The 56386-nt window shown below is 72.9% G+C and carries 55 protein-coding genes (1 of these 55 cut by a window edge); 28 read left to right on the top strand and 27 right to left on the bottom strand.

What is annotated here, in order from left to right:
- The 3 genes from ABD352_RS37920 to ABD352_RS37910 all read right to left on the bottom strand — a co-directional run.
- Positions 1 to 235 carry the beginning of a DUF2470 domain-containing protein gene (locus tag ABD352_RS37920; RefSeq protein WP_344617387.1) on the bottom strand. Its footprint begins 545 nt before the window's first position, so 235 of the gene's 780 nt are visible here — the first part of the coding sequence; it begins with the start codon at positions 233 to 235; its stop codon lies beyond the left edge, outside the window.
- Between the two features lie 106 nt (positions 236 to 341).
- Complete coding sequence (locus ABD352_RS37915; protein ID WP_344617386.1) at positions 342 to 638, bottom strand: DUF1540 domain-containing protein; 297 nt, start codon at positions 636 to 638, stop codon at positions 342 to 344.
- A gap of 252 nt (positions 639 to 890) precedes the next feature.
- Positions 891 to 1055: a hypothetical protein gene (locus tag ABD352_RS37910; RefSeq protein WP_344617385.1), complete on the bottom strand. Its 165-nt coding sequence runs from the start codon at positions 1053 to 1055 to the stop codon at positions 891 to 893.
- A 223-nt stretch (positions 1056 to 1278) separates the two neighbouring features.
- On the opposite strand from ABD352_RS37910, the gene ABD352_RS37905 reads away from it, so the two are divergent.
- On the top strand, positions 1279 to 1569 hold the full coding sequence (locus ABD352_RS37905; protein WP_344617384.1) for a PadR family transcriptional regulator: 291 nt from the start codon (positions 1279 to 1281) through the stop codon (positions 1567 to 1569).
- Positions 1566 to 2312 carry a hypothetical protein gene (locus ABD352_RS37900; protein WP_344617383.1) on the top strand — a complete coding sequence of 249 codons (747 nt, stop codon included), beginning with the start codon at positions 1566 to 1568 and terminating at the stop codon, positions 2310 to 2312. Before ABD352_RS37905 ends, ABD352_RS37900 begins: the two co-directional genes overlap by 4 nt.
- Positions 2313 to 2386: 74 nt before the next feature.
- On the opposite strand, the gene ABD352_RS37895 is transcribed toward ABD352_RS37900, so the two are convergent.
- The 4 genes from ABD352_RS37895 to ABD352_RS37880 form a co-directional block, all read right to left on the bottom strand.
- Positions 2387 to 3655 carry a COG4705 family protein gene (locus ABD352_RS37895; protein ID WP_344617382.1) on the bottom strand — a complete coding sequence of 423 codons (1269 nt, stop codon included), beginning with the start codon at positions 3653 to 3655 and terminating at the stop codon, positions 2387 to 2389.
- Positions 3656 to 3812: 157 nt separating this feature from the next.
- Positions 3813 to 4619, bottom strand: a complete 807-nt coding sequence (locus tag ABD352_RS37890; RefSeq protein WP_344617381.1) for a COG4705 family protein — start codon at positions 4617 to 4619, stop codon at positions 3813 to 3815.
- A gap of 80 nt (positions 4620 to 4699) precedes the next feature.
- Positions 4700 to 5959 (bottom strand): cytochrome P450, encoded by a 1260-nt coding sequence (locus ABD352_RS37885; protein WP_344617380.1) that lies wholly within the window; start codon positions 5957 to 5959, stop codon positions 4700 to 4702.
- Positions 5960 to 6002: 43 nt separating this feature from the next.
- Positions 6003 to 7586, bottom strand: coding sequence for an FAD-dependent oxidoreductase (locus tag ABD352_RS37880; protein ID WP_344617379.1), 1584 nt, complete (start codon positions 7584 to 7586; stop codon positions 6003 to 6005).
- A 282-nt stretch (positions 7587 to 7868) separates the two neighbouring features.
- Between ABD352_RS37880 and ABD352_RS37875 the strand changes: the two genes are divergently transcribed.
- Positions 7869 to 8090, top strand: coding sequence for a hypothetical protein (locus tag ABD352_RS37875; RefSeq protein ID WP_344617378.1), 222 nt, complete (start codon positions 7869 to 7871; stop codon positions 8088 to 8090).
- A 72-nt stretch (positions 8091 to 8162) separates the two neighbouring features.
- On the opposite strand, the gene ABD352_RS37870 is transcribed toward ABD352_RS37875, so the two are convergent.
- The gene (locus tag ABD352_RS37870) at positions 8163 to 9008 is read right to left on the bottom strand and encodes a universal stress protein (protein WP_344617377.1); all 846 of its coding nucleotides are present in this window, start codon (positions 9006 to 9008) and stop codon (positions 8163 to 8165) included.
- Positions 9009 to 9746: 738 nt separating this feature from the next.
- Here ABD352_RS37870 and ABD352_RS37865 point away from each other — a divergent pair.
- Positions 9747 to 10862, top strand: a complete 1116-nt coding sequence (locus ABD352_RS37865; RefSeq protein WP_344617376.1) for a MerR family transcriptional regulator — start codon at positions 9747 to 9749, stop codon at positions 10860 to 10862.
- 184 nt (positions 10863 to 11046) lie between these two features.
- Here the strand turns inward: ABD352_RS37865 and ABD352_RS37860 are convergent, their stop codons facing one another.
- From ABD352_RS37860 to pdhA, 3 genes are read right to left on the bottom strand one after another with little or no spacing between them, the layout of a single operon-like run.
- Entirely contained in the window at positions 11047 to 12327 is a 1281-nt protein-coding gene (locus tag ABD352_RS37860) for a dihydrolipoamide acetyltransferase family protein (protein WP_425553826.1), read from the bottom strand.
- Positions 12320 to 13324, bottom strand: a complete 1005-nt coding sequence (locus ABD352_RS37855; protein ID WP_344617496.1) for an alpha-ketoacid dehydrogenase subunit beta — start codon at positions 13322 to 13324, stop codon at positions 12320 to 12322. Before ABD352_RS37855 ends, ABD352_RS37860 begins: the two co-directional genes overlap by 8 nt.
- Positions 13325 to 13383: 59 nt before the next feature.
- Positions 13384 to 14556 carry a pyruvate dehydrogenase (acetyl-transferring) E1 component subunit alpha gene (pdhA, locus tag ABD352_RS37850; RefSeq protein WP_425553834.1) on the bottom strand — a complete coding sequence of 391 codons (1173 nt, stop codon included), beginning with the start codon at positions 14554 to 14556 and terminating at the stop codon, positions 13384 to 13386.
- 93 nt (positions 14557 to 14649) lie between these two features.
- Between pdhA and ABD352_RS37845 the strand changes: the two genes are divergently transcribed.
- Positions 14650 to 15156 (top strand): Lrp/AsnC family transcriptional regulator, encoded by a 507-nt coding sequence (locus ABD352_RS37845; RefSeq protein ID WP_344617373.1) that lies wholly within the window; start codon positions 14650 to 14652, stop codon positions 15154 to 15156.
- A 19-nt stretch (positions 15157 to 15175) separates the two neighbouring features.
- Here ABD352_RS37845 and ABD352_RS37840 read toward each other — a convergent pair whose 3' ends face one another.
- On the bottom strand, positions 15176 to 15562 hold the full coding sequence (locus tag ABD352_RS37840; RefSeq protein WP_344617372.1) for a hypothetical protein: 387 nt from the start codon (positions 15560 to 15562) through the stop codon (positions 15176 to 15178).
- 555 nt (positions 15563 to 16117) lie between these two features.
- On the opposite strand from ABD352_RS37840, the gene ABD352_RS37835 reads away from it, so the two are divergent.
- Genes ABD352_RS37835 through ABD352_RS37820 form a run of 4 tightly spaced genes read left to right on the top strand, consistent with a single transcriptional unit; the run spans position 16118 to position 19161 of the window.
- Entirely contained in the window at positions 16118 to 16309 is a 192-nt protein-coding gene (locus tag ABD352_RS37835; protein WP_344617371.1) for a hypothetical protein, read from the top strand.
- Positions 16310 to 16350: 41 nt separating this feature from the next.
- Positions 16351 to 17754, top strand: a complete 1404-nt coding sequence (locus ABD352_RS37830; protein ID WP_344617370.1) for an MBL fold metallo-hydrolase — start codon at positions 16351 to 16353, stop codon at positions 17752 to 17754.
- A gap of 2 nt (positions 17755 to 17756) precedes the next feature.
- Positions 17757 to 18326, top strand: a complete 570-nt coding sequence (locus tag ABD352_RS37825; protein WP_344617369.1) for a rhodanese-like domain-containing protein — start codon at positions 17757 to 17759, stop codon at positions 18324 to 18326.
- A 58-nt stretch (positions 18327 to 18384) separates the two neighbouring features.
- Positions 18385 to 19161, top strand: a complete 777-nt coding sequence (locus ABD352_RS37820) for a sulfite exporter TauE/SafE family protein (RefSeq protein ID WP_344617368.1) — start codon at positions 18385 to 18387, stop codon at positions 19159 to 19161.
- 42 nt (positions 19162 to 19203) lie between these two features.
- Here the strand turns inward: ABD352_RS37820 and ABD352_RS37815 are convergent, their stop codons facing one another.
- Together ABD352_RS37815 and ABD352_RS37810 are read right to left on the bottom strand one after the other, a co-directional pair.
- Positions 19204 to 19473 (bottom strand): metal-sensitive transcriptional regulator, encoded by a 270-nt coding sequence (locus ABD352_RS37815; RefSeq protein ID WP_344617367.1) that lies wholly within the window; start codon positions 19471 to 19473, stop codon positions 19204 to 19206.
- Between the two features lie 128 nt (positions 19474 to 19601).
- Complete coding sequence (locus tag ABD352_RS37810; protein WP_425553824.1) at positions 19602 to 19994, bottom strand: ArsR/SmtB family transcription factor; 393 nt, start codon at positions 19992 to 19994, stop codon at positions 19602 to 19604.
- An 83-nt stretch (positions 19995 to 20077) separates the two neighbouring features.
- Here ABD352_RS37810 and ABD352_RS37805 point away from each other — a divergent pair, with 83 nt between their 5' ends.
- The 5 genes from ABD352_RS37805 (at position 20078) to ABD352_RS37785 (ending at position 24134) form a co-directional block, all read left to right on the top strand.
- Complete coding sequence (locus ABD352_RS37805) at positions 20078 to 21532, top strand: heavy metal translocating P-type ATPase (protein ID WP_344617366.1); 1455 nt, start codon at positions 20078 to 20080, stop codon at positions 21530 to 21532.
- Positions 21457 to 22092 carry an HAD-IC family P-type ATPase gene (locus ABD352_RS37800; protein WP_344617365.1) on the top strand — a complete coding sequence of 212 codons (636 nt, stop codon included), beginning with the start codon at positions 21457 to 21459 and terminating at the stop codon, positions 22090 to 22092. The genes ABD352_RS37805 and ABD352_RS37800 overlap by 76 nt, the downstream gene beginning before the upstream one ends.
- A 404-nt stretch (positions 22093 to 22496) precedes the next feature.
- Positions 22497 to 22871, top strand: coding sequence for a cytochrome c oxidase assembly protein (locus tag ABD352_RS37795; RefSeq protein ID WP_425553822.1), 375 nt, complete (start codon positions 22497 to 22499; stop codon positions 22869 to 22871).
- A 79-nt stretch (positions 22872 to 22950) separates the two neighbouring features.
- A complete protein-coding gene (locus tag ABD352_RS37790; RefSeq protein ID WP_344617364.1) occupies positions 22951 to 23511 on the top strand; it encodes a hypothetical protein in 561 nt (186 codons plus the stop codon).
- Positions 23512 to 23705: 194 nt separating this feature from the next.
- The gene (locus ABD352_RS37785; RefSeq protein ID WP_344617363.1) at positions 23706 to 24134 is read left to right on the top strand and encodes a hypothetical protein; all 429 of its coding nucleotides are present in this window, start codon (positions 23706 to 23708) and stop codon (positions 24132 to 24134) included.
- Positions 24135 to 24626: 492 nt separating this feature from the next.
- Here ABD352_RS37785 and ABD352_RS37780 read toward each other — a convergent pair whose 3' ends face one another.
- Positions 24627 to 25265: a TetR/AcrR family transcriptional regulator gene (locus tag ABD352_RS37780; RefSeq protein ID WP_344617362.1), complete on the bottom strand. Its 639-nt coding sequence runs from the start codon at positions 25263 to 25265 to the stop codon at positions 24627 to 24629.
- Between the two features lie 101 nt (positions 25266 to 25366).
- Here ABD352_RS37780 and ABD352_RS37775 point away from each other — a divergent pair, with 101 nt between their 5' ends.
- Positions 25367 to 26329 (top strand): oxidoreductase, encoded by a 963-nt coding sequence (locus ABD352_RS37775; protein ID WP_344617361.1) that lies wholly within the window; start codon positions 25367 to 25369, stop codon positions 26327 to 26329.
- A gap of 182 nt (positions 26330 to 26511) precedes the next feature.
- Here ABD352_RS37775 and ABD352_RS37770 read toward each other — a convergent pair whose 3' ends face one another.
- The 3 genes from ABD352_RS37770 to ABD352_RS37760 all read right to left on the bottom strand — a co-directional run bounded on the left by ABD352_RS37770 (position 26512) and on the right by ABD352_RS37760 (position 29807).
- Entirely contained in the window at positions 26512 to 27984 is a 1473-nt protein-coding gene (locus ABD352_RS37770) for an endo-1,4-beta-xylanase (RefSeq protein WP_344617360.1), read from the bottom strand.
- A 273-nt stretch (positions 27985 to 28257) separates the two neighbouring features.
- Positions 28258 to 29478, bottom strand: coding sequence for an RNA polymerase sigma factor (locus tag ABD352_RS37765; protein ID WP_344617359.1), 1221 nt, complete (start codon positions 29476 to 29478; stop codon positions 28258 to 28260).
- Complete coding sequence (locus tag ABD352_RS37760; RefSeq protein ID WP_344617358.1) at positions 29475 to 29807, bottom strand: YciI family protein; 333 nt, start codon at positions 29805 to 29807, stop codon at positions 29475 to 29477. Before ABD352_RS37760 ends, ABD352_RS37765 begins: the two co-directional genes overlap by 4 nt.
- Positions 29808 to 29939: 132 nt before the next feature.
- Between ABD352_RS37760 and ABD352_RS37755 the strand changes: the two genes are divergently transcribed.
- Positions 29940 to 30731: a phosphotransferase family protein gene (locus ABD352_RS37755; protein WP_344617357.1), complete on the top strand. Its 792-nt coding sequence runs from the start codon at positions 29940 to 29942 to the stop codon at positions 30729 to 30731.
- Positions 30732 to 30738: 7 nt separating this feature from the next.
- Here the strand turns inward: ABD352_RS37755 and ABD352_RS37750 are convergent, their stop codons facing one another.
- Positions 30739 to 32679, bottom strand: coding sequence for a hypothetical protein (locus ABD352_RS37750; protein ID WP_344617356.1), 1941 nt, complete (start codon positions 32677 to 32679; stop codon positions 30739 to 30741).
- Positions 32680 to 33047: 368 nt separating this feature from the next.
- Here ABD352_RS37750 and ABD352_RS37745 point away from each other — a divergent pair, with 368 nt between their 5' ends.
- Complete coding sequence (locus ABD352_RS37745; RefSeq protein ID WP_344617355.1) at positions 33048 to 33311, top strand: IS110 family transposase; 264 nt, start codon at positions 33048 to 33050, stop codon at positions 33309 to 33311.
- Here ABD352_RS37745 and ABD352_RS37740 read toward each other — a convergent pair.
- Positions 33220 to 33612: a transposase gene (locus ABD352_RS37740; protein ID WP_344617493.1), complete on the bottom strand. Its 393-nt coding sequence runs from the start codon at positions 33610 to 33612 to the stop codon at positions 33220 to 33222. The two genes, ABD352_RS37745 and ABD352_RS37740, sit on opposite strands and share 92 nt — an antisense overlap.
- 33 nt (positions 33613 to 33645) lie before the next feature.
- On the opposite strand from ABD352_RS37740, the gene ABD352_RS37735 reads away from it, so the two are divergent.
- Positions 33646 to 34473 (top strand): transposase, encoded by an 828-nt coding sequence (locus tag ABD352_RS37735; RefSeq protein WP_344617354.1) that lies wholly within the window; start codon positions 33646 to 33648, stop codon positions 34471 to 34473.
- Between the two features lie 224 nt (positions 34474 to 34697).
- On the opposite strand, the gene ABD352_RS37730 is transcribed toward ABD352_RS37735, so the two are convergent.
- Positions 34698 to 35810: a helix-turn-helix domain-containing protein gene (locus tag ABD352_RS37730; RefSeq protein WP_344617353.1), complete on the bottom strand. Its 1113-nt coding sequence runs from the start codon at positions 35808 to 35810 to the stop codon at positions 34698 to 34700.
- 127 nt (positions 35811 to 35937) lie between these two features.
- Between ABD352_RS37730 and ABD352_RS37725 the strand changes: the two genes are divergently transcribed.
- On the top strand, positions 35938 to 37188 hold the full coding sequence (locus tag ABD352_RS37725) for a YncE family protein (RefSeq protein ID WP_425553821.1): 1251 nt from the start codon (positions 35938 to 35940) through the stop codon (positions 37186 to 37188).
- Between the two features lie 174 nt (positions 37189 to 37362).
- A complete protein-coding gene (locus tag ABD352_RS37720; protein ID WP_344617352.1) occupies positions 37363 to 39021 on the top strand; it encodes a cellulase family glycosylhydrolase in 1659 nt (552 codons plus the stop codon).
- A gap of 63 nt (positions 39022 to 39084) precedes the next feature.
- Here the strand turns inward: ABD352_RS37720 and ABD352_RS37715 are convergent, their stop codons facing one another.
- On the bottom strand, positions 39085 to 39735 hold the full coding sequence (locus tag ABD352_RS37715) for a TetR/AcrR family transcriptional regulator C-terminal domain-containing protein (protein WP_344617351.1): 651 nt from the start codon (positions 39733 to 39735) through the stop codon (positions 39085 to 39087).
- Positions 39736 to 39822: 87 nt separating this feature from the next.
- On the opposite strand from ABD352_RS37715, the gene ABD352_RS37710 reads away from it, so the two are divergent.
- The 4 genes from ABD352_RS37710 (at position 39823) to surE (ending at position 42579) form a co-directional block, all read left to right on the top strand.
- Positions 39823 to 40500, top strand: coding sequence for a hypothetical protein (locus tag ABD352_RS37710; protein WP_344617350.1), 678 nt, complete (start codon positions 39823 to 39825; stop codon positions 40498 to 40500).
- A 116-nt stretch (positions 40501 to 40616) separates the two neighbouring features.
- Complete coding sequence (locus ABD352_RS37705; protein WP_344617349.1) at positions 40617 to 40778, top strand: hypothetical protein; 162 nt, start codon at positions 40617 to 40619, stop codon at positions 40776 to 40778.
- 57 nt (positions 40779 to 40835) lie between these two features.
- The gene (locus ABD352_RS37700; protein ID WP_344617348.1) at positions 40836 to 41774 is read left to right on the top strand and encodes a PfkB family carbohydrate kinase; all 939 of its coding nucleotides are present in this window, start codon (positions 40836 to 40838) and stop codon (positions 41772 to 41774) included.
- Position 41775: 1 nt separating this feature from the next.
- Positions 41776 to 42579, top strand: a complete 804-nt coding sequence (surE, locus tag ABD352_RS37695) for a 5'/3'-nucleotidase SurE (protein ID WP_344617347.1) — start codon at positions 41776 to 41778, stop codon at positions 42577 to 42579.
- 27 nt (positions 42580 to 42606) lie between these two features.
- On the opposite strand, the gene ABD352_RS37690 is transcribed toward surE, so the two are convergent.
- From ABD352_RS37690 to ABD352_RS37675, 4 genes are read right to left on the bottom strand one after another with little or no spacing between them, the layout of a single operon-like run.
- Positions 42607 to 42777 carry an MbtH family protein gene (locus ABD352_RS37690; RefSeq protein ID WP_344617346.1) on the bottom strand — a complete coding sequence of 57 codons (171 nt, stop codon included), beginning with the start codon at positions 42775 to 42777 and terminating at the stop codon, positions 42607 to 42609.
- Positions 42774 to 48938 carry an amino acid adenylation domain-containing protein gene (locus tag ABD352_RS37685; RefSeq protein ID WP_344617345.1) on the bottom strand — a complete coding sequence of 2055 codons (6165 nt, stop codon included), beginning with the start codon at positions 48936 to 48938 and terminating at the stop codon, positions 42774 to 42776. Before ABD352_RS37685 ends, ABD352_RS37690 begins: the two co-directional genes overlap by 4 nt.
- Entirely contained in the window at positions 48935 to 49213 is a 279-nt protein-coding gene (locus tag ABD352_RS37680; RefSeq protein ID WP_344617344.1) for an acyl carrier protein, read from the bottom strand. The genes ABD352_RS37685 and ABD352_RS37680 overlap by 4 nt, the downstream gene beginning before the upstream one ends.
- Position 49214: 1 nt before the next feature.
- Complete coding sequence (locus ABD352_RS37675) at positions 49215 to 50699, bottom strand: class I adenylate-forming enzyme family protein (protein ID WP_344617343.1); 1485 nt, start codon at positions 50697 to 50699, stop codon at positions 49215 to 49217.
- Between the two features lie 88 nt (positions 50700 to 50787).
- On the opposite strand from ABD352_RS37675, the gene ABD352_RS37670 reads away from it, so the two are divergent.
- Genes ABD352_RS37670 through mshB form a run of 3 tightly spaced genes read left to right on the top strand, consistent with a single transcriptional unit; the run spans position 50788 to position 53647 of the window.
- Positions 50788 to 52098 carry a condensation domain-containing protein gene (locus ABD352_RS37670; protein ID WP_344617342.1) on the top strand — a complete coding sequence of 437 codons (1311 nt, stop codon included), beginning with the start codon at positions 50788 to 50790 and terminating at the stop codon, positions 52096 to 52098.
- Positions 52095 to 52802 carry a tyrosine-protein phosphatase gene (locus ABD352_RS37665; RefSeq protein ID WP_344617341.1) on the top strand — a complete coding sequence of 236 codons (708 nt, stop codon included), beginning with the start codon at positions 52095 to 52097 and terminating at the stop codon, positions 52800 to 52802. Before ABD352_RS37670 ends, ABD352_RS37665 begins: the two co-directional genes overlap by 4 nt.
- A gap of 14 nt (positions 52803 to 52816) precedes the next feature.
- Complete coding sequence (gene mshB, locus ABD352_RS37660; protein WP_344617340.1) at positions 52817 to 53647, top strand: N-acetyl-1-D-myo-inositol-2-amino-2-deoxy-alpha-D-glucopyranoside deacetylase; 831 nt, start codon at positions 52817 to 52819, stop codon at positions 53645 to 53647.
- On the opposite strand, the gene mshA is transcribed toward mshB, so the two are convergent.
- Positions 53593 to 54873 carry a D-inositol-3-phosphate glycosyltransferase gene (mshA, locus tag ABD352_RS37655; protein ID WP_344617339.1) on the bottom strand — a complete coding sequence of 427 codons (1281 nt, stop codon included), beginning with the start codon at positions 54871 to 54873 and terminating at the stop codon, positions 53593 to 53595. The genes mshB and mshA overlap by 55 nt on opposite strands.
- A 291-nt stretch (positions 54874 to 55164) precedes the next feature.
- Here mshA and ABD352_RS37650 point away from each other — a divergent pair.
- The coding region (locus tag ABD352_RS37650) for a condensation domain-containing protein (RefSeq protein ID WP_344617338.1) at positions 55165 to 56386 on the top strand (1222 nt) is incomplete at its 3' end.

Genomic DNA, 56386 nt, shown 5'->3' with positions numbered 1-56386 from the left:
CACCGTCTGAGCCGCGGGCGGCGACGAGCAGCCCACCCAGCGGGGTCATCGCGTCGACGGCGACGACGACCGTGCCGTCGGGCAGCACGGTGTGCGCGTCGATCAGGTCGGCGGCGACGCCGGCCACCTCCAGCCGCAGCGAAGTACAGGTCGCGACGGCGGAGCGAACCTCGATGGCGTCGGGTGACGGCCTGTAATCGGCAAGTGCCGATGGCCGGTCGGGTTCGGCAAGCACGCCGGCCTCCTTCCACTGCGGTCAACAGAGGTCAGCCTACCCCAGTAGGTAAGGCTTACCTTAGTCGAGGACCGCAGTGCAAGGAGGCCCGGTGGCCTCTGCCGGGTCAGGTCGGCTGGTAGGTCAGGCAGTCGCTGACCGTGATGCCTGCGCCGACCTGGACGGACTGCGCTGTGCAGGCGAGGTTGTTGTTGTGGGCACAATCGGTGCGGGCGCATGCGCCGACGCTGCCGGTAATCTCCGCGATGCCCCCGTGCACCGACGACTCGACGAAGGTCGCGCAGGACGCGGCGTCGCCGGCCTTCGCGACGGTTACGGCCGGGGCGTGACAGCCCCCATCGTTGAAGCTGCATGTGGTGGCGGCGCATGCGCGCACGGCCGGCATCTGCAAAAGGGTCTTCATGGTTCCTCCGTTCCCTGTTCCCACCGTAATCGGCCGAGGCGTGATCAACTGCAACAATGGTCAGGGAATCATCCGGCGGCGGGTTTCCTCCCGGCCGTGTAAGACGGCTTTGGGCGGCATCATGCCTGGTCAGGCTGGTGATACTGATTGCCGGCAAATCGTCTGGCCGTTCGCGGAAGCCTGTTGCACCGAAGGTAAGGCTACGCTTTGTTTCCCTCCTTCCGGAAAGGGAGAATTCGGATTCGGAGAGCATCAGGATCGCCGCCGGGCAGCCCGGGAATGCTCCGGATGCCGGGTCAGGCCGCTGGGTCCCGCCGTGCTTGCCACGACGACGAAGCCGATCGCGGTCGCGACGGCTTCGGCGCCGCGCGGCAGGAGAAGCCCGAGGGTGAAGGCGATCGCGGCGATGCTGAGCATGCACAGCGTCAGGTAGCCGGTGGCGGCCAGTGCCCGGCCGAGCGTACGACGGCGATGAGCACCGACGCGGCCAGAGCGGCGCGAGCGTAGCCAGGACGGCGGCGAACCCCGCGGATCTCGTAGTCGTCATAGTACGCACCTCGTAGTACGAGGCAAGTAGTATCGCAGTGCGTAGTATGATCCGGGTGTCGATGGGAGACCGATGTACAGCACCGACGCACAGATGGTGGTGCTCACCGTCCTGGCGGACGGCCCGCGCCACGGCTACGCCATCAACGCGGCGATCGAGACGCTCACCGGCCGCAAACTGGGGCCCGGCAGCCTCTACGGGGCGCTGACCCGGCTCGAAGCCCGCGGCCTGATCGAGCCGGTGGCCGATGGCGCCGACGGCCAGGAACGGCAGCGCACCATGCGGATCACCGAGGCGGGCCGCACGTCGCTGCGGGCTGAGCTTGAGCAGCTGTCGCGGGTGACGCAGGCCGGCCTGCGCGCGCTGGGGGTCGAGCCGGCATGAGCGCCCCGGAGATCATCGTCGCGCTGTATCCGCCCGCTGTCCGTGAACGGTGGGGAGCCGAGATCGGCCGGGAGGTCGCCGAGCGCGGCGCCCGCACCTGGGCCGACGCGGTCGCCGGCGCGGTCCGGCTCTGGCTGCACCCCCGCGACTGGCCCGAGACCGCCGCCGGGCAGACCCGCCGCGTCGTGGCCGTCGCCGTCTTCGCCGTGACCGCCGCCGCGATGCTGTTGCTGCGCGCCGCCGAACCGGTCCCGTACCCGCACGTGAGCGTGCTGTGGCTCGCACCGCTCGCCGCCGGTGCGCTGGTCGCCGCCCCGCTGCCACCGCTGACCTGGCACACGGTGCGGATGCTGGGGGCGGTGACGGCCCGCACCATGACGTTGCCCGCCGTGCTGGTCGTCGCCATGGTGGTGCTGGCCAACAGCGGCGTGGTCGACCATCCGAGCGGAGTCCTCGATGTCGCCCTGGTCGCCTTCTACTGGTCGACCCTGGCCTACGTCGCGTTGCGGACGTGCACGTTGATCGCCCGCGTCCTGCCCGGTTGTGTCGTGCCGACGACCCGCCGGCTGCGCGGTGCGCTGCTGCTCGCCGGCGCCGGCATGGCCGTGGCCGCCGGGGAGGGCGCGATGGCCGCGGTCCACGCGGCCGTCAACGTCGGCGGCGTGTGCGTGACCGCGGCGCTCGCGCTCCTGGCCGCGGTGACCCTGCAGACCGGGCGGAACCTGGACCGACCTGCCACCTGAGCCACGACCGTGGCGCAGCATGCAGCGGGTCCGCATCCATGGGTGCGGACCCGCTGCGGCAGACCGGTCCTGCGTCAGACCCCGTCGAACGTGTTCAGCGTGTTCATCAGGCTGGTGACAGCGGATGCGGAGTCTGCCTGGGTGGGGTTCGACGCGCGTAGGGCCGTGAGCACGGCGTCGATCTGGTCGTCGAGCTGGTGCCACTTGGTGGCGTCGCGCGGCTTGAGCCCGGCCTCGGCGTCGTCCCAGGCCACCTCGAGGTCCTTGACGCGGGTCTTGGCACCCGCGAGGTCGTTCTTGGCGACCTTGGCCTGCACGTCGGCGACGATCACCGCGAACTTGCTGAGATTGCCCAGTTTGGTCGTCGGGTGCGGTTGCCGAGCCGCGGTGGAGGCGCCCGACGCACCCGCCGTGACCGTGGCCGGCGCAACGTCGGCCTGGGTATCCGTGGCCGGCTGCGATCCCTGCGCCATGCTGAGCCCGAAACCGACGACGGCAACGGCCAGGGCTGCCGTACCGGCCCACGCAAAGTCCTGACCGTTGCCGCCACGCGGCCCCGCCCCCTTCTCGGCGACACCGTGGCGGTTGACCAGCAGCTGTTCGCGCACGACGAGCACGACAATGGCCGCCAGGAACAGCAGGCTGGTGGCGCTCGCGCCCAGGGCCAGCCCGCCGAGGTCCTTGTCCTGCGTGAGCAGGTCGCCAAGTGAGGCGCCGAGCGGCCGGGTGAGCACGTAGGCGATCCAGAACGTCAGCACCTGGCCGGCGCCGAGGCGCAACGCGATCCACGTCGCGAGGATCAGACCGCCGAAGATCAGCGCGCCGTTGCGGAAGCCCAGGTTGAGCGCCTCGGTGGCGAAGTCGCCGGCGGCGGTCCCGAGCGCGAACGTGGTCAGGATCGCCGCCCAGTAGAAGCCTTCCCGGCGGCGCGTGTTGATGGAGGCGATCGCGAGCGTGCCCTCCTGCCGGTACCAGATCGCGAACACGACCACGAGCGTGACCGAGAAGACGGCGGTGCTGAGGGCGAGCGGCACGCCCAGGGTGTCGGTGAAGAAGTCGGTGAGCTGGGTGCCGAAAATGCTGACCAGCACCACGCAGAGCCAATAGATCCAGGGCGTGTAGCTACGGGTCCGCAACTGCACGACGAGCGCGGTCACGAGCAGGGCGAACATGATGGCATCGGTCACCGCGGGACCGAGGCCGACGTTCACGGTCAGGTAGTCCGCGAAGGTCTCTCCGATCGTCGTGGACAGCACTTTGATGACCCAGAACGTGGCGGTGATCGCGGGCACCTTGGTCTGCCACCCGCGCGTACTCACCAGCCTGTCGGCGGTAACGGACACAGCTCTCCTCACGACTCCGCTAAGGCATCGAATCCACAGAATTCGGCGGAAACGTACGCCAATCGTCCTGAAATTTCGCTGAAGAGCTGTGTCAGCCAGGTGTTGGTCTCGCGCGTCCGACCGCCCGGAAGCGCTGGCGCGCACGGCTACCGGCGGCTCAGCGGCTGGTGGGCTCGATGTCGGCGCGGGTGATGGCCAGGTAGGCGACCAGGATGATGATGAGCACGGCCCAGGCGGCGGTCACCGGGCCGGTTCCCAGGCCCAGGCCGCCGCGGTCGTGCGAGACGCCCATCCAGTCCGCGAAGGAGGCCCCGAGCGGGCGGGTGATCACGTACGCGGTCCAGAATGCGGCGACGGCGCTGAGCGTGCCGGTGCGGAAGGCGAGCGCCGGCAACGCGATCGCGGCGGCGAAGATGATGCCGGACAGCAGGTAGCCCCAGCCGAACGTCATGGCCGTCAGGTCGCCGGCGGCCGTGCCCAGTGCGAAGGTGGCCAGCACGGTGGCCCAGTAGAAGAACTCCCGGCGCGGCGTGGTGATGCTGTGGATGGACAGGGTGCGCTCGCTGGCGTACCAGACGACGAGGACGGCGGCGAGGGCGATCGCGAAGGCGATCGTGGAGACCAGGTACGGCACGCCCAGGCCGACGTGCAGGACGTCGGCCGCCATGGTGCCGAAGACGCTCACCATGATGACGGCGAACCAGTAGACCCCGGCCAGGTAGCGGCGCACCCGGAACTGCAGGGCCAGCGCCGCGGCGAGGCCGAGGCCGCCGAGGCCGACGGCCACCGGCGGCGCGACGGTGTGCGCCAGAAAGTCCGAGGCCGTCTCGCCCATGCCGGTGGTCAGCACCTTGATGATCCAGAAGAGGGCGGTGACCTGCGGTACCTTGGCCAGTCGGGACCGGGCGCCGGTGGATGCGGACTCATCGGTGAGGACGGCGCCTGGCTGCCACGCTGAAGTCATGCGCGCCAGATTGGCGGTGCAACACTGAGAGATCGCTGAACTCACGAGCCAGCTGGCCGCGCGCTGCGGACCGTCGCTGGCTACTGGCGATGGCGGGCGGCCGCGTGCGCGACCGCGCGCTGGGTGACCTCCTCGGCGGGGCGGACGCGGTCGAAGCGAATGGGGAGGTGCCGCGGGCCGCGGAGGCCGGGATTGGAACGGTACGGCGGCGGGTCGGCGAGCAGCCGAGGATTCTCCAGCCGCCGGGCCAGTTCGGTCAGGGCGATCTGGGTCTCCGCGCGGGCCAGGGGCGCGCCGAAGCAGTAGTGCACACTGCCGCCGAAGCCCAGGTGCTGAGCCTCCTGCGGATGGAGGTCGAAACGCTCGGGATCGTGCCGGGTCGGATCGAACACGTCGGGATCGGCTACATGGTCGGGATCGCGGCTGCCGGAGGCGAGGACCAGATAGATGTGTGCGCCCGCGGGAACGGTGGTGCCCGCGATGTCGAGGTCGTCGAGCGCTACTCGGGAGATGAGATGTACCGGTGGCTCGTAGCGCAGGAGTTCCTCGACCGTCGGGATGACGAACTCGGGTTCCTCGCGAATGCGTTCGAGCGCGGCCGGGTGGCGCAGCAGCGTCAGCATGCCGTTGGTGATGAGGTTGACCGTGGTCTCGTGCCCGGCGAACAGCAGCAGTGACGCGTTGGTCCGCAAGTCGGCTTGTGACATCGCTTCCGCGGTGCGGTCGTCGGTGACGAGTGCGGAGAGCAGGTCCTGCCCCGGCAGTTCACGGTGGGCATCGATCAAGGTGCCGAAGTACCGGCTCAGGTCGGCCCAGGCGTTGTCGGCGTTGCGACGGGCCTGTTCGTTCCTGGCCGCCTGCGGACCGATCCCCTCGACGAGGGCGTCGGCCCAGACGTGGAACCGGGGTTCGTCCTCCAGCGGCACCCCGAGCAGCCGGCAGATCGCTGTCACCGGCAGCGGATAGGCGAAGTCGTCCACAATGTCGATCTCGGTGCGCCCGTCGAGGCGGTCGATCAGCCCGGTGACGATCTCCAGAAGCTCGGGCCGCATCCGATCGATACGGTCGGGTGTCTCCGGCGGACCGTAGTAGCGATTCAGCGCGCGGCGGACCCGATCGTGCTCCGGCGGGTCCGTCTCGATGAAGCCCTGCAGGTTCCCTCTCCGCGAGCTGATCCGCGGGTCGTGCAGCAGGGCGACGATGTCCCGGTATCTGCTGACCACGTAGGTGCCGTCGGCCTCGCGCACGACCGGAGTCTTGCGCAACTCCCGATACAGCGGGTAGGGATCGGCCCGGTTGGCGTAGTCCTGGATCTGCTCGAAGATGGTGGCTGCGGCCATGTGGCTTCCTTGATGATCGATGGGCGGCCGGCGGAGTTCGGAATCAGGCCACGAGGACGGCGGTGCGCTCGCTGGGTTGGTGGCCGGTGAGGACCACCGTCGCCTGGAACGGCGATGCCTCGTGGATCTCGGCGGGCACCGGTTGCCGGCTCGGCGGCTGGTCCACGGTGCGTGCCTGCGGCGGGAACGGCGCGGCCTGCGCGATCAATTGGCCGTAGTGTTCCAGCCACATCCCCTGGTCGAAGGTGACGGCGGCGGTGATCCGGCCCCGGCGGCCGTAGACGGCCACGAACCGGCGCTCGGCCGTCGATCCCTGCGCCACGACGACTTCGTCGGCGAAGGTGGGTACCCCGATCGACTTGATCTCCGTGCCGAACTGGGAGGACCAGAACACGGGCAGGGCAAGGTGCGCCCAGCGGTCGGACCCGTTGCCGATCATGTTGTGCGCCGCGATCTCGGCCTGGTCGAACGCGTTGCGCCAGTGTTCGAGCGCCATGAACTGGTAGTCGTAGGCCGGGTGCGGGAACCGCGCCACGTCGCCGGCGACAAAGATGTCGTCGGTGACGACGCCGTTGACGTCGAACGCGCGGCATCCCGCGTCGCTGGCCACGCCCCATGGCCCGGCCGCCAGACCCGCCCCGTGCAGCCACTCGACGTTGCGCTGCGCGCCCAGCGCGACGACGGCCACGTCGACGTCCAGCGTGGTGCCGTCCGACAGCCGCGCCCGGCGAAGGCGGCCCTCACGGTCGCCCTCCAACGCGGTGACCGAGGTGGAACAGCGAAGATCGACGCCGGCCTGCCGCTGCATCTGCGCCGCGACGCGGCCGACCGCGCCGCCCAGCGCTCCGGCCAGGGGCGCCGGGCCGTGGTCCACGACTGTGACCGGCAAGCCGAGGTCGCGGCAGTCGGAGGCAACCTCGGAGCCGATGAACCCGGCTCCGATCACCAGCACGTGCGCGGGCTCCGCGGCGAGCCGCTGACGCAGGCCGGCCGAGTCGTCGCGGTTGCGCACGGTGTAGACGCCGGTCAGCGCTGCCTCGTCGTGATTCGGCCATGGCCGCGCACGCACGCCGGTGGCGATCAACAGCCGGTCGAAGTCCACCTCGTCGCCGCCGGCGAGCACCACCCGCCTGCCTCGCCGGTCCAGCCCGACCGCCGCCTGCCCGAGGCGCCAGTCCACATCGAGCCCGTCGGCGCGCGGCAGTACCGTATGCGTCGCCGGCACCATCCCGATCAGGACCTGTTTGGACAGCGGTATCCGATCGTAGGGCTCGTAGGGCTCGTCGCCGATCACGGTAAGCGCTCCGCGGAACCCTTCCCGGCGTAGCGCATGCGCGGCGCGGAGCCCGGCCAGCGACGCACCCACGATGGTGATGCGCTCGACATCGCCTGCCGGCTTGGTGGCCTGCTGCTGGACCGCCGCGGCGGCCTCATCGGGCCGATGGTCCAACAGGATGGCCTGCGTCGGGCAGGCGGCCGCGGCCCGCAGCACCTTCTCCCGCCGCTCGTCGCTCGGGTTGGGGTCGTACAGCAGCGCCTCATCGCCGCGCATGCGAAAGACCTCCGGCGCGGCGAAGACGCACTGTCCGTATCCCTGGCAGCGAGTGAGATCCACCACAAGCCTCATAGCGGCACGCTATCGCGGCACCGCGTGTCGGCCTGTCACTCGACGTGGGCGACCTCCGCTCGCGCACGTCCCTGGCACCGGCTACGGCATCGGCCTGACCCCCGCCGTGGCGAACGCCGTAGGTCGCGTGGTCGAGCACGTTGTCGCCGCGGTCCGCGAGCTGCGGCCGGATGTCGCGCCCTTCAAGGACCATCGGCCTGAATCCGCGCACGGAAACCGGGAAGGCTTGAACTGAGCCCAGGAACCGAAGGATCGGGCGGAGTAAGGACGGAGGCGAGGGCGATGACCGCGACGACGATCGAGGCGACGACAGTGCGGAACGCGCGTCCGGCACCAGCGGACACGTGGCCGCCGACCACCGACACCGGCGACGTGGCGCTGCGACTGTGCCGCGCGGAACGGCGCGTCGAGGCGCTGGCGCTAGCGGTCCGGCTGCTGTGCGGCGCGGGTACGACACCCGCCCGGCGGCAGGCCGCCGAGCTGCTCGACGAGCTCGGGCTGTAGGCCTCAGCCCGAGGCGGGAACCCAGCGGGCGCCGGGTGTTCTGCCCAGCGCCCACGGCTGTGGTGGCGTTCATCAGTGACGTGCGACGAGGACCGGGGCCGAGGCGTGGTCCAGCACCTGCTGGGTCACCGAGCCGAGCCTGAGGTCGTCGAAGCCGCCCGCTCCGCGAGGACCGAGCACGATCATGAGCGCGTCTCGGCCTACGTCGAGCAGCGCCGGGGCCGGCGCCCCTTGGATGACGCGGAGCTCGACCGGCACGGTCGGGTACTTCGCCCGCCACGGCTCCAGCTCGGCGGCGAGCGCGCCGTGAGCCGTGGTGGCGAACCGGCCGAGGTCCGTGGCGCGGCCCCACCGGTGGACGGGCTCCTGCCAGGCGCGCACCGCGATCAGTGGCACACCGCGCGACATCGCCTCCGCGAACGCCAGCTCCACCCCGAACTCGGCGTGCGCCGAGCCGTCGGCGCCGACGACGATCGGCTGACGCTGCGGCAGCGGCATTTCCGGGCTCGCCCATCGCTCTGCGTGGTGAACGACCAGCACCGGACAGCGGGCATGCGCGGCCAGCTGCAGCCCGACGGAGCCGATCCGCAGCGAGTGGAAGCCACCCATCCCACGGCTGCCCACCACGACGAGAGCGGCGGACTGCGACTGGTCGACGAGCACCCGGCCCGGGCTACCGCACCACGTGGACGTGGTGATCTGCAGGCCGGGTTGCCAGTTGCGGGCCTCGACCGCGGCGTGCAGCGCGACCTCGTGCTCGTCGGCGGCCTCTTCGAACGCGCCCGGAACGGCGATCGCATGGGTGACCCGCAGCGGCTGCCCGTGGCGCACCGCCTCGTCCACGGCCCAACGGACCGCACCGAAGCTGGCCGGTGAGCCGTCGACACCCACGATCACCGGTCGACGATTGGTGGTCATGACACCTCCCGTTGTCTGCCTGTCCGCCCGGAGGGAAACGGCCTTCCACCTTCACCATGCCGCGGCATGCGCCGCGGTGGCACGGGCATTCGGCCCGTTGCGGGACCGGCTCACGCGACTCGTCGAGGGTTGTCTGCGGCCTCGGATTCGGCCGGCTCGGTTTCCGCCTTTGCCGGTGAGACCGTCCGAGGCTCCGGATCGCCGGGAAGGCACGTGGCCTGGCCGGGTAGGGCTACGGTTCGGCCGCCCGGGGAGGTGAACTTTCGCATGGCGCTCGCATATCGCCACCCCGGTTCGGGAAGCATGCCGGCTGCACGCCCGGAGTGCGGCCGGCTCCGAATCCGGCCGCCACGGACGGCGTCGCGGGTCCGAGACACGTGACTCGGGCGATGACGGAGATCCCGACGATGCAGGGTTGGCTGGCCGCTTCGGGCCAGCCAACCACCATGCCAAGCTGTCCCGGCATGCACTGCATGCCCAGCGCATGCCACATAGCATGATGCCGAGCGGCATGCACAGCGAGATGATGCCCAGCGGGATGCCGAGGATGCCGGGCATGATGTCCAGCGCCGATATGGCAAAGCTGAAGGCAGCGACCGGCAACGACTTCGACGAGAATCGGACGGCGTACGGGCCAGCGCGCCCAACGATGCGCGCTGTGCCGATGAGCGGAAACTCGACCACGCCGGGAGCGGAGCGCTTGTCCCTCACGTGGCGTCATGCCACATAGTCGGTGGTGTGGAGGAGCACATGACCGTGGGACGTGTGGCTGAGCTGGCCGGCGTAACTGTCCGCACGCTGCATCACTATGACGAGATTGGTCTCCTGCAGCCGTCCACGCGGACCGCGGCTGGGCACCGGGCCTACTCGGCGGGCGACGTGGAGCGGCTGAGGGAGGTGCTGGCGTACCGGCGGTTGGGCTTCGGACTGCGCGAGATCACGGATCTGGTTGATGACCCGGCCACCGATGCAGTTGCGCACCTGCGCCGGCTGCGCGGCCTGCTGCTGGAACAGCGCGACCGCGCTGCCGCCATGGTGACGGCCATAGACAGGGAACTGGAGGCACGGGCGATGGGGATCAGGACGACGCCTGAGGAACAGCTGAAGGTGTTCGGCGCGCAGTTGTACGACGCCATCGGGTCCGCCTACCCGGCGACGCGGCGCACCGAGCCGCGGATCGCCGCGCGGATCTGGGATGCGCTAGGAGACGCACGAACGGTACTGAACGTCGGAGCTGGCACAGGCTCCTACGAACCCCACGACCGCGAGGTCACGGCGGTGGAACCGTCGGCGGTCATGCGGGCGCTGCGTCCCGCGGGCGCGGCGCCATGCGTGGCCGCCGCTGCGGAGAACCTGCCGTTCGAGGACCAGTCCTTCGACGCCGCGATGGCGGTCAGCACCGTGCATCACTGGCCAGACCCGGTCGCGGGGCTGCGCGAGATGCGGCGGGTGGCCCGCCGCGTGGTGGTGTTCACGTACGACGCGGATGACACCGGCTGGCGGCAGCGGTTCTGGCTCACCCGCGACTACCTGCCTGAGGTTGCTGACCTTCTCGTCGGCTGGCCCTCACTAGCCGACCTGACCCGCGCGATCGGGGGCCACGCGGAGCCGGTGCTCATCCCTTGGGACTGCGCTGACGGCTTCTTCGAGGCGTACTGGCGCCGTCCCGAGGCGTACCTGGACGAACATGTGCGCCGTGCGGTGTCGGTATGGACCAGAGTCGGGCCCGAGGCCGAGCAGCGTGCGGTGAGCAGGCTTCGTGAAGACCTTTCCTCAGGCCGGTGGGCCGAGCGCAACCGCGACCTCGTCGCTCTCGACACGGCCGAGCTCGGTCTGCGTCTGCTCGTGGCGTGAACCGCCGTGCGCGAGAAGCAGCTTCTCAGCGCTGGACCGGTGGCGTTGGTGCGCAGCGGCGGCGGCTGCGATGCGCACCTATCGGCGTCCGTGCCGGGGCCTGAGCCCGCGAGGGCCGGCCCCGGCAACTGGTCACCAGGTCACGCCGCCGGCGGGAGCAGGCGGCGCGACGGGAGGGGCGAGGTCAGAGGTCGCCGAGTGCGGTGACGGGGTGTTCGATGCAGTTGGCCAGGTAGCGCAGGAATCCACCGGCGGTGCCGCCGTCGCAGACTCGGTGGTCGAAGGCCAGGGTGAGCTGGCTGACCTTGCGTACGGTGAGCTCGCCGTCGACGACCCAGGGCCGGTCGATGATGCGGCCAAGACCGATGATCGCGACCTCGGGGTGGTTGATGATCGCGGCAGAGCCGTCGACGCCGAAGACGCCGTAGTTGTTGACGGTGATGGTGCCGCCGGTGAGGTCGCCCGGGCCGAGGCTGCCCGATCGGGCGGCGGCGGTCCGGCTGGTGAGCGCCGCGGACAGGTCACGGGTGGAGAGCCGGTGAGCGTTGCGGATGACGGGGACGACCAGGCCACGGTCGGTCTGGGCGGCAAAGCCCAGGTGTACGTGGTCGGGGATGACGATTTCGTCGCCGTCGATGTGGGCGTTGAGTTCGGGGTAGCGGCGCAGGGCGAGCACGGTGAACCGCGTCAGCAGGGCGAGCAGGCTGACCGGCTGCTCCGGGCTGGCATTGTTGATCGCGGCCCGGGTGGCCAGCAGTTCGGTGGCGTCGACGTCGACCCAGACGGTCGCCTCGGGGATTTCGCGGCGGGAGCGGCTCAGCTTCTCGGCGACCGCCCGGCGCAGGCCACGCAGCGGGATGCGCGTCTCGCCCGTCTCCCGGCCGATGTCGGCCGGTGAGACCTTGGCGGTTCGGCGCGCGAGCATGGCCTGCTCGATGTCGTCTCGGCGGATGACGCCGGACGGGCCGGTGCCGCGGATGCTCGTCAGGTCGAGGCCGGCGTCGCGGGCCAGCTTGCGCACGAGCGGCGAGATGACCCGCGTCGTCGACGTCGCCGGCAAGTCCGACTGGGCGACGGGAAGCCGGTCGGCTCGGGGCGTGCGGCTCCGGCGGCGCCGGACGCTCGTTGCCGTACCCGTTCCGTAGCCGATCAGGACATTGCCGCTGCCCTCGTCGGCCGGCGCGACGTCGGCATCGGGGGTGATCGTACCGGGCTCGCGGAAACCTCCGGTCGCGGTTTCGATGCTGATGAGCGGGTGGCCGACCCGCACCGTGTTGCCCGGTGCGGCGTGCAGGGTGGCGACAGTACCGGCGAACGGCACCGGGACTTCGACGGCGGCCTTGGCCGTCTCGACCTCGACGACGATCTGGTCGACCGTCACCTGGTCGCCGACCTGCACGTGCCAGGCGACGATCTCGGCTTCCTCGAGTCCCTCGCCGAGGTCGGGCAGCAGAAAGTCAGGCACGGTCACCGCCCAGGCCGAGCCAGCGCTGATCGGGTTCGTCGTCCCACTGCAGCCGGGCGATCGCGTCGAGGATGCGATCGACGCTCGGCAGGTGGTGACTCTCGAGCATCGGTGCCGGGTAGGGGATGTCGAAGCCGGTGACCCGCAGGATCGGGGCGTGCAGGTGGTGGAAGCAGCGTTCGGTGAGACGAGCGGCGATCTCGGCGCCGTAGCCGCAGAAGCCGGCGGCCTCGTGCACGACGACCGCGCGGCCGGTGCGCCGCACCGAGTCGGTGAGGGTGCGGTCGTCGACGGGGGAGAGGCTGCGCAGGTCGATCACCTCGGCGTCCCAGCCCTCGTCGGTGGCCGCAGCCGCCGCGTCGAGTACGGTGGCGACGGTCCCGCCGTAGCTGATCAGGGTGACGTCTGTGCCTGGCCTCACGACGGCGGCCTGGTCGATGGCCGGCCCGGCGCTGGTGAGTTCGACGGTCTCCTTGGACCAGTAGCGGCGCTTGGGCTCGAGGAAGATCACCGGGTCCGGGCACTCGATGGCCTGCCGCAGCAGCCGGTACGCGTCCGCCGGCGTCGCGGGCGTCACGACCCGTAGCCCCGGCGTGTGGGCGTAGTACGCCTCGGAGGAGTCGCAGTGGTGCTCGACCCCGCCGATGCCGCCGCCGTACGGGATTCGCACGACGATCGGCAGGCTGACCGCGCCCCGCGTGCGGTTGTGCAGTTTCGCGAGGTGGCTGGCGATCTGCTCGAAGGCGGGGTAGGCGAACGCGTCGAACTGCATTTCCACGACCGGGCGCATCCCGTTCATGGCCATGCCGATCGCGGTGCCCATGATGCCGGCCTCGGCCAGCGGCGTGTCGAAAACGCGTGCGTCCCCGAAGCGGTCCGCGAGCCCGTCGGTCACCCGGAAGACCCCGCCGAGGGTGCCGACGTCCTCGCCGAAGACGAGCACGCGCTCGTCCGCGGCCAGGGCATCGGCGAGGGCGGCGTTGAGCGCCGCGGCCATGGTGATCGGCGCCGGGGTCCGCGTCGCTCTCGACGACTCCGCGCCGGTCAGGGTGCTCGTCACCGTACGCCTCCTTCGGTTTCCCCGGCGTCGCGGAGCTCGGCGAGCAGGTCGTTGCGCTGCTCGATCAGCGGCCGGGTCGGTTCGCTGTAGACGTGGGCGAACAGCTCGGCCGGATCGAGGGCGACATCGGCGTTCATGCGGTCGCGAAGCGCCGCCGCGAACTGCTCGGCCTCGGCCCGCAGCCGCTCCTCGCCGCCGTCGTCCAGCCGGCCGGCGGCGCGAAGATAGGTGTTCAGCCGGTCGATTGGGTCACGCGCCAGCCAGAACGCGACCTCGTCGCTGTCGCGGTAGCGGGTGGCGTCGTCGGCGTTGGTGTGCGCCTCAATGCGGTAGGTGCTGGCCTCGATGAGCGTCGGCCCCTCGCCGCGGGCGGCCCGCTCGACGGCCGCGCGCACGGTGGTGTACACCGCGGCAGCGTCGTTGCCGTCGATCAGCCAGCCGGGGACGCCGTAGCCGACGCCCTTGTGGGCCAGGGACGGCGCGGCGGTCTGCTTGTCGAGCGGGACGCTGATCGCGTAGCCGTTGTTCTGCACCAGGAAGACCACCGGCGCCTTCCAGACCGCGGCGAAGTTCAGCGCCTCGTGCGTGTCGCCCTCACTCGTCGCGCCGTCGCCCAGCAGGACGAGGGCCACGGTGTCCTCACCCTTCAGCCGCGCGGCGTGCGCCAGCCCGACAGCGTGCAGCGTGTTGGTGGCCAGCGGAGTGCACTGCGGCGCGACACGGTGCTGGTACGGGTCGTAGCCGCAGTGCCACTGCCCGCGCAGCAGGCTCAGCACCTCGACCGGGTCGACGCCCCGCGTGACGATCGCGACCGAGTCCCGGTAGGTCGGGAACAGCCAGTCGTGCTCGCGCAGGGCCAGCACCGCGCCGACCTCGCAGGCGTCCTGGCCGCGCGAGGACGGATAGACCGCCAGCCGGCCCTGCTTGGTCAGGGCCGTGGCCTGGGCGTCGAACCGCCGCCCGATCACCATCCGGCGGTACAGCTCGAACAGCGTCTCCTCGGCCGGCAGTCGCCCGGCGTCCCCGACCGGTGCGCCCGCCGGGTCGATCAGCCGCCACGGCTCCGTGCTGGGGAGCAGATCGACACCGATCGGCTCGACCGGCGAAGTTGGCGGATGGCTGGCGGTAGTGGTCACGGTTCGGCTCCAGTCGAGGCTCGGTGAAGCGATTGACGTGCAGTTTCGCCCCGATGGTGGCCAACGATCCAGAGTTGTGACCAAGGCTGAGACTCTTGGTCTGAACTTGCCGATACCGTAGGCAATATGACTGATCAACAGGGTCCCGCGGCGGGGGTCGACAGACAAATGGCCGAGCTGGACGAGACCGACCGGCGCATCGTCGACAAGCTACGCGGCAACAGCCGGATGTCGATGCGAGCCTTGGCGGCGGCGCTGCACATCTCCCGCGCCAACGTCTACACGCGGGTGGCCCGGTTGGAGCGCGACGGCGTGATCACCGGCTACACCGCGATCATCGACCCTCAGCGGTACGGGCACGCACTGTCGGCCTACGTCTACCTCAAGGTGCAGCAACAGTCGTGGAAACGCCTGCAGGACCGGCTGCTCAGCATCCCCGAGGTCGACCACGCGGCCCTGGTCTCCGGAGAGCACGACATCGTGCTGCTGGTGCGGACGCGCGACACGGCCGCGTTGCGCGACCTGGTACTGACCCGCCTGCAGGAGATGCCGGAGGTGTTGAGCACCCAGACCGACCTCATCTTCGACGAGACGACGCCGGCCGCACGGTTGGTGGGCACATCCGCGGACTGACCCGCCGCCACACCTGCGTTCAGCGCCGGGCGTGGCGGTCGGTCTGCATGAAGACCTTGAGGACCGAACGCAGGCCGAGGACGAAACCGCACAGCGCCAGGCTGAATCCGAGGAGGGTATTGAGCCGGATCCGGGGAGTGATGAAAGGCCCGGTGTCGGCGACGATCAGCAGTACTGCGGCGAGGATCGCTCCGACGGCGACCACGGACACGGCGACGTCGTTGAGACGGCCGCGGATCCAACTGCGGTCATCCGGGTCTGCCACCGGACGTACCCGCACCGACAACGTCCCGTCGGCCAGCGCGCCGGTGGTCCGCTCCAGACGCGACGGGAGCCGGCCCAGCGACGCCGCGGCGACGGACCCGCGGGCCTTGGCGAGGTCCGCGATTCGGTCGGGGGCGAGCATCCGGGCGGTGATGTCGGCGGCCGAGCGTTGCGCCGATCCGATCAGCGAGAAGCCCGGGTCGAGCGCGACCAGCGACTCCTCCGCGGAGGTGATCGTTCGCAGCCCACGGCCGCCGCGCAGCCTTTGTCCGCGACCTTCGGGGTGGTCTCCGTGAGGGCCACGGTGCCGGCCGGGACCGTGAAGACGTCGTCATTGTTGTTGCCCGGCACCGATTAGGCCGGCATTTCGCTCGGTTTCATGCCGGTGCCGGTTTGGGGCCGATGGTGTGTCGCCAGCAGCGACGCCCATGCCAGTGCGAGGGCGATCGTGAGAGCGAAGGCGACGTTGACCGGGCGCGATCCCTGCGGGGGTGAAGATCAAGCTTCAGGTGACGAGGAACGCCGCTCCGGTCACGCCGCTGAAGGCTGGCCTTGGCCCCTGCCATACGCAGCTCCCCGGAGGGTGAGGGTTTCCACACGCCATCTCTATACCCCTGGGGGTATGGTGGGTGCGGGGTGACGGCATCCGTGGGCTCCGGTCATACCCGCCGGGGTATGTGCGAGAAGGAGTTGTGTGGTGATAGTCCGCGAAATCGGCGTCCGGGAGCTGCAGGAGCGCGGCACCCGGTCAAGCCTGGTGCTGGACGTGCGCAGTCCGGAGGAGTTCGCCCTGTCCGCGGCGGGCGCGCAGGCGTGGTCGCTGGCCGGTGGCACGCAGGCCTGGCTGGCGGCCGCCAGCCCGATGGTCCACGGCATCGAACGTCGCTGACACCGGCGTACACCAGGCAACAACGAAAGGCGACAATCGCAATGACGATCGACGTCGAGGCCGTCGAGACCTCGTCCCTGGGTGACCGCACCTACCTGGCCCACGACGGGCGGGTCGCCGTGGTGGTGGACCCGCAGCGCGACATCGACCGCGTCCTGGCCCTGGCGGGCCGGCTCGGCGTGCGCATCACGCACGTGGTGGAGACCCACCTGCACAACGACTACGTCTCCGGGGGGCTGGCCCTCGCGAAGGTGACCGGCGCGGCGTATGTGGTGGCGGCAGCCGACGCGGTGGCCTTCGACCGGGTACGGGTGGTCGACGGGGACGAGATCACCGTGTCGGAGCGGATGCGGCTGGCCGTGGTGGCCACGCCGGGACATACGTTCCACCACCTGTCGTATGTGCTGCATGGCGCCGGGGGACCTGTCGGGGTGTTCACCGGCGGATCGCTGCTGTTCGGTACCACCGGCCGTACCGATCTGCTGGGCAAGGAACACGCTCACGCGCTGGCCCTCCATCAGCACGCCTCCGCTAGCCGGCTGGCCGACCTGTTGCCCGACGGTGCGCAGGTGTGGCCCACCCACGGGTTCGGCAGCTTCTGCTCGGCCACCCAGTCGGACGCGTCGGAGTCCACCATCGGCCGGGAGCGGTCTGCCAACCCGGTGCTGCGGCTGGAGGCCGACGAATTCGTCACCACGACGCTGGCCGGGCTGGACGCCTATCCCGCGTACTACGCCCACATGGGCGCCCGCAACGCATCCGGCGCGGACCTGATCGACCTGGCCCCGGTCCAGCCCGCGAACGCCGACGAGCTGCGTACCCGGATCACCGCCGGGGAGTGGGTGGTGGACCTGCGCTCGCGCAAGGCGTTCGCTCGCCAGCACCTGGCCGGCACGCTGAGCTTCGGCCTGGACGGGCCGATGTCGACCTGGCTGGGCTGGCTGGCCCCTTGGGGCGCCCCGATCACCCTGCTCGGGGAGTCACCGGAGCAGGTCGCCGCCGCGCAGCGGGAACTGGCCCGGATCGGCATCGACCGCCCTGCCGCCGCGGCCACCGGCACCCCGCAGCAGTGGGCGGGCGGCGACACCTCCCGGCTGGGCGAGCTGATCACCGCCACCTTCGCCGACCTGGCCGCCGCCCGCGCCGGCCGTCCCCCGCACGGGCTGCCCGCCCCGGATGTCCTGCTCGACGTACGCATGGGCAACGAGTGGCGCGCCGGGCACGTCGACGGCGCGGTGCACATTCCGCTGCCCGATCTGGCGCACCGCCTCGACGACGTGCCCCTCGGGGTGGTCTGGGTGCACTGCGGGTCCGGCTACCGTGCGGCCGCCGCGACCAGCCTGCTCGTCCGCGCCGGACGCCGGGTCGTGCACATCGACGACGCCTACGCGAGGGCCGCCGAGGCAGGTCTGCCAATCATCACCACCGACAAGAAGGACATCTGATCGTGCCCGGCACCCTTCCCGTCGACGATCTGCGCCACCTCATGGAATCCGGCGGCACACCCCGGCTCATCGATGTGCGCACCCCGGGCGAGTTCGAGACCGCCCACATCCCGAGCTCCTGCAACATCCCCCTCGACCTGCTCCGCGAGCACGGCAACGAACTGCGGGCCCACCTCGATGAAGAGGTCGTACTGGTCTGCCGCTCCGGACAGCGCGCCAGCCAGGCCGACCAGGTCCTCGCCGCGGCCGGGCTGCCCAACCTGCGCGTGCTCGATGGCGGGACGAGCGCCTGGCAGGCCGCCGGCGGACCGGTGTGCCGTGGCCGGGTCCGATGGGACCTCGAACGCCAGGTCCGGCTGGTCGCCGGCTCGATCGTGCTCGTCGCGGTCGTGCTCAGCGTGGTGGCGCCGCCGGTGAAGTGGATCGCCGGTCTCATCGGCGCGGGGCTGACCATCGCCGCGCTGTCGGGCACCTGTGCGATGGGGATGCTGCTGGCCAAGCTGCCCTACAACCGGGGGCCCCGCACCGACCTCGACAGCGTCATCGCGTCGCTGGCCGCCGACCGGCCATGACCGCCGCGGCGGCGTCCACCTCGAAGCCGGCTGGGCGCATCCCGCGAGGAGGTCCACGATGATTGCGGCGCTCGGCCTGGGTGCCGCGATCGGCATCCTGCTCGGGCTGCTCGGCGGCGGCGGCTCGATTCTGGCCGTGCCGGCCCTCGTGTACGGCGTCGGGCTGCCGCTGCGCGCAGCGGTGCCGACCTCTCTGCTCGTGGTCGGGATCTCCTCGGCCGCCGCCGTGCTGCCCCGGCTGCGCGCCGGGCAGGTCCGCTGGCGCATCGCCGCCGTCTTCGGCGCCGCCGGTGCGGTGTCGGCGTTCGCCGGTGCCGTGGTCAACCGGCAGCTCGACCCCCGAGCCGTGCTGATCGGTTTCGCGGTCATGATGGTCGCCGCCGGGATCCGGATGCTGCGCCGGCAGGGCGGCGATGGCGGGGACTGCGCCCTGCCCGGCGGCGGGGTGAACTGGCGCGGCTGCCTGCCCAAGTCCGTCGGTGCCGGCGTGGTCGTCGGGTTCCTCACCGGCCTGTTCGGCGTCGGCGGCGGGTTCCTCATCATCCCCGCCCTCGTCCTGCTGCTCGGCCTGCCAATGGCCGTCGCGGTCGGTACGTCGCTGATCATCATCGTGATCAACTCGGCCGCCGGCTTCGCCGCCCACGCCGGCGATGCCACCGTCGACTACGGGATCGCGGCCGGTTTCACTGTCACGGCGATCGCCGGCTCACTGGTCGCCGCCCGCGTCGCCACCCGGCTGCCCGCCGAGCGCCTGCGCCGCTGGTTCGCCTGCTTCGTCTTCGTCATCGCGGCGTTCGTCGTGGTCCAGGCTCTGCTCAGCCCACCCGCCGGGTGATGCTGCTCGGAGCGGGCCGTTGGTGGTCTTCAGGTCGCGACGTCAGGCCAGGGACAGGAACAGCTTCTCGAGTTGGGCGACGTCGACGGTCTGCGCCTCGCCGTCCGCCTCGGCGGTGACGCACTGCCGCAGCCCCGTCGCGATGATTTTGAAGCCGGCCCGGTCGAGCGCCCGGGACACGGCCGCGAGCTGGGTGACGACCTCCGCGCAGTCCCGGCCGTCCTCGATCATCGCGATCACGCCGCGGATCTGGCCCTCGGCGCGGCGCAGCCGCTTGATGACGTCACCGAGGGCGTCCTGGTCGATCTGCATGCCCGCTCCTCATCACCGCTGTGCCGCCAAGGATACCCCGTGGGGTACGTCAGCGGCGTGTGGGCGGTCACCGCAGCAAGACCATCACCACTTCGCTAACCATCGGCGCGCATGAATCTGCTCGCCGATCAGGCCGGTGCGGTCGCGGCCGCTGGCGTGTGCTGGTGCGTCAGTGGGTGGCCGTTGGGATGGTCTGGCAGGTCCCGGTCGGCGTGGTCGGCGTGGAATAGCGCCTCCGCGAGGAGCGCGCGGACGTGGGTGTCGGCGGCGGAGTAGTGCACGAAGGTGCCTTCGCGGCGGCCGCGGACGAGACCGGCGAGGCGGAGTTTGGCCAGGTGCTGGCTGACGGCGGTGGGGGCGGCGCCGACGAGTTCGGCGAGGCAGGCGACCGACGACTCGCCCTGCAGCAGCGCCCACAGGATCTTGATCCGGGTCGGGTCGGCGAGCAGCCGGAATCCCTCGGCGGCGAGGTGGACCTGCTCGTCGTTCGGCATCTGGAAATCGGGCAGCTCGGTGTGCACCCGACAAGCGTAACCGCATCCTCCATACCTGTCTGCTCATCTGCCTGGCTATCTTCATGAGTACGCAGGTATGGTGGTTTGTCGTGACCGTGACTACGACACAACCGTCCGCTCCGCTCGCCGCGGGAGAGGTGCCGCGGCGGGCACGCCGCCTCGCGGGCCGCCTGTGGGCGCTGGCCGAGATCCGCTGGGCCGCTGTCGCCACCGCGCTGTTCGCGGCCGGCGGCGTCGCGCAGGTCGCCGGCGCACCCGCCCCGATCTGGTGGACGCTGTACCTGGCCTGCTACGTCAGCGGCGGGTGGGAGCCGGCGCTGGGCGGGCTGCGCGCACTGCGGGAGCGCACGCTGGACGTGGACCTGCTGATGATCGTGGCCGCGATCGGCGCCGCCGCGATCGGGCAGGTCTTCGACGGGGCGCTGCTCATCGTCATCTTCGCCACGTCCGGCGCGCTCGAGGCGTTCGCCACCGCTCGCACCGCTGACTCGGTGCGGGCGCTGCTCGATCTGGCACCCGAGCAGGCGACGCGCCTGGACGCCGGCGGGGCTGAAGCCGTCGTCGACGTCGTTGCGCTTCGCGCCGGCGATCTGGTCCGGATTCGGCCCGGCGAGCGCATCGGCGCCGACGCCGTCGTCGTCGACGGGGCCAGCGACGTCGACCAGGCGAGCATCACCGGCGAGGCACTGCCGGCCCCGAAGGCCCCCGGCGACGAAGTGTTTGCCGGCACCCTCAACGGCACGGGCGCGCTGATCGTGCGGGTGCAGCGCGAGGCCGGCGAGTCGGTCATCGCGCGCATCGTGGCGATGGTGGAGGAGGCGTCGGCGACCAAGGCCCGCACCCAGCTGTTCATCGAGAAGATCGAGCAGCGGTACTCCGTCGGTGTGGTCGCCGCCACCGTCATGCTGTTCACGATCCCGCTGCTGTTCGGCGCCGACCTGCGCAGCACGCTGCTGCGCGCGATGACCTTCATGATTGTGGCGTCGCCGTGCGCCGTCGTGCTGGCCACGATGCCGCCGCTGCTGTCCGCGATGGCCCTGGCCGGGCGGCACGGCGTCCTGGTCAAGTCCGCGGTCGTGATGGAACAGCTCGCCGACACCACCCGGGTCGCATTCGACAAGACCGGCACCCTCACCACCGGCGCCCTCCAAGTCGCGGGCGTCCACCCGGCCCCCGGTGGCATCGGCCAGGACGAGCTACTCCGGTTGGCCGGGGCGGTCGAGACCCGCAGCGAGCACCCGGTCGGGACCGCGATCGTGGCCGCCTGCCGGGACCGCGGTCTGGGCGTCCCGGCAGCAACGGACTTCCGGTCCACGCCGGGCAGCGGTGTCACGGCCGTGATCGAGGGCCGCCGAATCGAGGTCGGAAGGCCCGCGCTCTCGACCACGCATCGCCTGGCGGGTTCGCCGGGGCGCAGCTACAGGCGGCCGTCGATGCGGCCCACGCTGCCGGCCACACGGCCGTCGTCGTGCTGGACCGCGACATCCCGGTCGGCGTCATCGCGCTCGCCGACCAGATCCGCCCGGCGGCCGCCGAGACGGTGACCACGCTCGCCACGCTGACCGGCTCCGCGCCGGTGCTGCTCACCGGCGACAACGCCGGCGCCGCAGGCCGGGTCGCCGCCGAGGCCCGGATCAGCGAGGTCCACGCCGGGCTCCTGCCGCAGGACAAGGTTGACCGGGTCCGTGGCCTGCAGCAGGACGGTCACCGCGTCCTGCTCGTCGGTGACGGGGTGAACGACGCGCCCGCCCTGGCCACCGCGGACCTTGGTATTGCCATGGGCCGCTACGGCTCCGACCTCGCCCTCACGACCGCCGACGCGGTCCTCGTCCGCGACGATCTCGCCGCGCTGCCCGGGCTCATCGCCCTGTCCCGCCGCGCGCGGCGCCTCGTGACCGCCAACCTCGTCATCGCCGGGAGCTTCATCAGCGTCCTGGTCGCCTGGGACCTGCTCGGTGACCTGCCGCTGCCGCTCGGCGTGGCCGGCCACGAGGGCTCCACCGTCATCGTCGGCCTCAACGGCCTGCGCCTGCTCGCCGGCGCCGCGTGGCGGCGCGCCGGCGGGCGGCACACCGTAGCGCCATCGGCCGAGCCGACACCCTGACCCGGTAGCGGATCGCGGGCGCCGCCGTCGGCGCTACGTGCGCAAGGCCAAACTCGGCGGCCGGCCCATCGCGGGAACTTTCGCCCGGTCGTCGTCGACTAAGCAGCATAGTGGTCGGCGTGATCGGTGTCGCCGCGGCGCTGGCGTTCTGGCCAGGACGCCGGCGGCCCGACCAGGAACTCTCCGGACCGCAGCAAGCGGCGGATCGCCGGTCATGACCGTGGGCCGATGCCCGCGTGCGCTGCTGCTCGCAGCCATGACGGCAGCCGGGGTGGGCGCAGCGCTGGCGGTGACCGCTGCGGCCGGAGGGGCCGCGCCGGTGCCCCTGCCCGGGGTGCGGGGCCCGGACCCGGCGACAAGCCGGCTGTTGCCGGCCGCTCGGGTGCTGGCCGACGGCGCCGCTGGTGCTGGCCGCCCCGGTGACCCTGGCGCTGCAGGCGTCGCTGCTGTCCGCCGCCACCACGCTGCACGCGATCCTCGGCCTGGCGATCCAGCAGTCCAGCACCCTGATCGCCGCCGACTGGTACCAGGCGCTCGCCCGGCCCTGGGGCGGCCCACCGCTGCAGGATCAGCGGCTCGGCGGCGCGATCGCCTGGTCGTTCGGCAAACCGCCCTCGGCCGCGGTCGCCGTCGCCCTGCTCGCCCAGTGGTGGCGAGCCGACCAGCGCGAAGCCCGCCGGGTCGACCGCGAGCTCGACCGGGCCCAGGCCGCCGGCGTGGACAACGCCCTGGCCGCCTACAACCGGCAACTCGCCGCCTGGGCCCAGCGCGACCCCTGACCGGGTCCAACGGCTGCTGGCGCTGTACGGCCAGCCGGGCGTCGGTCTACTATCGGCCTTCGGAAAGCAGCGTTGGTCGATGTATGTGCCGGAGGCCGCCATGCGTCATCACCCCGTCGGCCGCCGCTTGCGGCTTGCGTTGGTCGCCGCGCTCACCTCGGCGCTGGCCGCGTGCGCGTCCGGGCCTGACCGTGGCCCCTCCCCGGCGCCGACCGGACCGCCGGACGCCAAGACCGCGATGGTCTGCCAGAACGAGGCCCAGGAGGACATCGAGGAGGCGTTGGGCCTGCCGACCAGCCAGCCGCCGACCTCGACCTGGCAGGACCGGGTGTACACCTGCACCTACCGCTACCCCGGCGGGGTCATGCTGGTCTCGGTGAAAGAGCTGCCGGACGCCGGGGCCGCCACCAAGTACTTCGACGAGCAGCAGGCCGCGGCGACCAGCCCGGTGCCGTTCCCCGACATGGGCGATGCCGCCTTCGCGGTCAACAACGTCGCGACCTACGTCCGGAAGGACCGGTTCGTCCTCAAGGTCGACGTCAGCGGGCTGCCCGAGGTGCTCGGCGAGAAGAAGACGCCCCGCAACCACGTCGGCATCGCCGTTTCCAGCGTGATCCTCGGCTGCTGGGTCGGCGACTGACCTGGCGCCACCGGCATCAACCCGGCATTACGAAGGTCGACCGTAGGCTTTCGGCCAGGGCAAATGGGCGTCATGGCGGACGACGGGTGGCACGATTCGGGGAGTCGGTGTACTACGCCGAATAGTAGTGTTCTGGGTGTCGGCGGGACGCCGGCTATGGCCCCGATTCCCTGTGTTGTGAGAGGACGATCCTGATGAGCGAGTACGGCGACTTCGACGGCGGGCACGAGCCGGGCGGTGAGCTGGAGTACGGCAACTTCCAGTCCGGTCACGAGGCTGGTTCGCTGGACCAGTTGCACCAGGCTGCGGGTAGTGAGTCGGACTATGACTCGCAGTTCGGTGTGTACGGCGAGGATCACAGTGCGTCGGAGTCCACGGATTTCCAGACGGGTAGGCACGTGGAGTTCACGGGTGCGGACGGCAGCCGGTACGAGTCGACGGATTTCACGAACTACTCCAACGATTCGGAGTCCTCGGACTCGGTGTTCGCCGCGCAGGGCAGCGAGTCGGCGCACACCGCGGACTTCTCCCAGCTCGACGCGCTGCAGGCCCGGTTCGAGACCGACTTCGCCGAGGGCACCCAGTACAACGTCGGCGGCGGCCACTCCATCGCCGGAAACTGACCCGCTGGTGTCATCGCGGCGAACCCGGCCGCCGGTATCCGTGCCCCGTTGCGCGGATACCGGCGGCCGGGTTCGCGGGAGTGACTACTAAGGAGATTAGTAGTATGGTTGTGGAGGGTCGTGCCGGGGGTTTTCCCAACCAATCCCCTTGGTCGTTGTTGCCGGCACGACCCCCAATTGGGGACGGCACCGTCTTGAGCCGCACATCGTCCTTGAGCAGGTGCACGACGGTCGCTGCACGTGCCGGACCGGCCTGCGTCGGTCCGGGCCGCGTGGCGACGGACGATCTTCGCTGCGGTGCAGCGCGGTCTCGTCCCGGATGGCTGTCAGCTAGCCCACACTGAGCAGTTACTACGCGCATGCGCGCTCGGCAATGTCCCAGGGACCCGCGGGAAAGCGCCGGAGCAGACTGCGACGACGGGGGCGCCGCGTCGGTGGGCTCGGCGTACCGCGTCGATCACCGCGGGCTGGGTCGGCCGTTCCCGACGGTTCTCACCCCGTAGCTGCCTTGCTGACGCGTGCCGGCCGCAGGGCGCCGGCGCGCGCGGCGGCCAGCGTGACTCGCACCGCCTGGTCGGCGGTCGCCTCGTTGACTGGCTCGGCCGTGATGAGCAGACGCAGGTAGATCGGCGCGGCAAGGGTCTTGAGCAGTTCGGCCGCATCGGTATCCCGGGGCAGTTCGCCGCGCTCGATGGCGCGGGCTACCACCGGTTCACCTCTCGTGAGCCGGTCGTCGAACACGTGCCGCCTGGCCGCGGCGATCTCCGGGAGATGGGCCGCCCCGGTGAACATGGCGGCGAGGATGGCCTGCCCGGTCGAACTGGTGAACATCTGGACGAGTGAACGCGCCAACGCCCGCAGGTCGGTCTCGATCGCTCCGGTGTTGGGAACGGGGAGGTCGGTGGCCAGGTGATCCGCCAGGGCGTCGACGAGCAGGCTGTCACGATCCACCCAACGTCGGTACACCGTCGTCTTATGCACCCCCGCACGCTGGGCGATGTCCTCGACACTCAACGCGGCATAGCCCTTGTCCAGGAGTTCGGCGAGCGTGGCGGCGTGAACCGCGGCGCGCACCTTGGCGCCACGGCCGACCGGCCGCGCGGCGGACTGGACGGGCTCGGCAGGCTGCATTGCAACTCCAAGTTGCGATATGGCGGTGCGGTTCGCATACTGAGTCTATCGCAACTCGAAGTTGCGATGGATCCGGCGCCCTCCCGTGAGATGGATACAACGTGCGGAATTCTTCCTCTTGGACTCTGCCTACCGTTCCCGGCCAGTCCGGGCGCATCGCGGTCGTGACCGGTGCCAACAGCGGCATCGGCTACGTTACCGCCCGCGAACTGGCCCGCCGTGGCGCAAACGTGGTGCTGGCCTGCCGTGACCTGGAGCGTGGCCACGCCGCCCTGGCCCGCATGCGGAGCGAGGTACCTGACGCCGTCCTGGAACTGCGCCAGGTAGACCTGGGCAGCCTGGCCTCCATCCGAGCGTTCGCCGCTGAGTGGGACCACGGTCGACTCGACCTGCTGATCAACAACGCCGGGGTGGCGATGGTGCCCTACGCCCTGACCGCGGACGGGTTCGAGTCGCAGTTCGGCATCAACCACCTCGGAACCTTCGCCCTGACCGGCCTGCTGCTGCCGCATTTGCTCGCCGCACCCGAGCCGCGGGTGGTCACCGTCAGTAGCGAAGGACAGCGCTTTGCCCGCTTCGACCTAGGCAACCTCAACGCTGAACGGGCCTACCGCACGGCCTTCGCCTACGTGCAGTCGAAACGGGCCAACCTCTACTTCGCCATGGAACTGCAGCGCCGGGCGGACGCCGCCGAGCTGAAGCTGCGCAGCATGGCCGTCGCACCCGGCCTCACCCGCACCAACGTGCTCACCAGCGGTGCCAACAGTGGCAGAGGACGGCTCTACACGACCGCCACACGCCTGCTCATGCGCGTGGCCTTCCGGCCCACCCCGGAAGGAGCGAAGACCTCCCTGTACGCCGCAAGCGCATCGGACCTGCCCGGCGGCAGCTACATCGTCCCCGACGGCCTGCTGCAACTGCGCGGTGAACCGACCCGCCGAACTCGCGAGCGCGCCATCCGCGACACCGTCACAGCCACCCGCCTGTGGCAACTCTCCGAACACCTCACCGGCGTCACCTACAACCTCAACGCCGCCGCCACACCGACACCCGCGACCGGGTGACGGTGCGGGACCTGCCGGAGTCGCGACTCTTGAGGTTGCTCTTGGTTGGCTGCCTCGTTGTCCTGCTCGGCCGCCTGACTACCTGCCGAGGCGAATCGGGAATGACCTCCGCCGGTCATCGCTATGGTTGGCGCCTGCGGCAGCAGCTTGCGTTGGAGAAGCGGAGCGGGCCTGGCCTACGCTCATAGGTGGCCGGGGGCGCCGGTCAGGCGCCAGACCTGCTTGGCCGGCGCGGCCGGGTCGGTCTGGCATGGCCACTGTTCGATCCCGGCGGAGTCGGCGGTGCTGTCGGCCTTCGCGCGCAGGCATTTGCCGCTGTGGGTGGCGGCGAGCTTGTAGTCCTGGTCCGGGCCGGCGACCTGGTACAGCTCGAACCGCTGCTCGGCCAGGCCGGCGCAGGGGCTCTGCACGACAGCGGCGCCGTTGGCGGTGCTGGCGCTCGCGACGGTCATGCACAGCCCGTTCTGGGCGTTGGCGATGGTGTACGTCTTCGTGCCGACGCGGCTGAAGACGAAGCGCTGCGCGCCGGTCGCGTTGCAGCCGTACTGCTGCAGTTGGGTCCCGCCGGTGGTGGTGCTGTTCGGGACGTCGAGGCAGCGGCCGGAGTACACGGCGACCGCAGTGCCGGTGAAGTCGCGCGCGGCGAGGGCGTCCCGCACGCTGAGGTACGCCGGTTTCGGCTGGAGATTCTCCCCGAGCAGGTCGGCCGCGCCCCAGCCCGGGATGGCGGCCGGTACCCAGGAGTGCGCGTCGGTGAATCCCCACACCGTGAGCGAGACGCAGCGGGCCACCGCCAGGCAGGCGTCGACCGCCCGGCGGTACACCGTCGCCTGGGTTGTCAGCTTCGCGTCGTCCGCCGGCAGCGGCATGCGCACGTCAAGCTCGGTGACCGCGACGTCGACGCCGAGGCCGGCGAAGCGTGCGAGCGTGGCGCCGAGTTGGGACAGGGCGCTGCCGGTCGTCACGTGCGTCTGGAAACCGACCCCGTCAATGGGCACACCCTGCGCGCGCAGGTCCCGCACCAGCGCGTACAGGGCGTCACTCTTGGGGTTGGCCCACTCGGCGTTGAAGTCGTTGATGTAGAGCTTCGCGGCGGGATCGGCGGCGCGCGCCCAGCGGAACGCATCGGCGATGTAGCCGCTGCCGAGCCGGTTGAGCCAGATACTCGGCCGCAGCGTGCCGTCCTCGTTGAACGCCTCGTTCACCACATCCCAGACGCCGACCCGGCCGGCATACCGCGTCATCATGGTTTCGATGTGCTGCTTGAGGCTGGCGCGCAGCTGCTCGTCGGTGAAGCCCCCGCCGGTGAGCCAATCGGGCAGCGAGTTGTGCCACACGAGCGCGTGCCCGCGCACGGTCTGCCCGTTCTGCTGCGCGAAGTCCACGATCGCGTCGGCGTCGCCCCACGTGTACTGCCCCTGGGCGGGCTCCACCTGCGACCACTTCATGGCGTTCTCCGGCGTCACGCCGTTGAACTCGTAGCGCAGTTTGTCGCGATACCCCTGCTCCTGCGCCAGCGCCCCGGCACTGACCGCCGATCCGATCCGCAGCCCGCGCGCGGCGGCGAGCGTACGCAACGTCGAGTCGGCGGCGGCGGCCGGCGCGGCGGCGACCACCCACCCGGTGATGCCCCACCCCGCGACCAGAACGAGCACTCCAACCAGGACATGTCTGACCCACCGCCGTCGCATACCGTCCCCCGGTCCCGTCATGCCAGCGTGCCGCCCCGGGAACGTAGCACGGGGGGCCGAGTTTGGCTCGCCCGTCATGGGAGACATCGATGAGCCGCTCGTCGTCGTCGGCGAACCATTCGCCCTCGCCCGGTTCCTCGGCCGCGCCGTCGAGGGAGATCAGCTCGTACAGCACCACGTTGCCCATCGCGTTGGTCCTTCCCGGCCGGTCAGCCGCGGTGTGGCTTTTGGATGAGGTCAGGGACCGGCGAGCTGGTCGCGGCGGCGGACGAGGTACGCCGTCTCGGCGGTGTTGCCGGCCAGCGCGATGGCCCGGTCGTAGGCCGCCCGTGACTCCTCGCTGCGGCCCAGCCGGCGCAGCAGGTCGGCGCGGGTGGCGTGGAAGGCGTGGTAGTCCTCCAGCGGCAGCGCGTCGACCTGCGTCAGCGCCAGCTGCGGGCCGTCGATCTCGGCGACCGCGATCGCCCGGTTGAGCCGCACGATCGGCGAGGGGTCGAGGCGGGCCAGCTGGTCGTAGAGCGCCACGACCTGCGACCAGTCGGTGTCGCGGACGTCGGGGGCGTCGGTGTGCACGGCGTTGATCGCGGCGAGGATCTGGTAGCGGCCCGGGGCCTGGCCGGACGCGAGGCGCGCGCGGACCAGGGCGTGGCCCTCGGCGATCAGCTCGCGGTCCCAGGCGCCGCGGTCCTGCTCGCCGAGGGCGACGAGCTCGCCGCTCGCGGACACCCGCGCGGCACGGCGGGCCTCCGTCAGCAGCATCAGCGCCAGGAGCCCGGCGACCTCGCCGTCCGCCGGCATCAGGTCGCGCAGCAGCCGGGTCAGCCGGATCGCCTCGGCGGTCAGGTCGCCGCGGACCGCCTCCTGCCCGGGGTCCGAGGCCAGGTAGCCCTCGTTGAAGATCAGGTAGAGGACGGCGAGCACTCCGGTGAGCCGGGCCGGGAGGTCCTCGCGCGACGGCACGCGGTAGGGGATCCCCGCCGCCTTGATCTTCGTCTTCGCGCGGGTGATCCGCCGGCCCATGGCGGCCTCCTGGACCAGGAACGCGCGGGCGATCTCGGGCACGGTGAGCCCGCCGACCATCCGCAGGGTCAGCGCGACCCGTGCCTCCATGGCCAGCGCGGGGTGGCAGCAGGTGAAGACGAGGCGGAGCCGGTCGTCGTCGATGGCGCCGAGCGGCTCGGGGGTGTCGAAGAGCATCAGCGCCTCCTTGTGCTTCTCCTCGCGCTTTGCCTCGCGCCGTAGGCGGTCGATGGCCTTGCGGTTGGCGGTGGTGGCGAGCCACGCGCCGGGGTTCGGCGGGACGCCGTCGACCGGCCAGCGCTCGACGGCGGTCGCGAACGCCTCGGCGGCCATCTCCTCGGCGATGTCGAGGTCGCCGATGCGCCTGGCCAGGGTTGCGACCACACGGGCCCATTCCTCGCGGTGGGCCCGGGTGATCGCCTCTGCGGCGCCGGTCATGCTTCCAGGAACGGCCGCAGCTCGACCCGCCGGTTGCAGTGTTTCGACCCGAGGGCGGCGAGCCGCCGCGCCACGTCGAGGTCGGGGGCGTCGATGATCCAGAAGCCGGCGATGTGCTCCTTGGACTCCAGGTAGGGCCCGTCGGTGAACACCGGCTCCCCGTCCCGGCTGTCGACGACGGTGGCCGTGCTGGGCGACGCGAGGCCGCCGGCGAACACCCAGTGGCCGTCGGCCTGCAGCTGGTCGTTGAAGACCTCGATCGCGGCCTGCTCCTGCTCGGTGGCGCGGCCGGCCGTTTCGTCGAGCACGGACACCAGGTACTGCGCCATCGTCATCATCTCCTGTCGTCTGGCCGCCCCTCGGGCCGCCTTGCACCCCTGCTACGAACGCCGCTGCCTCGATCCGACAGCCTCCGCCGGGACTTCTTCAAGGAATCCTCGTATGACGTAGCATGCCCGAGCGTGGGGCACGACGTGCGGGGTGTGGCCGGGCGGCATCTGCCCGGGGTCGCGGCGGACGACGTGCGGCGGCTGGGCGCGGGGCTGGACAACGCCGCGTACCTCGTCGGTGGCGAGTGGGTCGTGCGGTTCGCGGCCGATCCCGGGGCGCTCGACGTCGAGCGGGAGGCCCGCCTCCTGCGCGCCGTCGGCGAGGTGCTCCGGGGGATCGTCGCCGTGCCCGAGCCCGTCTTCGCCGCCGAGGGGGCGATGGGGTATCGGGTGCTTCCCGGCGTACCACTGCTGGAAATGCTGGACCGGGAGCCCTTCGCCGCCGTGGGCACCGTCGTCGAGGCGCTGCGGGCCCTGCACGCCGAGCCCGTCGAGCGGTTCGCGGGGCTCGTGCACACCGATGCCGACGGGCCCGGCGGGTGGCTGGAGGAGGCGCGGGAGCTGGCCGCCGCCGTCGAGCTGCCCGAGGCGGCCTGGTTTCTCGAGGCGGCGCCGCCCGCGCCCGCGGACCGGCTCGTGGTGTCGCACAACGACCTGGGGGCCGAGCATGTGCTCGTCGACCCGGCCACCGGCGCGGTCACCGGGCTCATCGACTGGAGCGACGCGGCCGTGTGCGACCCGGCGTACGACTACGGGCTGCTCCTGCGGGACCTCGGGCCCGACGCGCCGCCGATCCCGGCCGAGCTCGCCGAGCGGGCGTGGTTCTACGCGCGGTGCGGGCTGATCGAGGACCTGGCGTACGGGCGGCCGGCGTACGTGGCGAAGTCGCGCCGGCAGGCCGCGTTCCTGTTCGGGGCCGCCTGACCTTCCGCTAAGGTCTGTGTCGAAGTCCGGTCGTAATGCCGGGCTTGGTCGACAGTCCGGGGTGTGCGTCTCGTCGTTCCGGTGTGGTCCTGGCCACTGGTGTGGTGGTGGGGCTCATCCGGGGTTGTCGAGGGCTCGTTCCGAAGGTTCGCCGAGCGCCCTGCCGCCAGCCGTGTTCGCCGGTGGTGGGCTGCGGCCGCCGCGGCCGTCCACCGGTGTGGTGGGTTCCGGTTGACTCGGTCAGGGCTCCTTGCAGCCCTTCGTTGATGGCCTCGACCCCATACCGGTCGAGGGTGGCCCGTGCCGCGTCCCAGTCCACCCGCGCCGTACCCGGCTGGGCCAGGTCGGTGAGCACAGTGTGCGCACCGACCAGCGCGGCAACCAGGTCGCGGTCCCCGGTCAGCCCGCAGCCGAGGCAGTGGTGACGGCGGTCCGCCAGATCTTTCGGGACTCGCCGGCTGCAGAGGCAGTGTTGGGTCCAGGCGGTGTGCCGGGTCCCGGCCCGCGCCAGCCCCGGCCCACGCCCGGTGTGGGCGGCGACGGCGGTGGTTTCGCGGTGCAGGGCGGTCAGGAGCATGCCGGGGGTGAAGGCGTGGATGCCGCGGCCCCACCGCCGGGCCCATGCGCGGATGTCGGCGTCCTCGACGACCAGCCCGGCGCCGTGGACGGCGACCAGGGCCGCGGCGGCGATGCGGGCGCGGGTGTGCCCGGCCCTGGTACGGGCAGCACCGTCGGCGGCGGCCTGGCCTCGCAGCCGCTGGTAGGTGTTCGTCAGGGTGTCGCGCCGGTAGGCGCGGACTGGTATCCCGGCGGTGTTGGCGACCCGCGGACCGCCGGGCACGGTGGTCTGCACCGGTGGCAGCCCGGCCGCGTGGCGGCGGTCGGCGCGGCGCTGCTGGCGTGGCGAGAGCCGGTACTGGCCGGGGTTGGCGGCGCGGCGGGACCGCTCCAGGGCCCGCTGCCGGCGCCGCTGCCGCAATCGCTCGGCGGCCAGGGCGGCGTCGTGCTCGCCGGTGCGGGCGATCCGACTGGCCGCCAAGCTGCCGTCCGGGCCGGTGGGAACGGACACGACGGTCAGGTTGGACACGTTGACGTCCACCCCGCCCCGGCGCTCGAGTTGGGCGGCTGCCTGGCGGCGCTTGGTGACGGCGGGGGACGTGTAGCCGGGCCCGAGGATCATCAGGTGCGCCTCGTACCGCCACCCGCCCACCGCGCCCGGGTCGCGGTGCCGGACCAGGTCGATCTTGTGCCAGCGGTTCGGGTCGGCGAGGTAGTGCTCCAGGACGGGCCGGCGGCCCGGGCCCTGTGGCAGCCGCACCGGCAGGACGAGGTCACCTCCGCCGAGGCCGGTGCACACGACGGCGAGGGGGCCGTCGTGCTCCCACCACGACCGCACCGGCTTCCCACTGGCGGTGGTGGCGGTCACGGCCGGCGTCCGCCGCGGCTGCCACAACCGGCCAGCGTGCCCGAACGTGGCGCTATGCCCGGCCAGGCTCCCCACCAGCCGGAATGTCTCCCACTTCCGGGCGCGGGTGTGGGAACGGGCCCGGCCGGGGATCGTGGCGAATTCCCACCAGCCGCCCGGGCGGGGACGGCCGTGGCGGCGGCCGGTGGCGTCGGGGAACAGGTGCCGCTCGGTGGCTTCCCACACCCCGTCTGCCAGGTGCATGGCCAGGGCCTTGGTCAGGTACCGCCGCACATGTGGCGCCTTGTCCAGATGCCGGTAGGCGGCGTGTTCCAGGCCGCTGCGGGACAACCCGAGGCGGCCCCGGACCGCGTCGGGTCCGGCCGCTGCCCGCTCACGACGCGCGGCCCAGTAGGCGTCGACCCGGGCCCGGGCGTCGCGCTGGACCGCCCGCCGGACGGTGAACGCGGCCGCGAACACCCGCTCCACCACCTGCCGTACCCGCGGTTCGTGGACGTCCAGCGGCAGACGTAACACCGACACCGGACCCTCACACCGCCACGGCACCACCCGATTCGGCCCCCGCCGCCGTGGTCCTGCCCCCGCCACACATCGACACTACCCAACACCACCACCCAGCCGGAACCGCGACACACATCCCGCGGACAGCAGCGTTCACGACGCAGACTTTGATACGCACCCGAAACTGGTGGATAGCGTCGTCCGCCGACGTCGAAGCCGCTTGGCACGGTCGAGTCCGTCCAAAAGAATGACGCTGGAGCCCGTGGGGTAGGTACCCCGAGTTGCTGCTGCTACGAGCGCGTGTCTGAGTTTCTTGATGTTGTCGCGGGTTCCGCGGGCGGCGCCGTGTCGTTGACGGACGCGGGGGCTGAGCCGCTGGGGGTTGCCGCATGGAGATCGTCTATCCGCGGGTCGCCGCGATCGATGTGCACAAGAAGCAGGTGACCGTGGCCATCCGCACGCCGGGCGAGCGAGCCGGCCAGCGTCGCCAGCAGGTGCGGAAGCTGCCGACCTACCACCGAAGCCTGCGGGAGATGGCCGCCTGGCTCGTCGAGCAGGGCGTCACCCACGTCGCGATGGAAGCCACAGGGATCTACTGGAAGCCCGTCTTCCACGCGCTGAGCGAGACCGATGCCGGTCCGCTTCGGCCTTGATACCTCGTTGCCGGCCGGCCCGACGCAGAGCGTCGGCAAGCTGGTCAGTGGTCAGCGTGGCGGCCTGCGTCGGTGTAGGCGCCACGGCCAACACCGCTCGGGCTTCAGCGCGCATGATTCCACCGCGGGGCGCGGGCAGCTTCCGCCACGAACACCCGGCCTGCACCATGTACGCGATCGCCGCGAGGACCGCCCGGTCATCCGCCCGACGCTTCCCACCACCCTGAGGCCGTTTCGCAGCAACCGGAATCAACGGCTGCGCGACCGCCCACAGGTCCTCTGGCGCCCACGTCTGGATCATGTCCTCCACCACATCCGCCACAAAGAGAAGATCATGCCCGAGGCCACAACCTCACCAACTGAGACACCCCCTAAAGTCCTCGAGGACGGTGGCATCAAGCTCGACTCCGTCGCTTCGCACGCCCTCGGCGTGTCCGGACGGGCCATGATCGAAGCGCTCATCAGCGGCGAACGCGACCCGCGCGCCCTGGCCCAACTCGCCAAGGGAACACTACGCCGTAAGATCCCCGATCTGACCATGGCCCTGGCCGGCCGCTTCGCCGAACACCACGCGTTGCTGGCCCGACTGCACCTTGACCACATCGACCACCTCAACGCCATGATCCAACGACTGGACGAGCAGATCGGGATTCTGCTGATCCCTTTCGCCCGCCCGATGGAACTCCTGACGAGCATCCCCGGCGTCGGTGAACGCGCCGCACAGGTCATCATCTCCGAGATCGGTGTCGACATGAGCCGATTCCCCACCGCCGCGCACCTCGCCTCCTGGGCCGCGCTCTGCCCTGGCAACCACGAATCCGCCGGCAAACGCACCACCGGCAAGACCCGCAACGGCAACGCCCAACTCTGCAGCGTCCTCGTCGAGGCCGCGTGGGCAGCATTCCGGACCCAGACTTATCTCGGGGCCCGGTTCCGTCGTCTCCATCGCCGCTTCGGCAAGAACGGCGCCAAGAAGGCAGCCGTCGCCTTGGCCCACAGCATCCTTGTCATCACCTGGCACGTCCTGACCAACAACACCGCATACGTCGACCTCGGCGCTGACTACTACACCCGCCGCGACAGCCCCGAAACCCGCAAGAACCGCCTCGTCCACCAACTCCAAGACCTCGGCTACACCGTCGAACTCACCCCCACGGCCTGACCAACCACACCAACCCGCAAACCCATCGGGGATGCGCCCCGATGCTGCCGCCTGCCCACGCACGGACCAGTTACGTCTGAGCGGATGCGCCGGCCTGACCCTCTACAAGGTCATCCACGAGCTGCAACTCCTGCTCGCAACCTGGACCGGCGCATGCCCGACCTGCCACCAAACCGTGAAACCGTTACACCGCAACAGACATCGACAAACCTAACAAAGCACTACTAGCCGGCGGCGCGGTCGAGCCAGGCACGCAGGGCCCACCACGTGCGCAGCGTCGTGAGGACCGTGGCGTCGTCGAGGGGGAGTGGCGCGCGCTCCTGCAGGGCGCGCAGGCGGTAGCGCACCGTGTTCGGGTGGACGTGCAGCGCGGCCGCGGTGCGGTCGAGGCGGTGACCGTGGTCGAGGTAGGCCAGCGCCGTGGCGGCCAGCTCGCGGTGGAACGCGTCGGCCGGGTCGAGGGCGCCGAGCACGGCCTCGGCGAGCAGGGCGGCGAGCTGCGGCTGGGCGGCCAGGGCGGCCTCGCCGGCGAGGTCCAGCGCCGCGAACGAGCCGGGGCGGGCGAACCGGGCGGCGCCGGCCAGCGCCGTCACGCACAGCCGGTAGCCGTCGGCGGCCCGCGCCAGGGGCAGCGGCGGGCCGGTGACGACCAGCACCGCCGGGTCGACGCGGGACGGGGTCCGCGCGACCAGGCCGGCCAGGCGGCCCTCGACGGTGCCGAAGACGCCGCCGCACGCCGTCAGGCGCGCTTCGAGGGCCTCCGCGCGGCCGGGGTCCGTGATGTCGAAGAGCATGCAGCGGTACGTCATGTGCTCCCGCAGCCCGACCGCCTCCACGTCGTCCGCGGGCGCCGGCGCCGTCCCCGGCCGCAGCAGCGCCCGCAGCACCGCGTCGCGCTGGTCGCGCCGGCCACGGGCCAGGGCGCGCTCGGCGGCGCGGTGGGCGTCGGCGACGTGCCCCTCGAGGGCGGAGACGTACCGGTCGAAGTCGAGCGCCGCCGACAGCAGCACCTCGTCGGCGATCCCGGCGGCGCGGCCGCGGGCCACGGCGATCTCCAGCAGCCGGGTGCGCGCGGCCCGCACCCCGCCCAGCAGCGCCGCGACCGGCACGCCCTGCGCGGCGCGGTCGGCGCCGAGGCGCTCGGCCTCGGCGAACGAGAGCCCCTCCCCGGGCCGGCGGAACGCGGCCAGGCCGGCGGCGAAGAGCAGCGCGACGTGGCGGCGGCTCTCCTCGACCGGCAGCCGGGCCACCTCCGGCGCGGCGTCCCGGGCGGCCTCGACGAGCTCGTCGAGGAGGCCCTCGTCGCCGGCGAGGGCGGTCAGCAGCGGCGCGAGCATGGACTCTCCGTGTTGTGGGCGGGCGACAACCGGGCGGCGCCGCGTTGTGCGCGACGGCCTATCGAGCATCGCCGATCGACGATTTCCTGAAGGCTACCGCCCAGTAACGCCTTCCAGGGAGAGCCGCGTGACATCGAACCCCGCACCGCGCCGGCGCGCCGCCATCGCCGGCCTCGCACTGCTCGCCACCGCCCTCGTCCCGCTCACCGGCGCCGCCGCGCCGGCCGCCGCCGCGCCCGCCCTGCAGGAGGTGATGTTCGTCGGCAACAACTGGGACGGCACCGTCGACGTCATCCACTCCAGCGGCACCTACGCGAAGCTCGGCCGCGTCAACGTGGTGCCGGACAAGACCCAGCGGCTGCTGGAGATCTACCTCAACCCGGTCAAGCTGGCGTTCTACCTCGGCGTCCAGCAGGGGCCGGGCGAGGGCCACGACCAGCTCGTCGACGACATGTACACCACCCCGGACGGCTCCGCGCTCGTCGTGTCCCGCCCGAGCTTCGCCGACGTCGTCTCGATCGACCTGCGCACCGGCGCGCTGCGGTGGCGCTTCCCGGTGTCGGGCTACCGCGCCGACCACATGGCCGTCTCGCCCGACGGCACGCAGGTCGCCGTGTCCGCCTCGACGTCGAACACGGTGCACGTCCTCGACATCAACACCGGCCGGCAGCTCGGCTCGTTCGGCGCCGGCGACAAGCCGCACGAGAACATCTACACCGGCGGCGGCCGGTACCTGTGGAACATGTCCATCGGCGAGGTCAACACGTCGCTGGACGACCCGTGGCTGGACTGGACGAAGGGCGACCGGCACATCACCGTCGCCGACACCCGCACGTTCCAGGTGGTGCGCACCATCGACATGCGCCCGCGGCTCGATGCGTTCGGCCGCTCCGACCTCTCCAACGCGGTCCGCCCGGCCGTGTTCACCCCGGACGAGAAGACGCTGTACTTCCAGGTCTCGTTCTTCAACGGCTTCGTGGAGTACGACGTCGCCGGCGACCGGATCACCCGCGTCAAGGAGCTGCCGAAGAACCCGGCGACCAGCCCCGACCGCACCACGTGGGTCAACGACTCCCGCCACCACGGCCTGTCGATGAGCCCCGACGGCGCGAAGCTGTGCGTGGCCGGGACGATGGACGACTACGCCACCGTCGTGGACCGGGCCACGCTGCAGGAGGGCGCGCTGGTCCCGGCGAGCAAGCCGTACTGGGCCACGGTCAGCGGCGACGGCCGGGACTGCGTCATCTCCGAGTCCGGCGCCGACCAGGTGACCGCGATCAGCTTCGCCACCGGCCAGAAGGTGACGAGCGTGCCGGTCGGCGACCACCCGCAGCGGGTCCGCATCGGCCACGTCGCCGCCGGCTGGACCGCGCCGTGATGCGCTGACCGAAAGTTTCAGTCGCCGGCGCACGTCGGCGGCGGTGCGCGGTGGCCGCTGATTGACGTCGATCATTCCTAGGCCCAACGATGCGCGGACGAGCGGAGTGAGCGCCCCTGTCGCTACGGGCACGCCGCCTCGCCGAACGTTGTCACGCGAACGGAGCGTCACCCCGTGGGTCTCAGACGTATCAGGACGAGAAGGGCCGTCGGCGGCGTGGCGGCCCTCGCCGCGGTCGCGGCCACCGCGCTCATCGCCGTCACGCTCACCGCCGGTACCGCATCCGCCGGCACCGGCACCGGCTACCTGCACACCAGCGGCAACAAGATCGTCGACTCGACCGGCGCGACGGTCCGGCTCACCGGCCTGAACTGGTTCGGCATGGAGACCGACAACCACACCTTCCACGGGCTGTGGGCGGGCCGGCCGGCGAGCTGGACCCAGCAGCTGGACCACATGGCCCAGCTCGGGTTCAACACCATCCGGGTGCCGTACACCGGCGACTCGCTGCGCGCCGGCGCGACCGCCACGAGCATCAACACCGACACCAACCCGGACCTCGTGGGGCTGTCCCCGCTGCAGATCCTGGACAAGGTCATCAACTACGCCGGCGGCAAGGGCATGCGCATCATCCTCGACCGGCACCGGCCCACGGCCGCCGGTCAGACCGCCCTGTGGTACAGCGGCTCGGCGACCGAGGCCAGCGAGATCGCCGACTGGCAGATGCTCGCGTCGCGGTATGCGAACAACCCGACCGTCATCGGGGCGGACCTGTTCAACGAGCCGCACGCCGACGGCACGGAGCCCAACGGCGTCGGCTCCTGCTGGGGCTGCGGCGACACCACCAAGGACTGGCGGCTGGCCGCCGAGCGCATCGGCAACGCGATCCTGCAGACGAACTCCAACTGGCTGATCTTCGTCGAGGGCGTCAGCTGCGACGGCAACGGCGGGTCCCCGAACCCGTACGACAACGTGCCGGACGACCCGATGGCGTGCGACTGGTGGGGCGGCAACCTGTCCAAGGCGGGCACCTACCCGGTCCGGCTCAACGTGGCCAACCGGCTGGTCTACTCCGCGCACGACTACGGCATCTCGGTGTACGACCGGCAGCCGTGGTTCAAGGACTCGAACTTCCCGAACAACCTGCCCGACGTGTGGGACCACTTCTGGGGCTACCTGTACAAGCAGAACGTCGCCCCGGTGCTCGTCGGCGAGTTCGGCAGCACGCTGGCCAACCCGATGGACACGCAGTGGATGACGAAGCTCATGGCGTACATGGGCAGCGGCGTCAACGGGATGTCGTTCACGTACTGGTCGTGGAACCCGGACTCGGGCGACACCGGCGGCATCGTCAGCGATGACTGGAACACCGTCAACCAGGCGAAGATGAACATCATCGGCCCCTACCTGATCCCGCCCACCGGCGGCGGCGGGCCGACCGGCGGCACGAGCTCCCAGCCGCCGACCAGCTCCAAGCCGCCGACCAGCTCGCAGCCGCCGACGAGCTCCCAGCCCCCGCCGCCGAGCGGCGCCTGCAGCGCGACGTACGAGGTCACCAACCAGTGGCCGGGCTCGCCGGGCGGGTTCCAGGTCACGGTGACGGTGAAGGCCGGCAACTCGGCCATCTCCAAGTGGACGGTCAAGTGGACGTTCGCCAACGGCCAGACCATCGGCCAGCTGTGGAACGGCACCCTGACCACGTCCGGCTCCGCGGTCACGGTGACGAACGCGGCGTACAACGGCTCGGTCCCGGCCAACGGCACGACCACGTTCGGCTTCACCGGCACGTGGACCGGCACGAACGCCCTGCCCACGCTGACCTGCACCGCCTGATCACGTCCCCGGGCCCGGTGCGGCCGACCGCAGTGGTCGGCCGCACCGGGCCCGTCCGGGCGTCTACGGGCAGCTGCGGCCGAGGCCGTCGAGGATGAGGCCGAGGCCGAACTCGAACTCGTCGGCGAAGTTGAAGCCCGTTCTGGCCAGTTCCATGACCACCTCGCCCAGGTACGGATAGTCGTCGATCTCCGCCGGTTGCCGCTCGGCGACGGCCGTGCGCCGCCGGGCCGCCTCGGCCGGGATGTCGCCGGCCAGGGTCTTCTCCTGCAGGGCGAAGCCGTAGACGTAGGCGTCCAGCACGTTGTACGCGTGCACGGCCATGCGGAACGGGAAGCGCGCGTCGCGGCGCAGGCACCGCATCACGGCGTTGTGGTGGCGCAGGTTCTCCGGCCCCGGGGTGCCGGTCTCCATCCGGCCGACCGCCCAGGGGTGACGCAGCAGCGCCCGGCGCATCGACGAGCAGCGCGTGTGCAGGGCGGCCCGCCAGTCGCCGCCGTCCGGCATCTCCACCTCGGCGAAGACCAGGTCGACCATGCCGTCGAGCAGCTCGTCCTTGTCCGACACGTGCTTGTACAGCGCCATGGGCACGACGCCGAGCTGGGTCGCCAGCCTGCGCATGGTGAGCGCGTCGAAGCCGCCCTCGTCGGCCAGCTCGATGGCCGCCTGCAACACCTTCGCGCGGTTGAGCCGCTCCCGGCCGGTCTCCTGCATCGGGGTCCTCCTTGACAGGTGTACAGCGTACACCTACCTTGGTCGCGGTGAAGGTGTACGCCGTACACCATCGGGGAAGGGTTCACGATGACCATTACCGCCGCGAGACTCACGCAGGCCGCGGGCGTCTCCGCCGCGATCGCCGGGCTGCTGTTCATCGGCGTCCAGATCAACCACCCGGCCATGGACGTCGCGACGGTCACCACCACCGACTGGGTCGTGCGCAGCACCGCGAAGGCGCTCATGGCCGCGCTGGCGCTCGCCGGCATCACCGGCATGTACCTGCGCCAGATCCGCCAGACCGGGATCCTCGGCCTCATCGGCTACGCGCTGTTCGCCGCCGGCTACCTGCTGATGCTGAGCGTCGAGGTCGTCGCGGCCGCGGTGCTCCCGTCGCTGGCATCCACGGCGCCCGCCTACGTCGCGGACGTCGTCGCCGTCGCCTTCGGCGGCACCGCCACCCACGACATCGGCGCCATGCAGACGGTCCTCATCCTGAGCTCCGTCGGATACCTCGCGGGCGGATGCCTGTTCGGCATCGCGCTGTTCCGGGCCCGCGTCCTCGCCCGGTGGGCCGCGGCGCTCCTCGCCGCGGGAACCGTCGCCACGGTCGCGCTCGCGGTGCTGCCCGAGTCGTTCAACCGGCCCTTGGCCGTCCCGACCGGAGTGGCCCTGATCGGCCTGGGCATCTCACTGTGGCGCGACCAGCGAACCGCCGCCGCGGGCACCCCGGCACCCACCGGCGCCGTCGCCGGCTCGCACTGATCGGTTATCCGGTAACGATCTTGCACGGGGCCTGCGAGCATCGGCGGTGTGTCCGCACGGCGCACCGGCGCGAGGCAGGGGACGGCCGGCCGGGGCCGGCCGACACTGTTCCGGAGGTGCCGCTGGACGAGCTGTCCCGGCGGCTGGAGGCCCGCAACGCGACGGCGACGTGGGCCACGGCGCCGATCACGCGCGAGATGCTCGAGCGGCACGCGCCGTTGTTCGAGGCGCCGGACGCCGGCGAGCTCAGGTTGTTCGACCGGCCGCGGCGTGCCTGACCGGAGTTGGCCGATCGGCCAGCGCTTGGGCCGGGCGACAGCGGGCATAACCGGGGTATGGGTGGGAGGGTGATGGTGTTCGCGCCGGCGCCGGTGCTCACGGTGACCGTCGAGAAGGTGGCCGGCCGCGACGAGCTGCACGTCCACGCCGGCGGGCAGGGCGTCTGGCAGGCGCGGATGGCCGCCTCGCTCGGCTGCCGGGTCGAGCTGTGCGCCGGCATCGCCGGGGAGATCGGCGACGTGCTGGAGGGGCTGCTCTGCCGTGCCGACCCGGCGATCACCCTGCACGCGGTCCGCTGCGCCGCCGGCAGCGGCTGGTACGTCCACGACCGCCGCGGCGGCGAGCGCGCCGAGATCGCCGCCGACTCCGGGGAGCCGCCGACCCGCCACGACATCGACGAGCTGTACAACACCGCGCTCATCGAGGGCATGCGCGCCGACGTCAGCATCCTCAGCGGCCCCGCCGACCATTCGCTGATCGACCCCGACGTGTACCGGCGGCTCGCGGCCGACCTCGGGTCCAACGGCGGCAAGGTGGTGGCCGACCTGTCCGGGGACCTGCTCGAGGCGGTGCTCGATGGCGGGGTCGCGGTCGTCAAGGTCAGCCACGAGGAGCTCATCGCCGACGGGCTGGCCGACGGCGACGACGAGGCGTCGCTCGTGCGCGCCGCCCGCCGGATGCGCGAGCGCGGGGCCGGCGCCGTGCTCGTCAGCCGGGCCGGGGACCCGGCCCTGGCGATGCTGGACGAGCGGGTGGTGTCGGTACGCCCGCCGAAGCTCGAGGTCGTCGACCATCGCGGCGCCGGGGACTCGATGAGCGCCGGCGTCGCCGCGGTGCTCGCCGCCGGGGGCGGCCTGGCGGCCGCGATCCGCACCGGCGCCGCCGCCGGCGCGCTCAACGTGACCCGCCACGGCCTGGGCACCGGGCACGGCGACGCCGTGCGCGAGCTGGCCGGCCGCACCAGAATCGAGACATTGACATGGTCGAGGAAGTGACATGCGAGTCCTGATCACCAACGACGACGGCATCAACGCGCCCGGCATCCGGGCGCTGGCCCGGGCGGTGCACTCGGCCGGGCACGACGTGACGGTCGCCGCGCCCCGGGCCGAGGCCAGCGGTATGAGCGCCGCCCTGACCGCGGTGACCGAGCGGGGGGAGCTGATGCTGGAGCCGTGTGACTTCGACGGGGTGGCCGCGGTCGCGGTGGCCGCCTCGCCCGGCTACATCGCGGTCCTCGCCGGCCTCGGCGCCTTCGGGCAGCGCCCCGACGTGGTGCTGTCCGGCATCAACCGGGGCGCCAACGCCGGCCACGCGATCCTGCACTCCGGCACCGTCGGCGCCGCGCTGACCGCCGCCAACGAGGGCATGTCGGCGCTGGCCGTGTCGCTGGACGTGCTCACCGCGGTGGACGCGTCGGCGGCCTCGGGCGGGGCGGCGATCGAGGCCCTGAACACGGCCGACGACGAGGCCCGCCACTGGGACACCGCGGCCGGCATCGCGGTCCGGCTGCTGCCCTGGCTGGCCGAGGCCCCGCCCGCCACCGTGCTCAACCTCAACGTGCCCGACCTCGTGGCCGACGAGCTGCGCGGCGTGTGCCGGGCCACCCTCGCCCCGTTCGGCCAGGTCCAGATGGCCATCGCCGAAAAGGGCGGGAGCTTCCTGCGTACCGCGGTGGAGCAGCACGACCGCGAACAGGTCCCCGGCTCCGACGTGTCGCTGCTGGCCGAGGGCTACGCCACGGTGACCGCGGTCTGCCCACCGGCCCAGTGCCCGGACGTGCAGCCGCCCACGGACAGGTAGGGCCCGCGATCAGGAGGACCCCGGGGATCAGCGCAGCGAGCGGGGCCGCATGTCGGTCCACACCGCCTCGATGTGCGCCAGGCACTCCTCCCGGGTGCCGGCGAACCCCTCGGCCCGCCAGCCGTCCGGCAGCTCCCGGCCGGTGGCCCAGATCGAGTACTGCTCCTCGTCGTTGACGACGACCACGGTGTCGCTCACGGTTGCTGCCCCATCTCCTCGTCCGCCTCGGCGAGCAGCCGGGCGGCCTCCTCGTCGCTGAGCCCGTCGAGCTCGGCGAGCAGCAGCGCCTCGACCGCCGCGGCGAAACCGCCAAGCGTCGGCTGCTCGAACAGGGTCCGGATCGGCACCGCCGCCTCGACGGCCGCGCCAACCCGGGCGGTCACCCGAAGCGCCGACAGCGAGTGCCCGCCCAGCGCGAAGAAGTCCTGCTCCGCGCCGGTCGGCGCGACGCCGAGCACGTCGCGCCAGACCTCGGCGACGAGCCGCTCCACGTCAGTGAGTGCCACCCGGGCCGCCGGCGCGGGGGCGGCGGCCGGCCGCTCGTGGCGGGCCGCCCGGCGGCGCAGCGCGTCCCGGTCGACCTTGCCGGTCACGGTGAGCGGGAGCCGGTCCACGGCGACGAACAGGCTCGGCACAAGGTGCGGCGGCAGGGCGGCCGCGGCGTGGCGGCGCATCTGCGCGTCGGTGACCTCGCCGACGACGAAGCCGACCAGGCGGTCGCCGTCGGCGATCACGGCCGCGTCGCCGACCGCCGGGTGCGCGGTCAGGCACGCCTCCACCTCGCCCGGCTCGACCCGGAAGCCACGGACCTTGACCTGGTCGTCGATCCGGCCGAGGAACTCCAGCTGCCCGTCGGCCCGCCAGCGGACCAGGTCGCCGGTGCGGTACCGCCGCGCGCCGGGCGGCCCGAGCGGGTCCGGCTCGAAGCGCTCCGCGGTCAGCGCCGGACGGCCCAGGTAGCCGCGGGCCACCCCGGCGCCGCCGATGGCCAGCTCGCCGGCGACGCCCGGGGGCACCGGACGGCCCGCCCGGTCGAGCACGGCGGCGCTGGTGCCGTCGATCGGCCGCCCGATCGGCGGCCGGTCCGCGGAGGCGTCGAGCAGCGCCGCGGTGGCGATGATGGTGGTCTCGGTCGGGCCGTAGGTGTTGAGCAGCGCCACCCGGTCGCCGAAGTGCTCCCGCCACCGGGCGACCGCGGCGGCGTGCGCCTGCTCGCCGCCCAGGATCACCAGCCGCAGCGCCTCCGGCCAGCGCACCTGGTCGATCAGGTCGACCAGCTGGTGCCAGTACGCCGTGGGCAGGTCCAGCACGGTGACCCGGGGGCCGGTGGCCAGGAAGTCGGGCAGCGTCCGGCCGCCGTCGGGCAGCAGCACCACGCCGGCGCCCGCGGCCAGGGCCGGGAAGATCTCCTCGGCGTGGGTGTCGAAGCTCAGCGAGGCGAACTGCACCACCCGGTCGTCCGGGCCCAGGCCGTACCGCCGCAGCATCCACGCCACCCGGGCGGCCAGCGCGGCGTGCTCCACCAGCACGCCCTTGGGGGTGCCGGTGGACCCGGACGTGTAGATCACGTAGGCGTCGGGGCCCGGCGTGCAGGGCACCGCCGGCGGGCCGGGGGCGGCCACGTCGACGAGCTGCACCCCGTCCGGCAGCAGCCCGGCGTGCGCGGCGTCGGTCACCACCGCGGTCGCGCCCGCGTCGGCCACCATGGCGGCCAGCCGATCGGGGGGATACGCCGGGTCGAGTGGCAGGTAGGCCGCGCCCGCGTGCCAGGCCGCGAGCAGCGCCACCACCATGCCGGGGGAGCGGCCCAGGCACACCCCGACGATCCGGTGCCCGCGCAGCCGGCCCGCCAGGCCCGCGGCCCGCTCGGCCAGCTCGGCATAGCTGGTCGTCTCGTCGCCGCAGACCAGCGCGGTGGCCTCCGGCGCGCGGCGCACGGTGTCGGCGAACAGCTGCGGCACCGGCCGCCGCCGGGCGGCGCCGCCGCTTCCCCAGCTCTCCAGCCGCCGCCGGTCGGCGCCGGTGAGCAGGGGCAGCGCGCCGATGCGCCGGTCGGGTCCGGCGACGACCTCGCGCAGCAGCAGCGCGAACCGCTCGGCGAGGGCGGCCACGGTGGCCGGCTCGAACAGGTCGCGGTCGTAGTCGAGCGTCAGCAGCAGCCCGCCCGGGGTGCGCCAGCCCTCCAGCATCAGGTCGAACTTGGCCTGCCCGTAGCCGGGGTCGAACAGCTCGAACGCCAGGTCGGCGAAGCGGTCCGGGGCGTCCTGCTCGTCCTGGGTGTGCAGGATCATCATGGTCTGGAACAGCGGGGTCCGGCTCGGGTCGCGCTGCACGCCGAGGTCGGCGAGCAGCTCCTCGTACGGCACGTCGCGGTGGCCGATCGCCTCGAGCACGGTGCGCCGGGTCCGCTCGAGCAGCTCGGCGAACGTCGGGTCGCCGGCGAGGTCGCCGCGGAACACGAGCGTGCGGGTGAAGTACCCGACGACCGGCTCGAACTCGACCAGGTCGCGGCCCGCCGCCGGGGAGCCGACCAGGACGTCGGTCTGGCCGGTGTGCCGGTCCAGCAGCACCTGGTAGGCGGCGAGCAGCACCATGAACAGGGTGGCGCCGCCGGACCGGCCGAGCCGCTCCAGCCCGTCGGTGACGTCGCCGGGCAGCTCGAAGACGTGGAAGCCGCCCCGGTGCGCGGGCTGGGCCGGGCGCGGGTGGTCGGTGGGCAGCTCCAGCACGGTCGGCGCGGCCAGCCGGGACCGCCAGTACGCCAGCTCCTCGCCGCCGAGCCGCCAGTACGCCGGGTCGATGTCGGCGTACTGCAGCACCGGCCCCGGCGGCCCCGGACGACCGGCGTACGCCTCGGCCAGCTCCCGGCGCAGCAGGTTCAGCGACCAGCCGTCGCCGGCGATGTGGTGCAGCACCAGGCAGCACACGTGATCGTCCTCGGCCAGCCGGAACAGCCGGATCCGCAGCGGCGCCGCGCCGGTCAGCTCGAACGGCGCGTTGACCAGCTCGGCCACCCGGGCCCGCGCCTCGTCCTCGCCGGCCACGGTGTCTACATCGGACAGTACGGGCCGGCCGTCCGGCTCCACCACGGCGACCGGCCCGTCGGCCGTCTCCGGGTACCGGGTGCGCAGCACCTCGTGCCGGCGGACCACCTCGGCGACGGCCCCGGCGAACGCCGCCACGTCCAGCGGGCCGCGCAGCCGCCACACGTTGTACATGTTGTACGCGGCGCTGTCCGGCTCCAGCCGGTGCATCAGCCACAGCCGGGCCTGCGCGGGCGAGAGCCGGGCCGGCTCGCCGGCCGCCCGGCGGGCCAGCGGCACGGTGCCGCCGGCGTGCCGCTCGGCCACCGCGGCGAAGCCGGCCACGGTCGGGTTGGCGAACAGCTCGGCGATCGGCACCCGGCCCAGGCGGGCCACCGCCTTGGCGGCCAGCAGCGAGTGGCCGCCGAGGGCGAAGAAGTCGTCGTCGGCGCCGACCCGGTCCACCCCGAGCACCTCGGCGAAGACCGCCGCCACCTGCCGCTGCGCCGGCGTGGCCGGCTCGGCGTGCGGGCGCGCCGGCCCGGCCGCGCGCGCGTCCACCGCCGGCAGGGCCTTGCGGTCCAGCTTGCCGTTCGGGGTCAGCGGCAGCTCGTCGAGCACCACCACGGTGCCGGGCACCATGTACGGCGGCAGCACGGCGGCCGCGTGCGCCGGCAGCTCGCCGGCCACCTCGGCCGGGCCGGCGACGTACGCCACCAGCGTCTCGTCGCGCACCACCACGGCGGCCGCGCGGACCAGCGGGTGCCGGCCGAGCACCGCCTCGATCTCGCCGAGCTCGATGCGGTGGCCGCGCAGCTTCACCTGGTTGTCGGTGCGGCCGAGGAACTCGACGCCGCCGTCGGGCAGGCGGCGCACCCGGTCGCCGGTGCGGTACATCCGGGCGCCGGGCGGCCCGGACGGGTCGGGCAGGAACCGCTCGGCGGTGAGCGCCGGGCGCCGCAGGTACCCGCGGGTGACCCCGTCGCCCGCGATGTACAGCTCGCCGGCCACGCCCACCGGCACCGGGAACAGCCGGTCGTCGAGCACGTGCAGCCGGGTGCCGGCGATCGGCCCGCCGATGGCGACCCGCCGCGGCCCGGGCGGCACCTCCCAGGTGGACGACCAGATGGTCGTCTCGGTCGGCCCGTACATGTTGACCAGCCGGGCGACCCGGCCGCGCAGCTCGGCGGCGAGCGGCACCGGCAGCGCCTCGCCGCCCACGAGCGCGGTGACGTGCGGCCCGGTGAAGCCGGCCTCGAGCAGCAGGCGCCAGCCGGACGGGGTGGCCTGCACGTGGTCGACCCCGCCGGCCTCGACGAGCTCCAGCAGCGCCGGGCCGTCGCGCAGCGCGGCGTCCGGGGCGAGCACCACCCGGCCGCCGCTGGTCAGCGGCAGCATCAGCTCCAGGGCGGAGATGTCGAACGACAGCGAGGTGAGCGCGAGCCACGTGGCGTCGCGCTGGTCGCCGAAGATGCCGGTCATCGCGGACAGGAAGGTGCCCAGCGCCCGGTGCGGCACCGCGACGCCCTTCGGCCGTCCGGTCGAGCCGGAGGTGTACAGCACGTAGGCGACATCCTCCGGATCGGTGTCGCGAGCCGGGGCGGCGTCGGCCGTGGCAGGAGCGTCGTCGACCAGCGCCACCCGGGCGGCGCCGAAGCGGCCGACGAGGGACCGCTCGGTCAGCACCACGTCGGCCCGGGAGTCCTCGGCGACCAGCGCGATGCGCTCCGGCGGGTACTCCGGGTCCAGCGGCAGGTAGGCCGCCCCCAGCCGCCAGGCGGCCAGCAGCGCGGCCACCAGGTCCGGCGAGCGGGGCAGGCACACGGCGACCAGCCCGCCGGGCGGGCACCGGCCCTCCAGCAGCGCGGCCAGCCGCCCGGCCCGCGCGGCCAGCTCGGCGTAGCTCACCGGGCGTCCGCACCAGACGATCGCGGTGGCGTCCGGCCGCTCGGCGACCCGTTCGGCGAACCGGGCGTAGGCGCCGGTGCGCGGCCGCGCCTCGCCGGTGTCGTTCCACCGGGCCAGCTCGGCGCCCTCCTGCGGGTCGAGCAGCGCCAGCTCGCCGATCCGGGCGCCGGGGCGGGCCAGCACGTCGGCCAGCAGGGTGCGGTAGCGGCGGGCCCACCGCCCTGCGGTGGCGTGGTCGAACAGGTCGCTGTCGTAGGCGAGCACCGCCTGCGCGTTGCCCGGCCGGCGGTACACGTCCAGGCTGACGTCGGTGCGGGCCTGGTCCAGGCCCTGGTCGAAGATGTCGGCCGGCAGCTCGCCCAGGCGTGGCCTGGTGTCGTGCTGGTGCAGCAGCATGAACATCGCCTGGTACAGCGGGGTGCGGCTGCGGTCGCCGCCGCCGCGCAGGCCGGACAGGACCCGCTCGTACGGCACGTCCGGATGGCCGAAGGCGCCCAGCACCCGGGCCCGGGTGGCCCGCAGCACCTCGCGGAAGGTCGGGTCACCGCCGAGGTCGGTGCGGATCACCACGGTGCCGGCGAAGTGGCCGACCACGGCGTCGTCCGGGTCCTCCCGGCCCAGCACCGGCGTGCCCACGCTGACGTCGTGCTGTCCGCTGTGCCGGGCCAGCAGCACCTGGAACGCCGCGAGCAGCACCGTGAACAGGGTGCACCGCTCGGCCCGGGCCAGCGCGTCCAGCTCGGACATCAGCCCGGCCGGCAGCTCGAACGCGTGCCGCCCGCCGCGGCCGGAGCGCACCGGGCGGCGGGGCCGGTCGGTGGGCAGCTCCAGCGCCGGGGCGCCGGCCAGCTCGCGCGTCCAGTACGCCACCGCGTCGTCGTCCGCCCCGGCCGGCCGCTCGGCGATCAGGTCCAGGTACGACGCGGCCACCGGGGGCAGCGGGTTGGGCTTGCCGCTGGTGGCGGCGGCGTACAGCTCGGACAGCTCCCGCAGCAGCACCTCCACCGACCAGCCGTCGGCGGCGATGTGGTGCACCACGATGCCGAGCAGGTGGTCGTCGTCGGCCAGCCGGATCAGCCCGGCCCGCAGCACCGGGCCGGTCACCAGGTCGAACGGCTGGTTGGCGCGGAGGCGCAGCAGGCCGCGGGCGGCCTCCACATCGGACGGTGCGGCCGGTTCCAGTCGCTGCAGGGGCGGGCGCTGGCGGTCGATCCACTGCACGGCCGTGCCGCGGTCGTCGCGGAACCGCACGCGCAGCATGTCGTGCCGCGCCATCAGCTCGTCCCAGGCCAGCTCCAGCGCGCCGGCGTCCAGCGGGCCGCTGATGCGCAGGGTGACCGGCACGTTGTAGGAGGCGTCGGCCGGGTCGAGCCGGTGCAGGAACCACAGCCGCTGCTGGCCGGGCGACAGCGGGTAGGTGCGGGTCATCGACCGGTGTCGCAGCGCTGCTCGGCGACGTGCCGGGCGACGGTGTCCAGGTCGGTCAGGAACCACGAGCCGGCGCCCGTGTCCACCCGGACGCCGAAGTCGGCCTCCAGGGCGTCCACGAACCGCACCAGCGCCAGCGAGTCGACGCCGAGGGCGGTGAACGAGCAGTCCGCGGCGGCGATCTGCTCCGGGGTCAGCTCGCCGTCGCAACAGGCCGCCAGCGCGCCGGCCAGCCGCTCGCGGAGATCTCCTTCGTCGCCCACGGGCACCTCCATGTCAGGTGAGCATCTGCAGTACGGCGCGCTTGTCGACCTTGCCGCCGGTGTTGCGGGGGAGGGCGTCGACCTGCACGACCCGCGCGGGTATCTCGTGCGCCGGCAGCCGCTCGGCGAGGAAGGCCCGCAGCAGTTCGGCGGTGAGCGGCCCGCGGGCCACCACCGCGGCGGCCAGGCGCTTGCCCAGCACCGGGTGCGGCACCCCTACCACGGCCGCCTCGACCACGTCCGGGTGCTGGTAGACCGCCTCCTCGACGCGCAGCGTGGAGATCTTGTGCGCGCCGGACTTCACCACGTCGCCGGCCCGGTCCACCAGGTACAGGTAGCCGTCGGCGTCCAGGTACCCGAGGTCGCCCATGCGCACCCAGCCGCCGTGGAAGACCCGCCCGCTGGCCTCGTCGTCGCCGTAGTAGGCCCGGGGCGCGGCGGGCGAGCGCAGCCAGACCTCGCCGGTCTCGCCGGCGGCGGCGACCCGCTCCGGCCCGCCCCCCTCGACCGCGACGCGCACCTGACCGCCGGCGAGCGCGCGGCCGACGCTGCCGGGGCGCTGCGGGTCGTACATCATCACGGTCTGCGCCGGCGCCGCCTCGGTCGAGGTGTAGTAGTTCACCAGCGACGCCCGCGGGAAGGCGGTCACCAGCCGGGACGCCACCTCGCCGGGCAGCGGCGCGGCGGCCGAGCCGAGCAGCAGCACGCTGGACAGGTCGTAGCGGTCCGGCACCGCCGCGGCGAGCAGCTCGATCGCCATCGCCGGCACCACGAACACGGTGCCCGCCGCGTACCGCTGGATCAGCTCGGCGAAGCGGGCGGGCGTGAACCGGGGCAGCGTCACCACGGTGGGCCGCGCGTCGAGGGCGGTGACGAGCATGAGCTGCGCCGCGTTGGTGCCGATCGGGAAGGCGTGCGCCAGATGTTCGGAGTGCGCGAACGGCCGGCGCCGCCCGCCGCAGCCGAACGTCAGGTTGGCGTGGGTGGCCGCGACGCCCTTGGGCCGGCCGGTGGTGCCCGACGTGTAGAGGATCTGCGCCAGATGGTCGGGGCGGACCTGCACCTCGGGCGCGGTGCCGCCGCTCGCCTCCAGCGCGGCGACCGTCGCCGTCCAGCCGGCGGACCAGCCCGGCTCGGCGCCGTCCTCGTGGAGCAGCCCGGCCGCGGCGCAGTCACCGAGCATCCGGTCCAGGTCGCCGGGCGGCGCGCCGGCCGGGACGGGCACCGCGACCGCGCCGGCCCGGTGCACGGCGCAGAACCCGACCGCGTAGTCGGCCCAGCCGGCGGCGCCGAACCGCAGCCCGATCCGGTCGCCGGGGCGCACGCCGCGGGCGGCCAGGCCGGCCGCGGCCGCCTCGGCGCGGGCCGCCCAGCCGGCGAAGGTGAGCGCGCCGACCCCGTCCACGACGAGCGCCATGCGGTCCGGCTCGGCGCTCGCGCGGTCGGCGAGGAGCCGCACGGTGGTGGCCAGGGCCGGCGGGACCCTCGCATCAGTCACGCTCGAACTTTGACAGATAGCGATGACATCCGGCAAGGACCGAACGATAATGCATCAAGAATCGACGAGCGGCTTGCGGAGGTTTGCATTGAGGACAGTCGAGCTGCGCGAGGGCGGCCTGACGCTCTCGCAGCAGGAGTGGGTCCAGTGGATCCCCGCCGACTCGCCGACGTCGTTCGAGGACAACATCTGGGGCGTACTGCCCGGCGGCGGGGTGCCGGTGGCGCAGGTGGCCGCCGCGGTGCGCGACGTCCTCGACCGCCACGAGGGCCTGCGGTCCATGGTGGACCGCGCCTGCCGCCTGCAGGTCGCCGAGCCCGTCGGCGAGCGCATCGACGAGGTCCTGCGCGTCGGCGACACCGATCCGCGCCGGGACGAGGGCTGGCGGCGCACCTGCTTCCGGGTCGGCGAGCAGTGGCCGATCCAGGTGGTGGTGCACGCGGTGGGCGGCGCGGCCCGCTCCGTCGGCGTGGTCGTCGACCACGTGGCGATCGACCCGTGGGGCCTCGCGGTGCTGCGCCGCGAGCTGGGGCAGGCGATCCGGGCCCGGGCCGCCGGCCGCTCGCCCTTCGCCGGCGCCGCGCCCGCGCAGCAGCCCCTGGACGTGGCCGCCGAGGAGGCCGGCCCGGCCGGACGGGCGTACCAGGCACGGGCCCGGGAGTACTGGCAGGGGCAGCTGGACCGGCTGGCCGCCGCGCTCGGCGACCGCCCGCCGGGAGTGCGGCCCGCGGCCAAGCCCGCCGCCGCGCGCGGGTTCCGCTCGGCGTGCCTGCTGTCCCGGCGGGCCGGCGCGGCGGCCAGTGCCGTCGCCGAGCGGACCGGGGTACCGGCGGCGGCGCTCTTCCTGCATGCCTTCGGCAGCGCGGTGTGCGCGGCGGAGGACGCCCCGGCGGCCGGGCTGTTCGCCATCTCCGCCAACCGGCTCACCGGCGCCGCGGCCGGCTCCGTCCGCAAGGCCACCATGACCATGCCGATCGTCGTGCCCGCGGCGGCGCCGGACCTCGCCGCGGCCCTGGCCGGCTGCGCCGCGCAGCAGCTGCACGGCCACCGCTACGCCAACGCCGACCCGGCGGTCACCGAGGCGATGTGCCGGGACACCCTCGGCGACCGGTACGAGACCGGCGTCGCCTACCCGCGGTTCAGCTACCTCACCGAGGCGTCGGGCAACGACACCGCGCCGGCCTGGGCGGCGGTCACCGAGGCGTTCGGCGACGCCGAGGACCCCGTCGTCACCTTCGGCCGGCCGCGGGACCTCGGCGCCCGGTACATGCTCACCGTCTCGCACGACCGCCGCGGCGCCATCCTGGACCTCGAGTGGAGCCAGGAGTCCGGCTGGGGCCCGCACGCCGAGGCCATGCTGCGCGGGATGGAGGCGTTCGTCGTGGGGCTGTCCACGTGAGCCGTGACCTCGAGTGGGACGGCTGCTACAACGTGCGCGACCTGGGCGGGCTGGCGGGCGCCGCCGGCGCGCGGACCCGCTGGGGCGCGGTGGTCCGCTGCGACACCCTCGACCGGCTCAGCGGGCGGGGCTGGGGGTCGGTCGCGGCGCACGGCGTGCGCACCGTCATCGACCTGCGCACGCCCGGCGAGCACCGGGTCGGGACCGGGTACCGCCCGGACTGGCTCACCGTGATCTCCCTGCCGCTGGACGACGACCCGGCCGACGCCGGCCTGCGCGAGTACTTCGGCACCCCGGTCTACCTGCGCTCGCTGCTGGAACGCCGGCCGCGGCGGTGCGCCGAGGTGCTCGCCGCGCTGGCCGCCGCGCCGGCCGGTGGCGTCGCCGTGCACTGCGTGGCCGGGCGCGACCGCACCGGCATCATCGCGCTGCTGCTGCTCGCCCTGGCCGGCGTCGACCCGCACGCGATCGCCGAGGACTACGAGCGCTCCGGCGAGCGGCTGCGGCCGCTCTACGCCGCGCTGGGCGAGGTCGACCGGGGCGGGCTCGCCCTGGGCCGCCTCGCCGCCGAGGGCTTCGACACCCGGCAGGCCCTGGTCGACCTGGCCGGCGGCCTGGACGTGGCCGCCTACCTGCGCGCGGCGGGGCTGTCCGCCGCCGACCTGGACACCCTTCGCGCCCGATTCATCGGTACGCCCGAGTGAGCAACGGAGCCGCCATGCCCCCGGCCATCCTGTTCGTGCACGCCCACCCCGACGACGAGTCCATCGGCACCGGCGCCACCATGGCCCGCTACGCGGCGACCGGCGCGCGGGTCACCCTCGTCACCTGCACCCGGGGCGAGGAGGGCGACATCGTCCCCGCCGAGCTGGCCGGGCTGGCCGCGGACCGGGACGGGCTCCTCGCGCCGCACCGGGTCGGTGAGCTGGACGCCGCCTGCGCCGCGCTGGGCGTCGCCGACCACCGGTTCCTCGGCGGCCCCGGCCGCTGGCGCGACTCGGGCATGCTCGGCTCGCCGGCCAACGACCATCCCCGCAGCTTCCTGCGGGCCGGCCTGGACGAGGCGTCCGCCGCGCTGGCCGGCGTGATCCGCGAGGTACGCCCGCAGGTGCTGGTCAGCTACGCGGCCGACGGCGGCTACGGGCACCCGGACCACGTGCAGGCGCACCGGGTGACCCGGGCCGCCTTCGAGCGCTGCGACCCGGCGTGGCGGCCGGCCCGGCTGTACGCCGTCGTCACGCCGGAGTCGGCGCTGGCGGGCGGGCGGACCCGGTCGGTGGCCCAGGGCGCCGGCACCCCGGACGCGGCGGTCACCACCCGGATCGACGCCGGCGGGTACCTGCCGGCCAAGCTGGCCGCGCTGCGCGCGCACCGGACCCAGCTGACCGTCGAGGGCACCGGCTTCGCGCTGTCCGACGGCGTGCCCCAGCCGGCGGGCGGCATCGAGCACTACGTGCGCCTCTTCGGCGGGCCGCTGCCGGTCGACCCGGACGGCTACGAGCGGGAGCTGTTCGCGCCGGCCGAGCTCGCGCCGGCGGAGCGGAGCTGACCCACCGCGTCGGCGTACACCTCGCGGAGCCGGTCGACGGTCTCGTCCCAGCCGAAGCCGGCGGCGTGGGCGAGCGCGCCGGCGCTCAGCCGGCGCAGCCGGTCGGGGTCGGCGACCAGCCGCCCGATCGCCCGGGCGTAGGCCGCCGGATCGCGCCCCTCCACCAGCACGCCCGAGACGCCGTCGCGGATCGCGGTGCGCAGCCCGCCGACGGCCGCGCCGACGACGGGCGTCCCGCACGCCTGCGCCTCGACCGCGACCAGGCCGAAGGTCTCCGCCCGGGACGGCATCACCACCACGGTCGCCGCCCGGTACCAGTCGGCCAGCTCGGCCTGCGGGCAGGGCGGCTCGAACCGTACCAGGCCGGCGACGCCGAGCCCGGCGGCCAGCTTGGTCAGCCGGTGCGGGTTGTCCCGCCCCGAGCCGCTCGGCCCGCCGACCACCACCACGCGCAGCCGGTCGGCCAGCCCGGGCCGCTCGCGGACCAGCGCCGCCGCCACGTGCAACAGCAGGTCGGGTGCCTTCAACGGCTGGACCCGCCCGGCGAACAGCAGCACCAGCGCGTCGGGCGGGATGCCGAACCGCCGGCGGGCCGCCGTGGCCGGGCCGGGCCGGAAGAGTGACAGGTCGGCGCCCGGGTGGACGGTGCACACCTGCGCCGGCCGCGCGCCGTACAGCCGGACCAGCTGGCGCGCCTCCTGCGCCGTGTTGGCGACCAGCCGGTCCGCCGCCGCCACGACCGCGGTCTCGCCGGCGATCTGCGGCTCCGGCGCGGGCGCGTCGCCGGGGGCGAGGCTCGCGTTCCTGGCCTTGCCCAGCGAGTGCATCGACTGCACCAGGGGCACGCCCCAGGCCCGCACCGCGGTGAGCGCGCCGGCCCCGGACAGCCAGTGGTGCCCGTGGACCACGTCGAAGCCGTCGCCGGTGGCGAGCAGCCCGGCGGTGAACTCGTCGAGCACGCCGGGCAGGTCGGCCTTGTCCATCTCGCCGAGCGGGCCGGCCACCACGTGCCGCACCACGACCCCCGGCGCCATCGCCACCACGCCCGGCGCTTCCGGCGCGGTGGCCCGGGTGAAGATCTCGACCTCGGTGCCGGCGGCGGCGAGCCGGCGGGCGACCTCCGCCACGTAGACGTTGAGGCCGCCGGCGTCGCCACTGCCCGGCTGGGCCAGCGGCGAGGTCAGGACGCTGACGATCGCGACGCGTCGCGGCGGGGCGAGCGGCACGGGCGGCTACCTCGGCTAGGCGGCGGGGAGACGGCGTGTGGCGGGACGTGCGGCGCTCGGTCAACGTACTCGACGGGTGTCGATCATGCAAGATTCTGCCGAATCCGGGACATGTTTCTTGCAGGAGTTGCAGCGGGAGTTTCACATGGTCGTTCAGGGCTTGCCGAATCGATGATTTTCGGTACTGTCACGCTGGCGACCCCGGACACCGCCCTTCCACCCGTCCCGGGAATTGCGAACTTTCCTTTCGTGAAGCGACCCGTCACGCCCACGACCTCGGAGGATTCGGCCATGCTCAATGCCTCGCCCCACCGGACCGCCACCGATGCGGAGGCGGGGCTGTGGCTCACCGAGCGCCTCGGCGGCGCCGGGGCGAACTACCACATGCCGCTGCCGGTGCGGCTGCGCGGCCCGCTCGACCGGGCCCGCCTGGCCGCCGCGTGCGACGCCGTGGTGGCCCGCCACCCCGCGCTCGCCGGCCGGTTCGAGGAGCGCGACGGCGCACCGGTCCGCCTCGACGCGCAGGCGCCGCGGCTCGAGGCCGGCGGCGACCCCGACGCCGCCATCCGGGAGCCCTTCGACCTGACGACCGGCCCGCTGTGCCGGTTCACGCTGCACGAGCAGGGCCCGGACGAGCACCTGCTGCTGGTGGTGGCGCACCATCTGGTCTTCGACGGGATGTCCAAGGACATCCTGCTGCGCGACCTGGCCGCGGCGTACCGGGGCGAGCCCCTCGACGCGCCGGCCGCCGGCGCGCAGGAACAGCCGCCGGCCGAGCCCGACACGGCCGCGGCGGAGGCGTTCTGGAAGGAGCGCGACGCCCGCCTCGACGAGGTCGTCCTCCTCGGCCGGACCATCGTCGCCCCGGCGCGCCCGGAGCCGGCCGGCTCGGCGACGGTCGACCTGTCCCGGGCGGCGGAGGCCCCCGACCGCGCCGCGGTGTCCCGGTTCGAGGCCACCCTGGCCGCGCTGCACGCGGTGCTGCGCGCGCACGGCAACCCGGACGCCGCGGTCGCCGTCGACATGTCCACAAGGGACGAAGCGACCGCGGACACCATCGGCCTGTTCGTCAACGAGCTGCCGGTGGCGGCCGGACCGGCGGACACCTTCCGCGACCTCGGCGAGCTGCTGCGCGAGGAGATGCGCGCGCTGCGCCCGTTCCGCCAGGTCCCGTACGCGCGGGCCGTCGGCGGCCTGCGCCCGCGCGCCGCGCTGGCGCCGGTGTCGCTGAGCTACCGGCGGCGCATCGCCCCGCCGTCCTTCGACGGGCTCGGCGCGGCGGTGGAGTGGGCCCCGTTCCTGGGCATGGTGCGCGGCGTCGCCCACCTGCTGGTCGTGGAGGGGCCCGACGGCACCGAGGCGCACCTGCGGCACAACACCCGGCTGCTGGACTCGGCAGGCGCGCGGGCGCTCGCCGACGCGCTGGCCCGCCTGCTGGCCGAGGCCGCGGACAACCCCGGCGCGCCGCTCGCCGCCGCCCGGCCCCCCGCGCCGCTCGCGGGCGCGGTCCCGC

It is taken from the genome of Dactylosporangium salmoneum (assembly GCF_039532525.1).
GTDB classification, from domain to species: Bacteria; Actinomycetota; Actinomycetes; order Mycobacteriales; family Micromonosporaceae; genus Dactylosporangium; species Dactylosporangium salmoneum.
Note: the sequence above shows the minus strand (reverse complement) of the source record. Positions and strands in the feature narration are given on the sequence as shown.

Bases quoted from the DNA above. Each gene is read 5' to 3' on its own strand.
- ABD352_RS37715 (WP_344617351.1), bottom strand. From the start codon at position 39,735: ATGCAGGAGACCGGCCGGGAGCGGCTCAACCGCGCGAAGGTGTTGCAG.
- ABD352_RS37845 (WP_344617373.1), top strand. From the start codon at position 14,650: ATGACTGATCAACAGGGTCCCGCGGCGGGGGTCGACAGACAAATGGCC.
- ABD352_RS37730 (WP_344617353.1), bottom strand. From the start codon at position 35,810: ATGCTCGCGCCGCTGCTGACCGCCCTCGCCGGCGACGAGGGCCTCCTC.
- ABD352_RS37840 (WP_344617372.1), bottom strand. From the start codon at position 15,562: ATGCTCGCCCCCGACCGAATCGCGGACCTCGCCAAGGCCCGCGGGTCC.
- ABD352_RS37875 (WP_344617378.1), top strand. From the start codon at position 7,869: ATGACCGCGACGACGATCGAGGCGACGACAGTGCGGAACGCGCGTCCG.
- ABD352_RS37765 (WP_344617359.1), bottom strand. From the start codon at position 29,478: ATGACCGGCGCCGCAGAGGCGATCACCCGGGCCCACCGCGAGGAATGG.
- ABD352_RS37740 (WP_344617493.1), bottom strand. From the start codon at position 33,612: ATGATCCAGACGTGGGCGCCAGAGGACCTGTGGGCGGTCGCGCAGCCG.
- ABD352_RS37915 (WP_344617386.1), bottom strand. From the start codon at position 638: ATGAAGACCCTTTTGCAGATGCCGGCCGTGCGCGCATGCGCCGCCACC.
- ABD352_RS37855 (WP_344617496.1), bottom strand. From the start codon at position 13,324: ATGGCCGCGGCGCTCAACGCCGCCCTCGCCGATGCCCTGGCCGCGGAC.
- ABD352_RS37885 (WP_344617380.1), bottom strand. From the start codon at position 5,959: ATGGCCGCAGCCACCATCTTCGAGCAGATCCAGGACTACGCCAACCGG.
- surE (WP_344617347.1), top strand. From the start codon at position 41,776: ATGCGAGTCCTGATCACCAACGACGACGGCATCAACGCGCCCGGCATC.
- ABD352_RS37820 (WP_344617368.1), top strand. From the start codon at position 18,385: ATGATTGCGGCGCTCGGCCTGGGTGCCGCGATCGGCATCCTGCTCGGG.
- ABD352_RS37900 (WP_344617383.1), top strand. From the start codon at position 1,566: ATGAGCGCCCCGGAGATCATCGTCGCGCTGTATCCGCCCGCTGTCCGT.
- ABD352_RS37790 (WP_344617364.1), top strand. From the start codon at position 22,951: ATGTATGTGCCGGAGGCCGCCATGCGTCATCACCCCGTCGGCCGCCGC.
- ABD352_RS37910 (WP_344617385.1), bottom strand. From the start codon at position 1,055: ATGCTCAGCATCGCCGCGATCGCCTTCACCCTCGGGCTTCTCCTGCCG.
- ABD352_RS37880 (WP_344617379.1), bottom strand. From the start codon at position 7,586: ATGAGGCTTGTGGTGGATCTCACTCGCTGCCAGGGATACGGACAGTGC.
- ABD352_RS37905 (WP_344617384.1), top strand. From the start codon at position 1,279: ATGGTGGTGCTCACCGTCCTGGCGGACGGCCCGCGCCACGGCTACGCC.
- ABD352_RS37815 (WP_344617367.1), bottom strand. From the start codon at position 19,473: ATGCAGATCGACCAGGACGCCCTCGGTGACGTCATCAAGCGGCTGCGC.
- ABD352_RS37890 (WP_344617381.1), bottom strand. From the start codon at position 4,619: ATGACTTCAGCGTGGCAGCCAGGCGCCGTCCTCACCGATGAGTCCGCA.
- ABD352_RS37760 (WP_344617358.1), bottom strand. From the start codon at position 29,807: ATGGCGCAGTACCTGGTGTCCGTGCTCGACGAAACGGCCGGCCGCGCC.
- ABD352_RS37870 (WP_344617377.1), bottom strand. From the start codon at position 9,008: ATGACCACCAATCGTCGACCGGTGATCGTGGGTGTCGACGGCTCACCG.
- ABD352_RS37830 (WP_344617370.1), top strand. From the start codon at position 16,351: ATGACGATCGACGTCGAGGCCGTCGAGACCTCGTCCCTGGGTGACCGC.
- ABD352_RS37735 (WP_344617354.1), top strand. From the start codon at position 33,646: ATGCCCGAGGCCACAACCTCACCAACTGAGACACCCCCTAAAGTCCTC.
- ABD352_RS37745 (WP_344617355.1), top strand. From the start codon at position 33,048: ATGGAGATCGTCTATCCGCGGGTCGCCGCGATCGATGTGCACAAGAAG.
- ABD352_RS37780 (WP_344617362.1), bottom strand. From the start codon at position 25,265: ATGCAGCCTGCCGAGCCCGTCCAGTCCGCCGCGCGGCCGGTCGGCCGT.
- ABD352_RS37785 (WP_344617363.1), top strand. From the start codon at position 23,706: ATGAGCGAGTACGGCGACTTCGACGGCGGGCACGAGCCGGGCGGTGAG.
- ABD352_RS37700 (WP_344617348.1), top strand. From the start codon at position 40,836: ATGGGTGGGAGGGTGATGGTGTTCGCGCCGGCGCCGGTGCTCACGGTG.
- ABD352_RS37685 (WP_344617345.1), bottom strand. From the start codon at position 48,938: ATGACCCGCACCTACCCGCTGTCGCCCGGCCAGCAGCGGCTGTGGTTC.
- ABD352_RS37710 (WP_344617350.1), top strand. From the start codon at position 39,823: ATGACCATTACCGCCGCGAGACTCACGCAGGCCGCGGGCGTCTCCGCC.
- ABD352_RS37680 (WP_344617344.1), bottom strand. From the start codon at position 49,213: ATGGAGGTGCCCGTGGGCGACGAAGGAGATCTCCGCGAGCGGCTGGCC.
- mshB (WP_344617340.1), top strand. From the start codon at position 52,817: ATGCCCCCGGCCATCCTGTTCGTGCACGCCCACCCCGACGACGAGTCC.